The sequence below is a fragment of the Vibrio sp. 10N.261.55.A10 genome (assembly GCF_041470825.1).
Classification (GTDB): Bacteria; Pseudomonadota; Gammaproteobacteria; order Enterobacterales; family Vibrionaceae; genus Vibrio; species Vibrio crassostreae_C.
The window spans coordinates 1-41,400 of the sequence record NZ_JBFRNC010000048.1; the positions used below are offsets into that span (position 1 = coordinate 1).

The window sequence follows — 41,400 nt, forward strand, 5'->3', positions numbered from 1 at the left end:
TGTTAAAGAGCTTTGCTTGTTGAGCCTTCCTTTTAGTAAGGAGCCTCTCGAAGTGGACGGCCATTCTAGCGGATTAGATTCCAGTGTCAAACACTTTTTCCAGCTAATTTTTCAAAGCATCTTAAATGCTTATCACCGTCTTGTTACTCAGTTCAAACCGCTTGGTTATCCTTGGCAACGGAGGCGCATTATAGAGAGAATAATCCTTTGTACAAGGCTAAAAACGAAAAAAAGCCGCCACCGGCGACCGTTCGAACACTATTCACACAAAGCGTTTAAAATAGGTACGATTAAGCCTTAATTTCGGCCAATCGTACCTACCGTTCTTACTTCAACTATTGGTGAGCAATAATGCGGTCGTTGTTTACTAATAGCTGCACTTTCTTATCTGGATTAATTTTTCCTGCCAGTATCGCTTTCGCTAACGGGTTCTCGACACTTTGTTGAATCGCTCTTTTCAAAGGTCGTGCACCATATACTGGATCAAAACCAACTTGAGAAATTAACTTGAGTGCTTTATCCGAAACTTCAAGCTCATAACCATTGTCTTCCATTCTCTTCTTAAGGTGCTCAAGCTGAATAGCGGCTATCGACTGAATGTGCTCTTGACCCAATGGATGGAACACCACGCTTTCATCAACTCGGTTCAAAAACTCAGGACGGAAATGTTTACCTACCACTTCCATCACTTCATTCTTTATTCCTTGGTAGTCGAGCGTATTGAAGTTCTCTTGAATTCTCGAAGAGCCAAGGTTGGATGTCATGATCACTACCGTGTTTCTAAAATCGACTGTACGACCTTGTCCATCAGTTAAGCGTCCATCATCAAGCACCTGCAATAAGATATTGAAAACATCAGGATGCGCTTTCTCTACTTCATCTAGCAAAATCACTGAATAAGGCTTGCGACGCACTGCTTCTGTTAAGTAACCACCTTCTTCATATCCAACGTAACCCGGAGGAGCACCAACCAAACGAGCAACAGAGTGTTTCTCCATAAACTCAGACATGTCGATACGCACCATTGCATCGTCACTATCAAACATGAAGTTCGCGAGTGTTTTACACAACTCCGTTTTACCAACGCCAGTTGGACCAAGGAATAAGAAAGATCCAATCGGCTTGTTTGGATCAGATAAACCTGCACGGCTACGACGAATCGCATTCGATACCACTTCGACTGCTTCCGCTTGGCCAATAACTCGCTTATGTAGAACACCTTCCATGTTAAGAAGCTTCTCTTTCTCGGCTTCTAGCATTTTAGAAACAGGTATGCCTGTTTGCTTCGATAGCACGTCTGCAATTTCTGCATCAGTGACCTTATTACGCAGCAGCGTCATTTCTTGCATTTCAGCTTGAGTCGCAAGATCTAACTGCTTCTCTAATTCTGGGATTCGACCGTATTGCAATTCAGACATTCGGTTAAGATCACCAGCACGTCTCGCAAAATCCATATCCATACGAGCTTGTTCTAGCTCTGACTTGATGTGTTGCGTGCCAGAAAGCGCGGCTTTCTCTGCATTCCACACTTCTTCAAGCTCTGCGAAATCTCGTTCTTTGTCAGAAAGCTCTTCTTGTAATGTTCGAAGGCGTTTTTCACTGGCTTCATCATTTTCATTGGTAAGAGCTTGCTGCTCGATCTTCAATTGAATGATTTTACGCTCGAGCTTATCTAACGACTCAGGTTTTGAGTCGATCTGCATACGGATACTCGAAGCCGCTTCATCAATCAGATCAATCGCCTTATCTGGCAATTGGCGATCAGAAACGTATCGATGAGATAAGGTTGCCGCCGCGACAATCGCAGGGTCAGTAATTTCTACATGATGGTGAAGTTCATAGCGCTCTTTCAAACCGCGGAGAATTGCGACCGTGTCTTCCACGGTTGGCTCATCGACTATCACTTTTTGGAATCGACGCTCTAACGCAGGATCTTTCTCTATATACTGCCGATATTCATCGAGTGTGGTTGCACCTACACAGTGAAGTTCACCACGAGCCAATGCAGGTTTCAGCATATTACCCGCATCCATAGAGCCTTCACCTTTGCCCGCACCGACCATGGTGTGAATTTCATCGATGAAGAGAATGATATTGCCCTCTTCTTTCGATAATTCATTAAGAACTGATTTTAAACGTTCTTCAAATTCACCACGATATTTAGCACCGGCAATTAAAGAGCCCATATCTAACGAAAGTACACGTCGGCCTCTCAAACCTTCAGGTACTTCATTGTTAATAATACGCTGAGCCAAACCTTCGACTATCGCTGTTTTACCGACACCTGGTTCACCGATAATGACAGGGTTGTTCTTGGTGCGGCGTTGAAGTACTTGGATAGTGCGACGGATTTCGTCGTCTCGGCCAATAACAGGATCTAGCTTGCCTTGCTCTGCTCTTTCGGTCAGATCAATGGTGAACTTCTCGAGTGCTTGGCGTCTATCTTCCGCATTCGGGTCATCGACCTTCTGGCCACCGCGGACTTGTTCAATAGCTTGAGATAATTTTTGCTCGGTAAGACCTAGCTCTTTAAGTAGGTTTCCTAAAGGACCTTTGTCTTCAATAGCAGCCAGTAGGAATACTTCTGAAGATATATAACTGTCTTGACGCTTTTGCGCGACCTTATCACACAGGTTAAACAGCGTTCCCATCGCATTCGATAGCTGAACGTCACCACCGATGCCACTTACTTTAGGCACTCGGTCTAATATTTCGCTCAATTTAGAACGCAATTGAACCACATCAATATTCAGCATGGTGAGCAATGGACGAATTGCACTACCATCTTGATTAAGCAAAGACACCATTAGGTGCACAGGTTCTATATATTGGTGATCACGACCTAATGCGAGCGACTGAGCATCAGATATCGCAATTTGGAATTTACTAGTGAATCGATCGAGACGCATGCCAACCTTCCTACTCTTAGATATGTTTATCTTATGGTTAGAAGATGGATACGGTAACGCGGATTTTCAAGGGATAAGAATGAAGAATAGAGCTGATATAAAAATATAAATGAACTGGATGACTGGTTGCACTAACTAAAGGTTACTCTAACCAAATAAAAGTAGCTTGGCGTCCAGTAATACCATCACGACGATAAGAATAGAACGCATCCGCATCAGCGAAGGTACATAGATTGGAGTCTGTAACAGAAGTGACACCAACTTTGTTCAGTCTTTGCGTTGCAAGCTGAGACATATTCGCTAGCCATTTGCCCGGTTCAGCTTTGGCTTCAAATGCAAGCTTAGCTTGAGAGTCAAAACTAACGAAAGCTTCCAACACATCATCGCCTACTTCAAAAGCTTGTTTGCCTATTGCAGGACCAAGCCAAGCAATGATCTTATTCTCTGAACCTAAGTTTGAAAACTTTGCGACGGCATTTTCAAGAATTCCACCAGCAAGACCACGCCAACCAGCATGAACAGCTGCAACTTGAGTGCCTTTGGTATCAGTAAGGATTACAGGTAAGCAATCGGCTGTCATCGCAGAACAAACAACACCTTTAGCTGTGGTAAACGTACCGTCAGCATCAAGAATATCTGCCGTAGGGTGTAAAACCGTAACGACATCTGTTGAGTGAGTTTGATGTAGCCATACCGGAGCGGCAGGCATATTAGCGTATTGCTTGAGCCAGGCTCTGTTGTTTTCAACAAGAGAAGCATCATCCCCAACATGCGTACCTAGGTTTAATCCTTGATACGCACCAGTAGAAAAACCATCAAAACGTGTCGAAGCAAATGCTTTCACGTTTTTTGGTGCATTCCAGTTAGGGATGATCATCGACATGATTAAATGTCGTCTTCCAAGTTTTCGCGAGCATCAACACGTAACGCTTCAGCCATCACAACCATGTCATTTGGCACAGGAGCGTGGAACTCAACTTCTTCACCTGTAATTGGGTGAACAAATTTAAGCATAACGGCGTGCAGTGCTTGGCGATCAAAAGAACGAATCATTGTTGTTAGTTCTTCAGATGCACCTTTTGGAATACGAGCACGGCCACCGTATGCAACGTCACCTAGCAGCGGGTGCTGAAGGTATGACATGTGAACACGGATTTGGTGAGTACGACCCGTTTCTAGGCGTAGACGAATACGAGTATGCTCGCGGAAGTGCTCAGCAACACGGTAGTGAGTTACCGCTGGTTTCCCTAATTCATTTACGTCCATTAGAGTACGCTTAGTTGCGTGACGGCTAATGCCTTTTTCTACCACACCACCAGCGGTCATTTTGCCAATTGCAATTGCTTCATACTCACGAGTAATACGACGCTTAGCAAGCGCACGCACAAGACGAGTTTGAGCTGGAACCGTTTTAGCTACAACCATAAGGCCTGTTGTGTCTTTATCAAGACGGTGCACAATACCTGCACGAGGTACTTCTGCAATCTGTGGGTAATGGAAAAGCAATGCGTTTAGTATGGTTCCATCCGGTGTGCCTGCGCCTGGGTGTACAACCAGATCGCGAGGCTTATTGATAACCAATAAGTCATCATCTTCGTAGACAATGTTTAGAGGAATATCTTGTGCTTCCCAGCGCTCTTCATCTGCAAGTTCAGCTTGCAAGATGATCTCTTCACCGCCCAAAACCTTAACGCGCGGCTTTGTAATAACTTCGCCATCCACTTGGATTTTGCCGTCAAGAAGCCACTCTTTAATGCGAGAGCGAGAAAAATCGGTAAATAGTTCAGCGACAGCTTGGTCTAAACGTTGACCTAACTGGCTGCTTTTTACTGTGTCTGTTAATGTGATCTGCTGAGCCATATCGAACTTTTTTAAAAACCGTGAGACTAATACCCATTAGTATGGATAAAATAGAATAATTGCATCATTGTATCTGTTACTGGTTAGAAAGTAACGGAAGCTTACGAAATATTTAATTCAAGGAATCGACGCCTGACATGAAACACCTTACTTTATCGGGTCTATTAGCCGTATCACTCTTGGTTGGTTGTTCAAGTAGTGAAGAGATAGTGCCAGATGTACCACCATCGGTTCTCTACTCTGACGCTCAAGAATCACTGCAGAGCGGTAGCTGGCTTTCAGCAATAGAAAAGCTAGAAGCCCTAGACTCACGTTACCCATTCGGCGCCTATTCTGAGCAAGTACAGCTCGATCTGATTTACGCTTACTACAAAAATGATGACTTGGCACTTGGCCTCGCTACCATTTCACGTTTCCTACGTTTGAACCCAACGCATGAGAAACAAGACTGGGTTCTTTACATGCGCGGCTTAACGCACATGGCGCAAGACCGAAACTTCATGCACGATATTTTTAATATCGACCGTAGTGACCGAGATCCTGAACCAGTGAAACTTGCGTTTGCTGACTTCAAGCGACTACTCGAACGTTTCCCTAGTAGCCCTTATGCTGAAGATGCACAAAAACGCATGTTCGCACTTAAGAACCGCCTAGCAGAGTATGACTTAGCAACCGCTGATTTCTACCTACGCCGCGAAGCTTGGATTGCTGCGATCAACAGAACGCAAGAGCTGCAAAAAACTTACCCAGACACCATTGCTGCGCGTAAGTCTTTAGATATCCAGCTAAAAGCTTATCAACAACTCGGCCTAGATGACGCTGTGTTAAGAACAGAAAAGTTGATTGAGTTAAACCCACTACCTTAATCAAACCTCTTACATCTCAATCCTAAAAGCGCGCTAATTTACTAGCGCGCTTTTTTTCATCTACATATCGCAAACTTGATGGATCGCATAATACACGGTATCTTCAAAAGATAACTTTTAACAAAACATCAACATGGAGTGTGGATGTGAGTAGGTTGTTATTATTTATCTGGATATCGCTATTTAGCCACTTATCCTACGCATTAGAACTGTCTCCATTAAGCAATAAGCCTTACATGGGTGACTTGGATGTGCTCAAAACCAAAGGAACGGTTAGAGTGCTAGTGTCTGCCGATCTTGGTTTCTATTACATCGAGGATGGCAAGCCAAAAGGCATCGTGGCAGAAATGCTCTACCACTTTGAGAAAAGCCTTCGTAAGAAACATCCCTACCTCAATGTTCAAGTCATCCCCGTGCAACGAGATGATCTACTTCCCTCTTTAGAGTCTGGCTATGGTGATGTCGCTGTCGCTAACCTAACGATCACCGATAAACGATTACGAACCATCGATTTTTCGGATCCGATGATTAAAGATGGTAAAGAACTCATTATCACAGGGAAAAAGGCCGAACCTATCACCGAAATCAAGCAATTGAGTGGCAAAGAGGTGTGGATACGAGCAAGCTCGAGTTACTTCGAGAGTGTACAAAGAGTCAATAAGGAGCTTAACGAGCTAGGTTTACCACCACTGCATGTCCACTTTATCGAGGAGTCATTACAAGACTACGAGCTGATAGAACTGGTTAACCAAGGTTATATACAAGGCACAATTCTGGATAACCATAAAGCCAAGCTCTGGATCGATGTAATGGAAAACATTCAAGTCCATAACGACTTACCTTTACGAGAAAATGGTCGTATTGCTTGGGCTTTAAGAAAAGACAGCCCTCAACTGAAGAAAGAGATAAACAAATACGTCAAGACCGCACGAACAGGCACCCTGCTTGGGAATGTCATCTACCAGAAATACATCGACAATACTCGCTGGTTAGGCCGAGCACTCAACCCCAATAAAGTAGACCGAGTAGCTAAACTCTCAGATGTCTTTGAAAAGTATTCGAGCAAGTATGAATTTGATCCTTTGATGATGTCAGCTCAAGGTTTCCAAGAATCAGGACTGGATCAGAGCCGGATTTCTCATCGCGGGGCTATTGGTGTGATGCAGGTATTACCGAGTACCGCCAAAGATAAAAACGTCAACATCAAGAACATCCATAAGGTGGATAACAACATCCATGCGGGTGTGAAGTATATGCGCTTTATCAAAGACCGATATTTTGACGACCCGGCAATATCACCCGACAATCAAATCTACTTTACCTTGGCTTCTTACAACGCTGGTCCTGCTAAGATCAGAAAGATGAGGAGCATTGCCAAGCAGAAAGGTTACAACCCAAACATCTGGTTTAAAAACGTAGAAATCATCACTCGCAAATACGTGAGTAAAGAACCCGTAACCTATGTTGCCAACATCAATCGTTACTTCGTAATCTATAAACAATTACAAGCTATCAATGCTATCCGAGAGGACGGCACAGCGAGATTACTGAACACTAACGACTAGGATCGCCTCCATCCCAGAGCTGGGGAGCCAAAGGTATTAGGTAAAGCTAAAAAACACAAAAGCCGCATAAGAATACTTATGCGGCTTTTGTTTATCTAATTCTGAAGAAGCTTATGTAGCGACCTATATTACAAGACCTATATCACAAAACACTATTGAGTAAATTTCAATCAAGCACTTTCCATAGGCTGTAGGACGCCCCTAAAAACTGATTTAATTTTTAGCGAAGCCTTGCCTCCAAGTTATCGTTTTTCATAAGGATAACAAGCATTTTTCGCCAAAAAGATACTAAGACTTGCGTAAGATCACATTTGATTTTAATGCTTATCCCACCCAACCAAAACAAGATCTAGATCACATTCTTTATTCCTAAAAGTCGTAATCTGAAGTTAACCCATGAGGGATACAACAGAGGAAAACTTCTATGAAAATGAACATCACTGGTAAAAACATCGACATTACCTCTGCAATCCGTGATCACATAGAAAGCAAATTTAAAAAGCTAGATAAATGGCAAGTAGACATCATTGGCTGCCAAGCGAGCTTTAGCGAAGAACCAAACAAGAAGAAGAAATTTGAAGCGGTACTAACCGTACCAAAAGGCCAACTTGTTGCTTCATCAATCCATGACGACCTCTACGTAGCGATCAACGAAGTAGAACAAAAACTAGAGCGTCAACTCAACAAGCTACGCCATAAACCAGAAGCGCGCCGCGCTGAAAAGCCTGAAATCGAAGAGCTAGAAGCTGAAGTAGAATAAGGAAAGAGAACAGATTAAAAAATAGCGCCTCAGGGCGCTATTTTTTTGCTTGACGCTCGTAGCTCGCTTGCTTATTGTGTTTAAACATTCATAAAACAATCACTTTTTATGCACACTCAATCTTTGTTTATTTTTGACTTCTTTTTTCTTCCGTAAATCGGAGGCTAAGTCGTTTTAGAAAAACAAGTCAAAAACGAACAAGAAGCCTCCCACACTAGGGAGGCTTTTTTATAAGGACACATTTATGACTGACCGCTCAATTTCACTGGATGATATCCGCCTTCGTCTTAATGATTTAGACGACGAACTCCTGAAGTTACTTTCAGAGCGTCGCAAGCTAAGTATCGAAGTCGCTAAAAGCAAAGTAGAGACATCAAAACCAGTTCGTGATGCAGTACGAGAACAACAACTATTAGTTAAGCTGATCAACAACGGCAAAGATAAATACGAACTTGATGCGCAGTACATTACCAAGCTGTTTCACACCATCATCGAAGATTCCGTTTTACTACAACAGTCATACTTACAAAACCTAGCGAACCCGCAAAGCCGTAAACCATTGGCTCGCGTTGCATTCTTAGGTTCTAAGGGATCGTATTCTCACCTTGCGAGCCGCGAATACTTCAGCCGCAAGAATATGGAATTGATTGAGCTGAACTGTAATCACTTCAAAGAAGTCGCATCAACAGTAGAGTCTGGCCATGCCGACTACGGTGTCCTGCCGATTGAGAACACCAGTTCAGGGTCAATTAACGAGGTCTACGACCTGTTACAGCATACGACTCTATACATTGTTGGCGAACTTTCTCAACCGATTGAGCACTGCCTTGTTGCTAAAAGTGATATCCGTTTAGAAGACATCAAAACACTCTACTCGCACCCACAACCTCATCAACAATGCAGTGAGTTCTTGAGCCGCCTTAAGGGTGTCAACCTTGAGTCTTGCGCAAGCACCGCTGATGCAATGAAAAAAGTTAAAGAATTGGGTGGTAATGACGTAGCTGCTATTGGTAATGCATCGAGCGGTAAGCTTTATGGACTACAGCCAATCCAGAGCAATATTGCAAACCAAACAGAGAACCACACTCGTTTCATCGTTGTGGCGCGTAAGCCTGTTGAAGTATCGACTCAAATACCAGCGAAAACAACGCTCATCATGTCGACATCTCAAGAGGCGGGTTCTTTGGTAGAAACACTACTGATCCTGCAACGCTTAGGCATCAACATGACTAAGCTAGAATCTCGTCCTATCATGGGTAACCCTTGGGAAGAGATGTTCTATGTCGATTTAGAGGCGCATCTGGATTCAGATAATATGCAACAAGCGATAACGGAACTAACAGCCATTACTCGCCACCTTAAGGTGTTGGGTTGCTACCCAAGTGAGAACATCAAAGCGACTCAAGTTAAGTTGTCATAGCTGAAAGTGAGTATCAGCTTTTAGCTAACATAAGTATTTGGCCTACAGCAGGCCAAATACTTAAATCACCCTCTAGTCGAGTACTATTCTCGCTAAGAAAACTCACCCTAGCATGCCTGAAACACAATTCACTTGTTTCGCACATTCGGCACGCTTACTCTCTCCACTACTTGAGCCTTTCTAACAAAAACTCATTAGTGGCTTTTTTTATCAATAAAGACAAAACCTTACCCCCTTCACAGGAAATCATCGAACTACGTATAATTAATAGCGAGTAAGCATTAAGTAACATAAACTTATGCGCTTAATTTATAAATAGTGTTGTCATTAACTATGAAGCTAAGTACTAAAATCTTACTACTAATAGCCCCTGTGATACTGATCAGTACCGCGGCTTCTAGCTATATTATTTATTCGACGCAAAAAAGCAGTTTCATCAAACGCGAAGACAACGCACTTCAACTGAACATGGAAAAACTAGCCGGATACTTTCGCCAATCTCGTTCGTTCCTCAATAGCTACTCTTACACCTTGACCCAGAGTGATATGGTGAAGCGTTATTTTCTCACTGACCAAAATCTATCTCGCGATCTTGAACTGGTCAGTAACCTTCGAGAAGCCATTCATTTCCTGCAAGATGACGATGAAAGCTATACAGGTTTAGCACTTCTTAATGGTGTTCGAAAACTGCGTTATTACGCGGATAATAGCAATGACTCACGCACTCAGATCGACAGTAAGATATTGGAGTATGTTGACCAGCACTATCAAGACACCCTAGCAACATCGAGTACCAACTATATTCAAAACTCCCAAGGCGAAGGGATGTTGGTTCACTATGACAAGGTAGACAGAAAAGCGATTTTCCCAACCGCAAGCAATCAACCCGACGATGTGTTCTTTGTTGTTGTCTCTGTCTCTCTCGACAAATTTAATGCGCTGCGAAAACAAATAGAGTTCGACTACCAAACCAGTTTGTTCTTCACATCCATAGCGGTTTCTTTGGAAAATGATGTCACCCACTCAGTCAAGCTTGCACCAGAACTGTACGCCACGGTCGACCCGGCGCAATTCCTGTTGGAAAACAAGCTCGATTCGATTTGGAACAAGCTGAGTTTGTCGTTTGCACTGTCTGCGTTTGTGACTGTCGCTCTGCTACTCATGCTTCTGTCTCGCACTGTGATTACTCCAATAACACGGCTCGATCGACAGCTACAGCAAGTCGAAAAAAAACAACGTAAGAACATTGAACGCTTAGGCACTCGTGATGAACTTGGCCGCTTATCACAGCGTTTTTATGACATGTACCAAGAGCTAGACAACACCTACCAGCAAACCAAGCTCTTGGCCGAAAATGATCAGTTAACCCAAATAGCCAATAGGCATCAGTTTCAAACCTTCGTTCAGCAATCGTTGCCAAAACCGAGTTCGAATACCGAAACCTGGGTTCTCTATTTTGACTTGGACAACTTCAAGTTTGTGAACGACAAATACGGGCATCAAATCGGCGACTCGATTCTGGTTTCTTTTGCTCAGCGTATTTCAGATATTTGTCGTCATTATAAAGAGGAATTCGACGCTCATTGTATGCCAGCCCGACTTTCTGGAGACGAGTTCGTTGTCTACATTAACGCTCCTAGTCACCGAGGAAATGTCGCGCATCGATTCTCGAATGATTTACTGACTCCACTGCAAAAAGGTTTTGTCACCGAATCAGGCAGCTTTCCGATCACGGTCAGTATTGGTATTGCGACCTACCCTAATGATGGCAACTCAATCGAGAAGCTACTGTCCAACGCGGATACTGCGATGTACCAAGCCAAGCGTGCCGGTAAAAACCAATTTGCTGACTATTCACGGGATTTAGACAAAGCCATTCAGCGCCAAGCAGACATTGAACGTGCGCTTAGAGGTAAGAATTTTGATGATGAATTCAGGCTCGTTTACATGCCCTACATGGATTCTACCGGGACTGATGTTATTGGCGTTGAGGTGTTATTACGTTGGAATTCAAAGCAACTTGGTTTGGTTCCACCGGATGAGTTCATTCCAATAGCCGAACAAACCGGGCTGTTCGAACATGTTGACCGCTGGGTAATACAGAATGCGTTTGCTTCATTCCATCGACTTCAGACTCAATTTGATCACTCGATTCAATTGTCGATCAACTTATCTTCTGCTGGCATTGAAACCACTCACCTTGCGGGTTTCATTAAAGAACACGCGGAGTTAAATCGAATTCCACCAAGCCTAATCGATTTTGAAATCACTGAAACCTTTTACTCAAACTCAGAAGGCTTCCCATTGCTGAATGAGCTGTCATGCATGGGTTATCGACTGGCGATTGATGACTTTGGTTCCGGTTACACCTCTATCACTCAACTGGTGCAGTATCCAACTCAGAAAATTAAATTGGATAAAGCGTTTTTGGATACCTTAATTGAAACCGATAACCAGAACATCGTAAAACCAGTTATCGGGTTGTGTCATGCTCAGGGTAAGAAGGTCACCGCCGAAGGGATTGAAACTCAAGACATGCACCAGTGGTTACAGGATGCACAGTGCGATATGCTGCAAGGCTATTACTTTGGTAAACCCATGCCACTAGAAGAGTTGAGTGACTGGTACCGACAACATCAACTCAATCTAATCGACAACAAAAAGAATCCGACACATGAAATCTGTAATCATCGCATCGCTGAACCCAGCTAAAATCAACGCCGTTAAAAGTGCGTTCTTATCTGCTTTTCCTGATACTGAATTTGATTTCCAAGGCATCAGCGTCCCTAGTGGTGTCGCCGATCAACCGATGAGCAATGATGAAACCTATCAAGGTGCCGTGAATCGAGTTCACAACGCAACTCAAGCTCAGCCTGATGCAGACTTCTATGTTGGTCTAGAAGCGGGAATAGAAACAAACGTCACCTTTGCCTGGATGGTGATCGAAACGAATGGCCAACGTGGCGAGTCTCGTTCAGCAAGTCTGATGCTGCCACCAGCCGTGCTTGAGAAACTAGAGCATGCAAACGAGTTAGGGGATGTGATGGATGAAGTGTTTGGTACCGACAATATCAAACAGAAAGGTGGTGCCATTGGCCTACTGACACATAACCAATTGTCACGCAGTTCGGTCTATCATCAAGCTTTAATTTTGGCTCTGATCCCATTTGTGAATCCTGAACACTTTCCTATTTAGTATTTGAGGCTTCCTTAAACTTCAAAAGATTCCAAGAACAATCTTCAGAAACAAAAAACGCTAACATCCAGTTAGCGTTTTTTATCGAATTCGTATTCATACTATCGCGTGATAGCTTAATTCCATTATTACTTTAGCAATAGGTCGGCGATCACGACTTTCTCTTGCTCAGATTTGGCCTTTAGCTCATTTGAGCCTCTGGTTATCGTCGCTACGCCTACGCCCAGCATTTGACTCACCTGTCGTTGAGACATATCGCCTTTCATCAGCTCACAGAAGATATTAATTCGAGCAACCAGAGCATCTCGCTCGTCTGGTGTCATCATCATAGTCAACAACAGCTCGTGCTGATCTTTTTCGACAGCCGTCTTTACCAAGTCCATCAGTTGTTGCCAATTATCATATTCAGGTTGTGATGCCATATCTCTACACTTACTTTTAAATTCTGACTTTAAAGAGTCGCTTAACGATTGAAAGCGTTTAACACTTTATACCGAAACACTTGATGCGATCCAATGTAAAAAGGCAGTAAGTGGAAATGGTTCGCACTCACTGCCTTTATTCTTACTCAGTTTCGGGCCAAATGCCGAAGGCTTAGTATTTCGTTTTTGCCTCATGGGGCGCTAAAAACGTCCCTTTCTCACCCAAGATATCTCGATAGTAGGTCTCAAACATCAAGATATTCTGAACGTAGCCACGTGTCTCTTTGAATGGGATCATTTCGATAAATGCAAAGGCATCGAGCTTTTCATCGCTGCGTGAACGCCACTGTTTCACACGGCTAGGTCCAGCATTATAAGCCGCAAACGCAAAGATACGGTTGTCATCATATTGAGCGAGTAAACCATCTAAGTAGTGACTGCCAATCTCAATGTTTTTGCCGACATCATAAAGATCATCGCTGCCCTGATACTTAATCTTATGTTTGTTCGCTGTGTATTGCGCCGTCTTGGGCATAATTTGCATAATGCCACGCGCGCCAACTGGAGAGCGAGCTTCTGAATCCATCGCACTCTCTTGTCTTGCTAAAGACATCAAAGTGATTGGATCGAGATCGTGCTTTTCAGCGTAGAAGTTAAACCACCACTTATGAGCAACAGGGAAGCGCAGCGCAATGTTATCCCACATCTTCGCAGAGATACTCGCTGTTACGGTAAAGTGATTCCAACGCTGTGTCGCAGCGTAAGCGGCAAGCATCTCTTTTTGCTCTTTATCTGCATTGGTCAGTAACCAGCGCCATTCACTTTTCGCTGCCGCAATTTTGTCTCGGTCAATCAGTTCACCAATACGCACCAAAGAGGTGTCGAATGGCTTCACTGTTTCAGCATTGTATTTAAGTGTCGATGTTGGATATTGAACTGGCTTACCTAACTGCTTAGCCGCAGCCACACTGTAGAAATTACGCTGACCCAAGATATCTGACAGTCGCTTATTGCCTTTGTCAGTATCGCCCGTCGCGATTTCAGCTCTGCCCTGCCAATATTGCCAACGAAGCGAAGCCTGATGTTTATCATCCAAGCGCGCTATCCACTCTTTCAAACCCGTCCAATCGGCATGTTGAATTGCTAAGCGAGCACGTCGTTCCAGCAGAACTTGCTTTGATGAACTCGCGAGCATTTTGTCGCGCCACACCATTAACTCTTCAGAGTCGGTGTTGATCAGACGAAACGTTAGGTAATCAGCGAGCTCTTGAGATTTCTCTTTCGAAAACTTCTGAGCCTTGATGACATCATCAAACACCTTTTGAGCACTGCTTGATGATTTCCTTGCTAGCTTCTCGAAAGCAAACTCGGTTTGAGCTTGGTAGAATTCATTCGCTGGATGTTTTTTAGCAAACGCGAGTACATTTTCAGGCTTGTTGTACAACGCCTTCATCTGCTTCGCTTGAGCAATTGACTCATCATGATCCAATTGCTTAATCAGATAGCTCATTAACTTACCGTTACGGCCCTCGAACGCTAGCAGCATTCTATCCAGAATCAGCTCATCAGTTCTTAGCCCAGCTTGATCCCAGCTTTTAAATAAAGGGTCACAAGCGTCATCAACACCACTACCACTCAACCAAAGTTGTTTAGCTCCTTTAAAGGCAAGTTCTTGGTTACCTTGCTCGTAATGCGCTCGATAATAAATACATTGGTATTTTTCACCGACAGGCTCTTTGGTTTGAAACTCAAGGATCGTCTTCCACTGTTTTTGAGAAGCCAATGAGTCCAAATAAGGTGCGCGCATTCGATTGGAGAAAGGCAATGCCTTGTTCTCTTCAATGAAAGCATCGACCTCAGCAGGTGTGCGATCACCTAAGCCAATCAGAAAGGCCCGATAATCGGTGTAAGGTGTTAAAGGGTATGTTTGAATTTTGTTACGCAGCGCGGAGTAAGCTTTTAGATCACGGCTGTCTAAAACCTCTTGCGCTTTGTCATAAACGTCACGCTGCATTTCAAGCTCGGATGCATTGCTAGCCATAGCGACCGGAGCCAGTGAAACCGAAGACAAAATTGCCGATGCAGCCACAGCAATTTTCGTATTACCAATGCGGAAAAACATTCGCTCTTTCCTTAGTGCGTGTATGAATACGTGAAGTCTATTTACGCCCGACATCACATCAAATGTAAAGGATTTGAGTGTAAATATTATTAATATTTAACACTTCGCCTCAGAAGCCCATTAAATATAGTTTTAATGACCAATGTGACAATAATAGGTAAGGATTAGTTCAAGAGTGGCTTTTCTGCCCTAGGAGTAACATCTTTGAGGATATTGGTATAAAATAGCAGACAATTTTGAACAATAATTAGGATCGATCGGCAATGGCTGAATACGTATATACCATGTCTCGGGTGAGCAAAACTGTTCCACCTAAGCGTCAAATTCTTAAAGACATTTCTCTTAGCTTTTTTCCTGGCGCTAAAATCGGTGTTTTGGGTCTAAATGGTTCAGGTAAATCTACCCTACTACGTATCATGGCTGGTATTGATACTGATATTGATGGTGAAGCACGTGCACAACAAGGCCTTAAAGTAGGTTATCTACCACAAGAGCCTGTGCTAGACGAATCAAAAACTGTTCGTGAAATCGTAGAAGAAGCGGTTTCTGACGTTGCTGACGCACTTAAGCGTATTGATGCGGTTTACGCAGCTTACGCAGAACCAGATGCAGACTTCGATGCACTGGCAAAAGAGCAAGGCGAACTAGAAGCTCTGATTCAAGCAAAAGACGGTCACAACTTAGAGACTGCTCTAGAGCGTGCTGCTGATGCACTTCGTCTTCCTGAGTGGGATGCGAAAATTGAATTCCTATCAGGTGGTGAGCGTCGTCGTGTTGCTATCTGTCGTCTACTTCTTGAAAAGCCAGACATGCTGCTTCTTGATGAACCAACCAACCACTTGGATGCAGAATCAGTAGCATGGCTTGAGCACTTCCTTGTTGATTACAGTGGTACTGTTGTGGCGATTACCCACGACCGTTACTTCCTAGACAACGCAGCTGGCTGGATTTTAGAACTTGACCGTGGTGAAGGTATCCCATGGGAAGGTAACTACACGTCTTGGCTAGAGCAAAAAGACGAGCGTCTTAAGCAAGAAAAAGCGGGCGAAAGCGCACGTCAAAAGACAATCGAGAAAGAACTTGAATGGGTTCGTCAAAACCCTAAAGGCCGTCAAGCTAAGTCTAAAGCTCGTATGGCTCGTTTTGAAGAATTGACAACTGGCCAATACCAGAAGCGTAACGAAACTAACGAACTGTTTATCCCGCCAGGTGAGCGTCTAGGTGACAAAGTTCTTGAAGTGAACAACCTAACTAAATCGTTTGGTGATCGCGTTCTTATCGACGACTTATCGTTCAGCATGCCTAAGGGTGCAATCGTCGGTATCGTTGGTGCCAACGGTGCAGGTAAATCAACACTATTCAAGATGCTAAGCGGTGCAGAACAGCCAGATTCAGGTACAGTTGAACTAGGCGAAACCGTTAAGCTTGCTTCTGTTGATCAGTTCCGTGACAGCATGGACGACACTAAGACAGTATTCCAAGAGATCTCTGAAGGCGCTGATATCATTAAGATCAACAACTTCGAAATCCCTGCGCGTGCTTACTGTTCTCGTTTCAACTTTAAAGGCAACGACCAACAGAAGATCATCGGTGAGCTTTCTGGTGGTGAACGTAACCGTGTTCACTTAGCGAAACTGCTAAAAGCGGGCGGTAACGTACTGCTACTCGATGAGCCTACCAACGACCTTGACGTTGAAACGCTACGTGCTCTTGAAGAAGCACTGCTTGAATTCCCGGGCTGTGCAATGGTTATCTCGCATGACCGTTGGTTCCTTGACCGTATTGCGACCCATATCTTAGACTACCGTGATGAAGGTCAAGTTAACTTCTACGAAGGTAACTATACTGAGTACACTGAGTGGCTTAAGCAGACTCTAGGCGCACAAGCGGCAGAGCCGCACCGTATCAAGTACAAGCGTATAGCTAAGTAAATAAGCTTGTATTTTGAACAAAGGCCGCGATAATAGCGGCCTTTGATATATCTGGCTTACGTGTAATGCATCGATATAGAGAGATTACTTATGGTTGAAAGACGTCAATTTTCACGAGTTATTTATCAAGTCCCGACTGAGATCTCACAAGGACAAGTAAAGGTATCAGGCTCAGTGCAAGACTTATCACTCCATGGTTTACTCATTCAATGCAATGAATCAAAACAACTTAGCCATGATGTCCCTGTTCAAGTGAGCTTTAAACTCGAAAACAGTGATATCAATATTCAGTTAGAAGCAACGATAGTCTCTACCATCAATACCTCAATGCGTTTACGCATAGAGCATTTAGATATTGATAGTATCAGCCACCTTAAGCGCCTTGTTGAGCTTAATGTTGGTGACGATGACCTGCTTTATAGAGAGATTGAACACCTTACCGACTTAGGTAAGGAATAATATCTCCATTACCCTTTTTCTATTAGAAGCATTTAGTTAATACAGAACCATGTCTAAAAAAGTGTCCATTACTATTCCCTCTAGTCAGGGGGAACAGACGTTTTACTTCGGCCGTAAAGCCGTGCTCATTTGCACTACTGCCATTTTTTCAGTACCGCTATTGATTGGCGGAGCGGCGTACATGCACTTCGAGAGTAAACAAGAACTCGCACTGCAAGCGGGTGATGCCCAACAGTTGATTGAAACACTGATTGTTGAAAAAGAACAAACAGAATTTCTTTATGCTGAGCAAGTAGAAACCAACCATTCGCTATCGCAAACACTGACCGAGAAAGAAGGCACGATTCAGCTACTTGGTAAGCGTGTATTCGATGTGGAATCAGTACTGGGTCTTGCTGATGAAGATCTGCTTACCGATGATATTTCTTTAGAAGATCGCATTGATGCGGCTGCAGTCGATTCAGCAGTAAGAGCCACAATGTTCCGCTTGATTCCAAACGACAGTCCGATGGCTTATCAACGTATATCTTCTTCTTATGGTAGCCGCACTAACCCTATTTCAGGGAAACGCCATGTACATACTGGTATCGATCTAACGTGTAAGCGTGGTGAAGATATTGTCGCGCCCGCAGATGGAGTCATTGAAACGGTACGCCCAAGTAAAAAAGGCTTCGGCAACTTTATTACTATGCGTCACTCGTTTGGTTTCATGAGTTCTTATGCGCACCTACAGAAGTTCAAGGTACGTAGCGGTCAGTTTGTCAGTAAAGGTGATGTGATTGCGAGCTGTGGTAACTCAGGTAACTCAACTGGGCCACATCTGCATTATGAAGTACGCTTCCTTGGTCGCTCATTGAACCCTCAATACTTGATGGATTGGACACCAGAAAACTTCAATTACGTGTTCGAGAAAGAGAAAAAAGTTAAGTGGGGTCCACTGGTTCAACTGATTGATAATGTGGTTCGCTTGCAGATCAACCTGACCAATGTGCCTTACATTAGCTCGACTATCGACACCGTATCCAGCGATGATAACCGAGTATCGAACGAGAATAACAAAGAGCCTATCGTGACTAACTAGGTTTGTTCGTTTGGCCCATGATGATCCAAATGCATTTCGCCTACTATAGGCCAGATGCAATATCGGCATTCAACACAAACAAAAAGAGCGACCAAATGGTCGCTCTTTTTTATTTTTCAAACCACACTATTAACCGCGATGAATCGAGTCATGTGCTTGTTTTAACAGGCTTTGGCTCTCTTGTAAAAATTGTTGTGAGTAGTCACCAAACCAATAACTCACTTGGTTGAAGCTCTCAACAAACTTAGCCTTATCTTTGCCATCTAGAATTTCTAACGCTTCTCCGAAACAGCTATGGAAGCGTCGAATCATCTCAATATTCTCATCCGAAGAAAGAATGATATCGCCGTACAAGTTCGGGTCTTGAGCAAACAGACGACCAACCATCGCAATCTCAAGTCGGTAGATTGGCGAGCTTAGTTTCAGAAGTTGATCAATGTTCGGGTTCTCTTTACTCAGGTGCAAGCCGTAAGCAAAAGAGGTGAAGTGACGAAGTGCTTGAATCAAGGTCATGCCGTGATCGTGTTCAGCTGCATCCATCTGGCAAAGGCTCGCGCCCCAAATACCAAATTGATTCAGTAGCCATTGGTAGCTTTCAGAACCACGACCATCACTGTAAACAATCACCTGCTTAGCAAGGCTGGGAACATCAGGGCCAAACATTGGGTGCAATCCAACCACTGGGCCTTGGTGCATGTTCATCATTGCTTGCAGCGGTTTAGATTTAATTGACGTCAAATCACATAGAATACAATCGCTTGGTAGATTACCTAGCTTCGCAATCACACCTTCCGTTAGGTGAATTGGAACCGTAACAACCACAAGCCCAGCATTATCTAAGATTTCGTCGGCCTTATCCCAATCTTGGCTGCCAAGGATTTTCACTTCGTAGCCAGACAGTTTGAACATACGACCAAACAAGCCACCAAGTTGACCATTACCACCAACGATAACCACTGAACGTAACTCTGGGTTAAGGCACTTAAAGCCAGAATCTTTCTCACTGGCATAAGACTCACGCATAGTACGACGTAAAATGTCTTCGATTAACTGTGGTGGAACCCCTATTTTCTCGGCTTCTTGACGACGAGATGCCAGCATCGCAGCTTCACGCTCTGGTACATAAATAGGTAAACCATGTTCACTTTTTACTTCGCCTACTTTCTCTACTAGAGCAAGGCGTTGAGCCAGTAAATCCAACATTTGTTTATCGACAGCATCGATTTGGTCGCGTAATTCGTTCAGTTCAACGGCCATTTTATTCCTTACTAATCTATAAGCCCGTGCCAATCTATAAGCCCACAATCATGCAGGTTCGCTAGCAACAGATCTTAAAATGCCTCATTAGATGAGGCACTTAAATTTAAACTCTGACTAACCTTTCAAGCGGTTCTCTAAGAACGGGACTAATTCCGTATGTGCATGTTTTAATAGTGCCTCAGTTGAATCCCAATTGATACACGCGTCGGTAATAGAAACGCCGTATTTCATCTCATTGAGAGGTATATCCGAAGATTGGTTTCCTTCGTTAATATGGCTTTCAATCATCAGGCCGATAATCGACTTGTTGCCTTCACGAATTTGGTGAATCACATCTTCTGCAACTAAAGGTTGGCGACGGAAATCTTTACGAGAGTTCGCGTGGCTACAGTCGACCATTAGCGCTGCCTCTAAACCAGATTTACCCAGCTCTTGCTCACATTCGTGTACCGATACTGAATCGTAGTTCGTCTGCTTACCGCCACGTAAAATCACGTGACCATTTGGGTTACCTTGCGTTGTTAGTAGTGCAACCTGACCTTCGCGGCTGATACCCATGAAACGGTGGCTAGAAGAAGCCGCCTGCATTGCGTTGATTGCAGTGCCTAGGTTGCCATCGGTGCCGTTTTTAAAACCGATTGGCATTGAAAGACCACTTGCCATCTCACGGTGAGTTTGAGATTCAGTCGTACGAGCGCCAATAGCCGCCCAGCTGAAGGTATCTGCTAGGTATTGCGGGCTAATTGGGTCTAATGCTTCAGTCGCTAGTGGGATTTCCATCTCAGCGAGTTCAACAAGTAGTTCACGACCAACATGCAGACCATGCTCAATATCGAAAGTGCCGTCTAGATGTGGGTCATTGATCAAACCTTTCCAACCGACAGTGGTACGAGGTTTCTCAAAGTAAACACGCATAACAATATACAGTTGATCGCTAAGTTGCTCAGATAAGGCTTTTAGGCGTTTCGCGTACTCTTTCGCAGCTTCAATGTCATGGATAGAACATGGGCCACATACAACAAGCATGCGATGATCTTTCTTATGAATGATGTTTGCGATAGTTTGACGAGACTCTTGAATGAAACGACGAGCATTATCACTCAAAGGCAGTTTTGCTTTTAACTCCTCAGGAGTAATCAGTACCTGTTCGTCGATGATATTGACATTGCTTAATTCACTTTTCTGCATAACTCAACCTGTATATTTATTTTTACACCCAACATTTCCATTTGGGCTAACAATCTTTAAAAACACAATAACAGCTAAAAAAACGATTGCAAGTGTAAACAATAAAAAACATTAACTGTAAATTTTATATTACACGTTGAATTTAGCTCACTCTAAGAGATAAATAGGTTTAAACCATGGATCACACATACAAAAAAGGCGATATTTATCATATCGCCTTATCTAAAATTATTATGTGTTTATTTATCACTCACTGCCTAGCATTCGCTTAATCGTCTCTGAGGTCCCTTTCCACCTAGCATCCGAGTGAAGTGTCGACAAATCAAAGCTGTGTTTTTTAAGCAATGAGTTGGCTAAAGGCACCTCTTGAATCGCTAAGTTATCCAGAGCTTCAATTTGTGCATCTCGCTTATTACACATCAACACCATGTCACAACCTGCATTCAAGGCCGCTTTCGCTCTGTCGGCTGGTCCACCCATTATGGCAGCGCCTTCCATCGTTAAATCATCAGAGAACACCAAGCCTTTAAACCCAAGCTGCTGCTTCAATACTTTCTGCAGCCAATACTGTGAACCGCTCGCAGGTTGATCATCATAGTGAGAGAAAACCACGTGAGCTGGCATCATGGCATCCAATATTCCAGCTTCAATTTGCGCCTTGAAGATTGCCATGTCTGTTTCAAAGATGTCGTCTCTAGGGTCATATGGCGTCTCTAAGTGTGAGTCAGCAATCACGCCACCGTGTCCAGGGAAGTGCTTGCCTGTCGTCGCCATGCCAACCGACTTCATGCCTTTGATGAAAGCGCTGCTATGACGAACAATAGTATCAATATCTTCGCCAAACGCTCGGCTACCAATCGCTTTACAGTCATGGCCTTTGTCTAATACTGGCGCAAAGCTCAGATCGATATCGTGGGCAATCAATTCTGCCGCCATCAGCCAGCCAGCCTGTTCTGCTAAATGTTCACCGTTATTCTTAGTCGCGAATTCTTGAGCAGCTGGGATAATTGAAAAGCCATCGCGGAAGCGCTGAACTCGACCACCTTCTTGGTCAACACCAATCAAAATAGGACGTTTCGCTACCTTACGAATTTCTTTGTTTAACGCCGATAACTGTTTGCTATCGTGGTAGTTTCGAGCAAATAAGATGAGACCACCAACAGTTGGGTGCTCTAAAATTTCTCTGTCTTCAACTGTCAGCTCGTAGCCTGCAACATCAACCCACAACGGTCCCATATTTATCCCTTATTAAACCTAATTTCATAAACTTCCCGAGATTATTCTCTTTAAATTTGCTTTACAATGTTTTTAAACCAATCTGTGGAAGACTTTAAGAATGCAGTGCAAGAGCTTAGAAATGGATCATAAAGAACTGTATATCGGTGTGATGTCAGGGACGAGTATGGACGGTGTTGATACTGCCTTAGTGTCGATTGAAGATACGCGCATCACATTGCTTGCTCATGATGAGTTCCCAATGCCTGACGACCTCAAAGCGCGTCTGCTTGAAGTTTGTATTGGTCAGAAAACCGATTTGATTGCCATTGGCGAACTCGACCACCAGCTTGGCCATCTGTTTGCTGATGCGGTTCTGCAACTTCTCGAAAAGTCAGGCACACCAGCACCTTCTGTAACTGCGATAGGTAATCATGGTCAAACAGTGTTCCACCAGCCAACAGGCGATTCGCCATTTACCATGCAGTTGGGTGATGCCAACATCATTGCCGCTAAAACACAGATTCAAACGGTTGCCGATTTTCGACGTAAAGACATGGCATTAGGCGGACAAGGTGCGCCATTAGTCCCCGCCTTCCACCATACGATTTTCCACCCGCAAGACAGCTCGGTTGTGGTGTTGAATATTGGTGGTATCTCGAATATTTCAGTGCTGCGCCCTAATCAGCCAACGCTTGGTTATGATACAGGTCCGGGCAATATGTTGATGGACGCTTGGGTTGATAAACACACGGGTGAGAAGTTTGACCGTGATGCGCAATTTGCGCTTAAAGGTCAACTCAATCAAGCTTTACTCGAACAGTTGTTAAATGAGTCTTATCTATCTCAAATGCCACCGAAAAGTACTGGTAGAGAACTATTCAACCTACCTTGGCTAGAGCAACAATTAACAGAATTTAAAGATCTTGCAGTAGAAGATGTTCAGCGCACGCTTTGTGAATACACCGCATTGACGATAGCCAATGAAGTGGAGACTTATCGCTTGGGTAACCAGCCTGCACTGTATGTGTGTGGCGGTGGTACAAGAAACCCATTGTTGATGAAGAGGCTGTCTGAACTGCTTCCAAGTTGGGAGGTTGACTCAACCACCAGTAAAGGCGTGGATGCCGATCACATGGAAGCAATGGCCTTTGCGTGGCTTGCTCAGCGTCATGTTCATAAACTGCCAAGCAATTTACCAGAAGTGACTGGCGCAAGCAGAGCGGCCTCTCTAGGCGTTCTCTATCGAGCTGACTAAACAACTTTAGAACCATAATTTTAGAATCACCATTTAAGGATCATTATGAGTAACGACGCTCTCATATCAGCGCTCTCGCACCTCGTTTCGGAGGGGAGAAACCCTGACACTATGGATATTGATCTGCTCACCTCTCTCGAAGTGGTTGAAAAGATTAACCAACAAGACAAACAAGTCCCACTGACGATTGAAGCGGAACTGCCACAGATCGCGAAAGCGGTCGATAAAATTGCTCATGCCTTTCAAAACGGTGGTCGACTGATTTATATGGGCGCAGGCACCAGTGGTCGATTAGGCGTGTTAGACGCCTCAGAATGCCCACCGACTTTCGGTGTTTCGGACAAAATGGTTATCGGCTTAATTGCAGGCGGACCAGAGGCGATTTTAAAAGCCAAAGAAGGTGCAGAAGACTCGCTAACTCTCGGCATTGAAGATCTGAAAGCGATTCAGTTTTCAGAAAATGATATCGTGGTAGGTATTGCTGCGAGCGGTCGCACACCTTACGTGATTGGTGCACTCAACTATGCCAATCAGCTTGGCGCAGTAACGGTTGCATTATCTTGTAACCCTGACTCTCCAATTGCTGAAATCGCTCAAATCGCAATTAGCCCGGTGGTTGGCCCAGAAGCATTGACTGGTTCAACACGACTCAAATCAGGTACAGCACAAAAGCTGGTGCTTAATATGCTGACCACTGCCAGCATGATTCGCATTGGTAAGAGCTACCAAAACCTTATGGTCGACGTAAAAGCGACCAATGAAAAGTTGGTTGCCCGCGCCGCTCGTATCGTTATCCAAGCAACGGAGTGCGATAAAGCACTGGCGGTGTCGACACTTAAAGCGACTGATTACGATGTGAAGTTATCTATTTTGATGATTCTAACAGGGCTAGATTTAGAGTTAGCCAAGGCTCAGCTTGATAAGCAAAATGGCTTCTTGAGAAAAGCCGTCGAGAATAATCAGTAATCTTAATTTGGCTTGTAGCTTCTCATTTAGACAGCTACTTCAACGACATACAAAAAGACCAGCACACACGCGGTACTGGTCTTTTTTTAGTTTTAATTTTTTATGGCTAGCTTGGGCTTAATAGTCGTTTGAGAACTCGTCCCAGCCGCGTTGCCATTCCATACGGAAACGTTGAGCGTCTTCCGTACCAGAACACACGCCTTCATACACCTGACCAGATAAACCAATCTGATAAGCATGGTTCGGATTACAATATTCAGTCACACCTAGGTGATAACCTTCTGTGTAACTCGCTTGATCGACTGCGCCAAGCTCAGTCATCTCTGAATACGAACGCTGAGTGTGGCCTTTGATACCATCACGATAGCCAATCTCTTGCCAATTGCCTTCAGCTGCTAAATCTTGAACATTGGCGCTGCATCCTGCAAGGCTAAATGCCACGGCGAATAGTACGATTATTTTTTTCATTTCAATCCTTTATATTGTTACTTCACCACTTTCTGACGAAGCGCTGCCTTTGTGGTGATTCTCCACTGAACGCCTATCGATGTCCACTTATTGTCTAATGTTCGCCACTTTAGGTTCATTCCGACCACTCAGAATCAATAGTCGCCGTTAAGCCAACTCAAACAACCTCTCTATAGAGCTAATAGGCCTCTCGATAGAAATATCGGCCACTCAGCACAGTGAACAAACCACTAAATCAGTTATAACACCGCTAAATTGGCTATTCGACCACTCACTCTCGTAGCGGAAGTTTCTTCTCATCGACTCCTTTAATATACACCCTGACTTAATTAATACATTCAGGGATAACAAATTATGATGTGGTTTCTTACCTGTGTCGCAGCACTCATTGGTGGCTACTTTATTTACGGTACCTTTATCGAGAAGATTTTCGGTATCAATGAAAAACGCCAAACACCTGCTCACACTAAGCAAGATGGCGTGGACTACGTTCCAATGTCGACACCAAAGGTTTACCTAGTTCAGCTGCTTAACATCGCAGGTGTAGGTCCAATCTTCGGCCCTATCATGGGTGCCCTTTATGGTCCAGCAGCAATGCTTTGGATCGTTCTAGGTTGTATCTTCGCAGGTGCAGTACACGACTACTTCTCAGGTATGTTATCTATCCGTAATGGCGGAGCTTCGGTTCCAACCATCACTGGACGTTACCTAGGCAATGGCGCAAAACACTTTATGAACATCTTTGCCATTGTTCTACTGCTTCTTGTTGGTGTGGTATTCGTATCTGCTCCAGCAGGTATGATCACTAACCTAGTGAACGACCAAACTGATTTCGCGATGTCTGCAACTACGATGGTTGTTATCATCTTTGCTTACTACATCATCGCAACGATTGTCCCTGTCGATAAAATCATTGGTCGCTTCTACCCACTGTTCGGTGCACTGCTTATCTTTATGTCTGTTGGCCTAATCACTGCGATTGGTCTATCTGACGAACACCAAATCATGGGGGGCTTTGAGATCAGCGACATGTTCACCAACATGAACCCGAATGACCTACCACTTTGGCCTGCTCTCTTCATCACTATCGCATGTGGTGCTATCTCTGGCTTCCACGCCACTCAGTCTCCTCTGATGGCGCGTTGTATGGAAAACGAGAAGAACGGTCGCTTCGTATTCTACGGCGCAATGATTGGTGAAGGCATCATCGCTCTAATCTGGTGTGCACTTGCTCTGTCTTTCTTCGGTTCGGTTGAGTCTCTGTCTGACGCAATTGCAAACGGCGGCCCAGGTAACGTGGTATACAGCGCTTCATTTGGTCTACTGGGTGTATTTGGCGGTATCCTTGCTTTCCTTGGCGTGGTTATCCTACCAATCACTTCTGGTGACACAGCGTTCCGTTCAAGCCGTCTTATCCTTGCTGAATACTTCAACATGGAACAGAAAACACTGCGTAACCGTCTACTAATGGCGTTACCACTGTTCGTTATCGGTGGCATCCTGACTCAAGTTGATTTCGGTATCATCTGGCGCTACTTCGGTTTTGCTAACCAATCAACAGCCGTAATGATGCTGTGGACAGCTTCAGCTTACCTACTTCGCCACAACAAACTGCACTGGGTAACAACAGTTCCAGCTATCTTCATGACGTCTGTGTGTATCACATTCATCCTGAACAACAGCCAACTGGGCTTCGGTCTACCAATGCAAATCTCAACCATCATTGGTGTGGTGAGTGCGCTAGGTGTTGCGGCTTACGTTATTAAAATTTCAAAAGGCAAAGGCGATATCGACCTAGCTGATGAAGAAGAGAAAGAAGCAAAAGGCGTCACCAAAACAGCCTAGTTCTTTAAGGCTCTTGGGAACAAGAGACCAATCTTCATAGAAAGAGATAAAAGAACAGCCAAACACAACTTCGCTTGCTCCCGTAATCACTCAGTGATTCGTGGAACCTAAGACTAAAGCCCGTCCACTGTGATGGGCTTTATTGTTTGTAGGCGTTAGTGCTTTCGACTCTGGGAAGCGAATATAGGCTACTAAAACACAAGCAAAGCTACCGTTACCAAGCAATGAGCTTTACACTTAACAAGCGTCTCAATAGGTGAAAATATGGAACTCATTCTCTCTCTGCTGCAACAAACCTGCGTCTACTTAGTGATTGCTTACATGCTGAGTAAAACCCCACTGATTCTCCCTTTGTTGAGCATCTCTTCACGCTTAGGCCATAAGATCAGCTGCTACGTTCTGTTCTCCCTATTCTGTATTATGGGCACCTATTTCGGACTGCAAATCAATGATGCCATCGCCAACACGCGAGCGATGGGCGCGGTAATGGGCGGTTTGTTTGGTGGTCCTGTAGTTGGCTTTGCGGTCGGCTTTACTGGCGGGATTCATCGCTATTCATTGGGTGGATTTACGGACTTAGCTTGTGCTATCTCAACGACAGCAGAAGGCTTGATTGGTGGCCTGCTGCATGTGTACTTAGTCAGAAAGAACAAAGCCAGTCAGCTGTTTAATCCGCTGGTAGTGTTCTCTGTCACCCTATTTGCAGAAATTATTCAAATGTTGATTCTGCTCGCAGTCGCCAAACCATTTGAGCAGTCCTACGCGCTTGTTTCCGATATTGCCGCGCCAATGATCATTGCCAACTCTGTGGGTGCAGCACTGTTCATGAGCATCATCCAAGACAGAAAGACCATCTTCGAGAAATACTCCGCCACCTTCTCACGCCGCGCACTTACTATTGCCGAGCGTTCGGTAGGTATTCTGCATGGCGGCTTCACTTCCGATAACGCACAAAAGATCGTGCGTATCGTTTATGAAGAAACTAATGTTGGTGCCGTGGCGATTACCGACCGAGAAAAAATCCTCGCGTTCGTCGGCATTGGCGATGAGCACCATATTCCAAATACCCCTATTTCATCGCAAAGCACGCTCACTTCGATGGAACAGAACGACATCATCTACCTTGATGGCAAAGAGAACCCATACCAATGCTCCTTGTCGCAGGATTGTAAATTGGGTTCTGCGTTGATTATTCCATTGCGCGCGGGTAACGAAGTGGTCGGCACCATCAAGCTCTATGAGCCAAAGCTGAAACTATTCTCAACTATCAATATGTCGATGGGTGAAGGTATCGCTCAACTATTATCGAGCCAGATCCTATTTAGCAACTACCAGCAGCAGCAAACGCTACTGACACAAGCAGAAATCAAACTGCTGCACGCTCAAGTGAACCCGCACTTCTTGTTCAATGCGCTTAATACTATCAGCGCAGTAACACGTCGTGACCCAGATAAAGCTCGAGAGTTGATTCAACACCTGTCTCACTTCTTTAGAAGCAACCTAAAGCAGAACATCAACACCGTGAAGCTCAAAGACGAACTGGCACACGTCAACGCTTACCTGACCATAGAGAAAGCACGCTTTACCGATCGACTAGAAGTGGAATGGGATATCGACCCGCAGTTATATGAATCTCAATTGCCGAGCTTTACCCTGCAACCGCTGGTAGAAAACGCCATCAAACATGGGATATCTAATATGTTGGAAGGCGGTAAAGTAAAGATCTCTAGCGAGGCTTTCGAGGGTGGGTTCAAGTTAACCGTTGAAGACAATGCAGGTAATTATCAGAAGCCATCTCAAGATCATGTAGGATTAGGGATGGAAATTGTTGATAAACGACTCACTAATTTCTTTGGACAAGATTCAGCACTAAAAATAGAATCTCAACCACAGCAATTTACTCGAATGAGCTTTATCATACCTATACTCAAATAATGGTATTTTCGGAGACGGATCGCTCCGAGTTGAAACATTTAGAAGCAGACATTTAAAAGATAAGCGTGAACCAAGCAGGGATAGAACCAAGATGAAGATTGTAGGATGTTAAAGGCACTAGTTATCGATGATGAGCTTTTTGCTCGCGAAGAGCTGATTGAGCTGCTGACCGAAACCGGAGAAGTGGAAGTCATTGGCCAAGCGAGTAATGCAATTGAAGGGCTAAAGCAAATCAACCTTCTCAAGCCTGACGTGGTGTATTTGGACATTCAAATGCCTCAGGTTACTGGGATTGAATTGCTGAGCATGCTTGACCCGGAAACCATGCCTTATGTGGTGTTTGTGACCGCCTACGATCAATATGCGATTCAAGCCTTTGAAGACAATGCCTTTGACTACCTACTCAAACCCGTTGAACCTTGTCGATTAAATAAGAGTGTTTGCCGCCTGAATAAAGTCATCAAGCAAAACCAGAAAACACCGGAGCAAGACATCTCTGCGATTGCTCCTTGCCACTTAGAGCAGATTCCGTGCATTGGTCATAACCGCATTGTGATCATGGCAAGCCAAACGGTCGAGTGCGCTTATTCTGATATCAGCGGCGTGCACGTTCGTAGCTCATCACAAACGGCAACCTCGCAACTAACGCTTAAGATCTTGGAAGAAAAGACCGATTTGATCCGCTGTCATCGACAGTATTTGATCAACATAAAATCGATCCAAGAGATCAAACTGCTAGAAAATGGATTAGCAGAGATCATTACCCTGACTGGCTTTGAAGTCCCGGTGAGTCGTCGTTATTTAAAGACTTTAAAAGAGCAACTCGGTCTCCAGTAACGCGTTAGAATTAGACGCCTTGTTCCAAAGCACGATCAAAAAAGCCAACGTATCAACGTTGGCTTCCTGCTGTTTACAAATCAATAGTGTTTGCAAATCGATAGTGTTACGCATCGATCTTGTCACCAATCAATAGAGATTAGTCGACTTGCTTAATCTGTAGCTCTTTTGGTACTTCAAAGAACATGTTCTCTTCACGACCTTGAATCTCTTCAACGTCAGTCGCACCTAGCTCACGAATACGATCTAGAATTTGGTTTACCAGCTCTTCAGGAGCAGAAGCACCGGCTGTTACACCGATTTTCTTTTTCCCTTCAACCCACTCGGTTTGAATGTCTTCAGGACAGTCAGTTAGGTAGCCTGGTGTGCCTAGTTTCTCAGCTAGCTCTTTTAGACGAGTTGAATTCGATGAGTTCTTAGAACCAACCACTATCACCACATCAACGTCATTCGCCATCTCACGCACAGCGTCTTGACGGTTTTGAGTCGCGTAACAGATGTCGTCTTTACGTGGGCCTTGAATCTCAGGGAACACTCGACGTAGCTCTTCAATCACATCTGCAGTTTCATCTACTGATAGCGTAGTTTGGCTAACATAGTGCAGGTTACTTGGATCATTCACCACGAGGTTCTGTACGTCCTCTGGTCTTTCAACCAAGTACATACCACCAGCTTGGCTCGCGTACTGACCCATAGTGCCTTCCACTTCAGGGTGACCTGCGTGGCCAATCAGTACCACTTCCATATGTTTGCGGCTCGCACGAGCAACCTCCATATGAACTTTAGTCACCAAAGGACACGTCGCATCAAATACCGTTAACTCACGCTCTTTCGCTTCTTTACGAACCGCTTGAGAAACACCGTGAGCCGAAAAGATCACGATGTTGTCGTCTGGCACCTCACTCAGTTCTTCGACAAAAATAGCACCACGCTGCTTTAGCCCCTCAACAACAAAGCGGTTGTGTACCACTTCATGGCGAACATAGATCGGTGGCTGATACATTTCGAGTGCACGCTCTACGATGCTGATCGCACGATCGACACCGGCACAAAAGCCACGAGGGTTAGCTAACATTATTTTCATTTCATTGCTCATCATTTACCGCGGTACTAAGGTTGCTTCTATAGAGTTCGCCGTCAGCGAGGTTCGCATTCTACAGTGAAGCGTCTAGACAGTGAAGCTCTGGGTGAGATCACAGCTGTAAGGCTATCTTATTCTAGCGTGAAGACAGCTATTCTAACGTTAAGAGAGTTATTCTACCGTTAAGATATTGACGTCAAAGCTAACGTCTTGACCAGCGAGTGGGTGATTAAAATCAACCGTCACTGAATCACCTGCGATCTCAGTAATAATACCTGGAATTTCCATACCGTCAGGACCTGAAAATGCCATGATAGTGCCCACTTCAACTTCAGAGTCGCCAACAAACTTAGCACGATCCATATAGTGAATATGATCTGGGTTTGGCATACCAAACGCGTCTTCCGCCTTCAGTTCGATAGACTTTTCAGTGCCGGCTTCAAGTCCAAGTAAGCACGCTTCAAAGTTCTCACTTAGGCTGCCATCACCCATGACGAACTTCGCTGGTTTGCCCATGTTCTCCGTACTATCGGCAACTGAACCATCCTTCATTTTAATCGTAAAATGTAGAGTTACTGCTGAATCATTTTTAATTGCTGCCACGTTACTTTCCTTAGACTTCTTTATTATTTGAGGATGCGCTGTGCTTTGCTTCCTTGTTGACTGAAGCATAAAAAAAAGCGCCGTCGGAATCAACCGACAGCGCTTAGGGCTATTCTATTCTGTGAGTCATAGACTGACTTTGAAGCAAGCTATTTGCTTTCGTCTTTCTTACGGAAACCATCTAAGATGATCATCGCAGCACCGATACAGATTCCCATATCCGCTAAGTTAAATGCAGGCCAGTGGTAAGTGCCCCAGTAGAAGTCTAAGTAATCGACAACAAAGCCATGTACGACTCGGTCAAACACATTACCTACTGCACCACCAATGATGATCGCATAAGCAATGTTATTCCACTTCTCTGTTGCTGGTAGTTTGCTCATCCAGTACGTCAGCATACCTGTTACCGCAAATGCGATACCCGTAAATAACCAACGCTGCCAACCACTTTGATCACTCAAGAAGCTAAACGCTGCACCGTAGTTATGAACATACAAAAAGTTAAAGAATGGCAACACCTCAATACGGTTTGCCCAGCCATAACCCATGTTGTCCATGACAAAGAGTTTGATGCCGATATCAGCAAGGAACACCAGCAAAGCCAGCCATAACCAACGAACACCAGATTGTTTTAACGAAACTTCACTCATTTCTATTCCTAGTATCTACTCAGTCAAATCATCTCATTATCCACTCTCAAGAATGAACACGAGAAGTCAGCTTGGTTAAACACATTTCCTATAATTAAAAATAACCCCAGTTGATACTGGGGCTATGATTTTTACAAAAAGTTCAGTCTTTCTCTGAGTCGTTATGCGAACTTACGCACTTCGCCTTCACCGTCGATGTTCGACACACAACGACCACAAACTTTCTCGTGACCTTCGATAGTGCCTACATCTGGAGTGTGGTGCCAGCAACGGTCACACTTCTCAGCTTCAGTAGCCGCAACTTCAACGAATAGACCAGCAACGTCTGTCGCTTGCGCTGCATCAGACTTCTCGCTCAGTGGCTTAACAACAGCTGCAGAGGTGATAAGTACGAAACGTAGCTCATCTTCTAGCTTGTTGATTTTAGCCGCTAGTGCATCGTCAGCGTATAGAGTAACTTCAGCTTGCAGTGCACCACCGATCGTTTTCTCTTTACGAGCATCTTCAAGAAGCTTGTTCACTGCGCCACGAACAGACTGGATTTCAGTCCAGAATTCGTTGCTTAGCTCTTCGCCTTCTGCAAGACCAAATAGACCTTCGAACCACTCACCTGTGAATACGAACGTGTCGCGCTGCTCTCCAGTTGGTAAAGAGCTTGGCATTTCGTTCCAAATTTCATCTGCAGTGAACGACATGATAGGTGCCATCCAACGAACTAGAGCTTCTACGATGTAGTAAAGCGCCGTTTGACAGCTACGTTGAGCATGGCTGCCCTGCTTCGCTGTGTACTGACGGTCTTTGATTACGTCTAGGTAGAAAGAACCCATTTCGATAGAACAGAACTGCATTAGACGTTGAGTCACACCGTGAGTGTTGTACTCGCCGTATGCTTTAACAATCTCTTCTTGTGCAGCTTGAGCACGGCCAACAGCCCAGCGATCAAGTGCAACCATCTCTTCAGCAGGAACTAGGTCAGTTTCAGGGTTGAAACCGTTCAAGTTCGCTAGGAAGAAACGAGCCGTGTTACGAATACGACGGTAAGCATCCGCTGAACGCTTCAGGATTTCATCAGAAACCGCAACTTCACCCGTGTAGTCTGTAGAAGCAACCCATAGACGCAGGATATCTGCACCTAGCTTGTTGGTTACGTCTTTAGGAGCAACAACGTTACCGATAGATTTAGACATCTTACGGCCGTTACCATCCACTACGAAACCGTGCGTTAGTACTTGCTTGTACGGTGCTTCGTCTTTCATCGCGATAGATGAAATTAGAGAAGACTGGAACCAGCCACGGTGTTGGTCTGAACCTTCAAGGTAAAGATCAGCACTGTGAGTGCGCTCTTCGTTCGGGAAGTTGTACTCTTCACGAGAATCAACAACAGAGAAGTGCGTAACACCTGAGTCGAACCATACGTCTAGCGTATCCATTACTTTTTCGTACTTATCAGCGTCTTCTGCGCCCATAAGTTCAGCAGCGTCTACATCCCACCAAGCTTGAATGCCTTTCTCTTCAACTAGCTTCGCAACTTTTTCAATAAGCGCTGGGCTTTCTGGGTGAAGTTCTGCTGTTTCTTTATGAACAAACAAAGCAATTGGCACACCCCAAGTACGTTGACGAGAGATACACCACTCAGGACGACCTTCAACCATGCCTTCGATACGGCTTTGACCCCATTCAGGCAACCACTCAACACTCTTGATTGACTCTAGTGCTTTAGCACGTAGGCCAGCTTGATCCATAGAGATGAACCATTGTGGTGTTGCGCGGAAGATGATTGGAGTTTTGTGTCTCCAACAGTGTGGGTAGCTGTGCTCGTAAGCGTGGTGATGCAGAAGTGCACCTTTCTCTTTTAGAACTTCTAAAACAGAGTCGTTCGCTTTGAATACGTGCTGACCAGCAAATAGCTCTGTATCTGGCAGGTAAACGCCGTTAGAACCAACTGGGTTAGCGATTTCTAGGTTGTACTTTTTACCAACCACGAAATCTTCTTGACCGTGACCAGGCGCAGTGTGAACCACACCAGTACCTGAATCTGTTGTTACGTGATCGCCAAGAACTGCAGGAACAGTAAAGTCGTAGAACGGGTGGTTGAACTGAGAAAGCTCAAGATCAGCACCTGTAGCAAAACCAAGGTTGTGGAAGTGCTCGATACCTGCACGATCCATTACGTCTTTTGCTAGTTCAGAAGCAACAACGATACGTTGAGCAGGCTGGTCGCCATTCGCTTCAACTTGGATAAGCACGTATTCAAGATCATCACGTAGACATACTGCGCGGTTAGCAGGCAGAGTCCATGGTGTTGTTGTCCAGATAACGATAGAAATTTCGCCTTGACCCGCATGACCTTCAGCTAGAGTAAATTTCTCTAGAAGCGCCGCTTCGTCAGCTGCTGTAAATTTCACATCGATAGATGGAGAAACTTTATCTTTGTATTCAACTTCAGCTTCAGCCAGAGCAGAACCACAATCAGTACACCAGTGAACGGGTTTGAAACCTTTAAGAAGGTGACCTTTGTCTGCGATTTTGCCAAGAGAACGAATGATGTTCGCTTCTGTGCCAAAATCCATAGTGCGATAAGGTTTGTCCCACTCGCCCATGATGCCAAGACGTTTGAAGCTCTCTTTCTGACCTTCAACTTGACCCGCAGCGTACTTTCGACACTCTTCGCGGAATTCAGCCGCCGAAATCTTCTGACCAGGCTTACCTTTCTTCTTCTCAACCATTAGCTCGATTGGAAGACCGTGACAGTCCCAACCAGGGATGTACGGTGCATCAAAACCAGAAAGGGTCTTAGATTTGATAATAATGTCTTTAAGAATCTTATTCAGCGCGTGGCCAATGTGAATATCGCCGTTCGCGTATGGAGGGCCATCATGCAGTACGAAAGATTTTTTACCTTTCTTTGCCTTACGGATTTCGCCGTAAAGATCTTCTTTGTACCAACGCTTCAGCATTTCTGGCTCACGATTTGCCAGATTGCCGCGCATTGGGAACCCTGTTTCTGGTAAGTTCAGGGTATCTTTATAATCACTCATCGATTCTTAATTCCGTTATATTGGGCGAAGTTAGACATTATGTTAATCGGTGGAATCATCCGATTAATTCTTTAGCTGAAGCAGCCACACCCTTGCGGCTTCAGCATCCAATTCTATTTGATTCTTTAGTGCGTCGAACGATTCAAATTTTATCTCGTCGCGCAGTTTGTGCAAAAGTCGTACTTCTAACTGTTTACCATATAAATTGGCTTTAAAGTCAAAAAAATGCACTTCCAATTGCTGCCTTACCCCATTAACTGTTGGTCGTTGTCCAATATTAGCAACGCCACCGACAGGAACACCGTCGATATCCAAAGCTTCAACAACATACACTCCCGATACAGGAGAAACACAACGCTTTAATGGAATATTAGCGGTAGGGAAACCGATAGTTCTCCCTAGTTTTCGACCATGGGACACTCGACCACTAATACTGTAATCACGTCCTAACATGGTAGCACTTGCAGCCAAGTCATCGACCGCTAATGCATTTCGTATCTCAGTACTGCTTACTCGTAATTGGTTTAAGCAATAGCTTTGGGTGCTGACCACCTCAAAACCGTACTTCTCGCCCGCCTCTTTGAGCATAGCGAAATTACCGGTACGACCTTTACCAAAGCAAAAATCGTCACCAACCACCAAGAACTTCACACCAAGCTTATCAACCAAAAGATCCTTAATGAATGCTTCCGCGGATAAACTTGCAAAATACTGATTAAAATTAACACACAATAAGCGACTGATATCTAGCTTACTCAGTTGCACGTATTTGTCTCGTAAACGAGTTAAACGTGCTGGCGCTCTATCTCGGGCAAACAGCTCCATAGGCTGCGGTTCAAACGTCATAACAACAGAAGGTAGCCCTAATGCTGCAGCTTGTTTAGAAACCTGACTCAAAACCTCTTGATGTCCTAAATGAACACCATCGAAGTTACCTATGGTTAATACACAGCCATGATGCTGCGCTTTAATATTGTGTATACCTCGGATCAGTTCCATTATGATCAGCTAAAACCTGTTATTTGCATCATTTATTGTGTGAAACCGACGGATTATATACTAATCAGTATTAATCTGTCGCTGCTTTTAAATGTTTTACTCGGATACCTAAAATCAGTACCGAAACAATATAAACAAAGCCACCAAGTCCAATCAAGCCAGTTAATGTCAGCGCTCTCTGGCTAAAGCTCCATTCAAGCCAATGTTGCATATTATCCAGCTGCCATAAAATAGCCGCTACCATCACCACACCTGAGATAATTAATTTGGCACTGAACAACAAGGTTGTCTTAGTTAATTGATACACACCCGCAAGGTGCAATCCTCGATATAACAAGGCCATATTCACAAAGGCAGACAGTGCCGTCGCAATCGCCAAACCCACATAGCCATAAAAATAAGCAAAGATCGCGTTAAACACCATATTGGTCACCATAGCGATAATGCCGTACTTAACCGGTGTTTTGGTATCTTGGCGAGAGTAATAGCCCGGAGCTAAAACTTTAATCAGCATGAAATTAAGCAAGCCTGATGCGTAAGCTACCAATGACATCGATGCTTGCTGTACATCGTGTGGAGAGAACTCACCACGCATAAATAGCACCATCAACATGGGTTTAGCTAAAACGATAAGACCTAACATCGCAGGAATACCAAGCAGCAACACCATGCGCACGCCCCAATCCATGGTATGCGCGAACCCTTCCCCTTGAGCATCTACGTGTTTACGAGACAAAGCAGGAAGAATCACAGTCGCAATCGCGATACCGAATAAACCGAGAGGAAATTCAAGCAGTCGGTCTGAGTAGTACAACCAACTGATAGAGCCTGTTGCGAGGAAGCTGGCAATAAAGGTATCAAACAATAAGTTGATTTGGCTGACCGATACACCGAACAGAGCAGGGATCATTAATGTGCGGATCTTAACCACACCCGGGTCTCTCCATCCCCACTTCGGCTTAACCAACACACCCGCTTTGATCAAGAAAGGCATTTGGAAAAGGAATTGGACTAAGCCACCAAGAAACACACCAATAGCCAAACCAATTTCTGGTTGTTCTAAATTAGGTGAGATAAACCATGCAGCGCCTATGATCATCACGTTCAAGAACACAGGAGTAAAAGAAGAGACCGCAAATTTACCTAATGTATTAAGAATGGCACCAGATAAAGCGACGAAGGTGATAAACCATAAATAAGGAAAGGTAATCTTGAGCATAAAGCTCGCTAGCTCAAATTTGGGTGCTGATGGGCCATCATTTAGCCAGTCGATAAACCAACCCGCACCAAACATCGCGGTGATCACGCCAGAGCCCAATACCCCGATGACGGTGACAATAGAAACTAAAACCCCGAGCGTCCCCGACACCTTAGCAATTAAATCTCGTGTCTTATCTTTATCACCTGCGGCGTGATATTCCGTTAATACAGGAACAAACGCTTGAGAAAACGCACCTTCTGCAAAAAGTCGACGTAAGAAATTAGGAATTTTATTAGCGAAGAAAAATACGTCGGCACTCGCTCCTGCCCCCATCAAATTTGCTACTACTACATCACGTACTAGCCCCAATATACGGGAAACAAAAGTCATTGCGCTGACAATCAGGCCTGACTTTAATAGTCGTTTACTCACAGAAACCTCTGACACTGGTTGATTACTTTCAAGCGAGGATAAATACTATCCTGTCCTAAGAAGCATATTTATTAGCATTGGTCTAAAAATGCTGTTAGAATCCCCGCCATCTTAACCGCGATGACCTTTCCATACCAAAGTTTGTTTGGCTACGATTGGTTTTTGCACAAATCATTTGACAATTAAGCGCTAATGAGGGATAGTCCTCGCCCTTAAATTGTCACCGAACTAAGTTTTTGGGAGTTAGACCCTTGGCAAACAGTAAATCTGCTAAGAAGCGCGCTATCCAAGCTGAGAAACGTCGCCAGCACAATGCTAGCCGTCGTTCTATGATGCGCACTTACATGAAAAAGACTATCGCAGCTATCGCAGCTGGTGATAAAGAAGCTGCAACTGCTGCTCTTGTAGAAGTTACACCACTTCTTGACCGTATGGCGACTAAAGGCCTTATTCATAAGAATAAAGCTGCACGTCATAAGTCTCGTTTCGCTGCTGCAATCAAAGCTCTTTAATAGAAATTTGATTACAACGCAAAACGAAAAAAACCGGCCTAGGCCGGTTTTTTTATATCTAAATTTTGAGTAACGCTTTTATTTTACGTGCTAACAGCCGTTTTTCTGACCGATAAACAATTTAAGCAGATAGATAAAACAAACAATCAGAAAAATAAATAGAGAAGCAAATTGGTACGTAGATAGATAGGTAAACACTAACGTTCAATGTGAAATGCTAACACTTCCTTGTGTCATTCTATCGCTGATAAGGAAATCCCCCTCCCACCAGCAATAAGCTACTTGCAGTAAATACCATGCAGTAGGTTAATCATCGCTTTTACTTCTTCACTACTCAATGTGTAATACACAGTTTGAGCTTCTTTGCGAGTTTCGACCAAACCATCTCTTCTCAACCAAGCAAGATGTTGAGATAAAGCAGACTGACTCAGTTCCAACTTGCCACACAACTCCCCAACCGACAGTTCAGTGCCATGTAATAGGCACAAAATCTGTAAGCGACGCTCGTTAGCCATGGCTTTGAGTAGAATCACAGCTTGTGCTGAGTTCTTCTCCATCTCTTTTAAGTTCATAGTTTGGCTCCCTACAACCTTTACGCCAACTACGGGCTATCAGTATTTCCGGCATATTGCGGAGTTATGATAATCGATATCAATTCATTAACAAACTATCTCACTCGAACAATTTGCTAAAATCTGCGTCACATACGTTTTTTACTGCTGGATGTTGGATCATCCTCTCAGCAAATATGACGTAGTACTCCTCTTTTAACTCTTCAATACCGCCTAATAGTTGCAGTGATGTGTCGTCTTCCACTTCAGACATATAAATCGTCGGTGCTAAAAATATTACGTCATGATGGTAACGAGCAAAAGCCTTCATCAATGCGGCATCATCAAACTCACCTAAAATATCTGGCTTAAGCCCTTGTCTATCAAACCATTGCAGCACTTTACGACCCATTGAGGTTCGGCTGCCAGGGATCAAAAGCTTTCTTTGCTCCAATACAGCAGGGAAATTAACCCCTTCAACCTGACCTGAACTAAAAAAGCTCATTCCACTCTCACCCAGCTTTTTACTGAACAGGCCCGGGCTTTGACTAGAGTCCACCGGACAGTCAGACAAAATCATATCGAGCTTATGTTGAGAGAGTTGCTCAAGTAGCATTTCATGGGTCGATTCAAAACAGCGCAAGTGAATGCTGTTATCTGGAGGGATGGTCGACATCAGTATCTTACTGACGAGTCTTTTAGAGAGCGCATCCGCGACGCCAACATCAAACAGAATATTGGAGTGCTGGCTGTAATTCACGATGTCCAGCATCTCGTAACTCAGGCCAAACATACGATCGGCATATTTAAAGACCAGTTGCCCAAGCTCTGTAGGCTCAACACTTCGGCCATTACGCTTGGTCAACTTGCCATCCATGCGTTCTTCTAAGGCTTTTATCTGCCCCGTTACCGTTTGTGGTGTTAGGAATAGGGCTTCTGCAGCTTTAGTAACAGAGCCTTGCTTGCAAACCATCCAGAAGTAATACAGATGGTTGTAGTTGAGATGCGACATAGATGTGCCGTAATAAAAGAGTAGATACCCTTTTATATCAAATATGACACCGCCACTCAACAAACTCGGAAAAACCTAACCAAACATAGATTTACCACTTATTTTTTCGAAGTGTCTGATTTCATAATGTAATATTTCATCGATTATTTTCAATTTTTTTCTAACTTTTAAGATCTATATCACCTATAGAACTTCCATTAAAAAACAATTTAAAACAACAACTTAAAACAACCACATTAGCAATTGGAATATTTAAAGAGTAAATCATCACAAAAAAGTCGCACCTAAACCAAAATGTAATATTACTGAAATATTTCCCCTCTAACATCACGCTCAGATTAAACAAACAGACCAAACACAGACTTAAACGGTCCAATGGAGAAAACATTATGAACCAAGCTACTACTGCAGCAGCGCCTATCTCGAGCACTACTCGTTGGCTACGCTGGGCTAACTTGGCATTCATGCTTTACCTACTATTACTTTCAGTTTCAATGGTTGGTACAGGCTTCAAATGGGCAACAGGCGAGCAAGCAAAGGTTCTTTTCGAATTTGCTTCACACCCAGTTGCAGGCTTAATGATTGGTTTAGTAGCAACAGCGCTTATTCAATCATCAAGTACAGTTACTTCAATTATCGTTGGCCTTGTGGCAGGTGGTTTACCTGTTGAGCTAGCAATTCCTATGATCATGGGTGCTAACATTGGTACTACGGTAACCAATACGCTAGTTAGCCTTGGTCACGTTCGTTGTAAAGAAGAGTTCAAACGTGCATTCGCAAGTGCGACAATCCACGACTTCTTTAACCTATTAGCCGTTGCTATCTTCCTACCACTAGAGATGGCGTTTGGAATTCTAGAGAAAATTTCTCACTGGTTAGTATCACCGATGCTAGCAACAGGTGATATGAGCATGGGTGGTCTTAACTTCATCAAGCCAATCACTAAGCCTGTTGTAAGTGCGATTAAAGAACCACTATCAACGTTTGGCGACACTGTTGGCGGCATCATGCTTATCGCTCTAGGTATCGCAACTATCTTCGTAGCTATTACTGTAATGGGTAAGCTGATGAAGAGCCTAATGGTTGGTCGTGCTCGTGAGATTCTAAAGAACGCAATCGGTCGTGGTCCAATCCACGGTATCGCTTCTGGCTCTATCGTGACTATCCTTGTTCAGTCTTCTTCTACGACAACAAGCTTGATGGTTCCACTAGTAGGTTCAGGTGTTCTTAAAGTACGTGACGTTTACCCATTCACTCTGGGTGCAAACATCGGTACATGTATTACGGCTCTACTTGCAGCTACAGCAGTGTCTGGTGAGTTCGCAGTATTCGCACTACAAATTGCTCTAGTACACTTGGTGTTCAACATCATGTCAACGGTATTCATCTTCGGTATCCCGTTCCTACGTGAACTTCCAGTTAAAGCGGCAGACATGATTTCAGACATGGCTGTGAAGAACAAAGCTGTAGTGGCTGGTTACCTTGTTGCGGTATTCCTTGTACTGCCTGGTAGCGTGTTAGCTCTTACCGCTTAATAGCAAAATAAACATCGCTTATAGCAAAGCCCGCTACCTCCTAGGTTGCGGGCTTTTTCTTTTTAAGAGCAGATGAGGGAAGCAAAAATCAGATACGGGATGCGAGTGAGCACCTCAGTAAAAGCGACAGACACAGTATGGGCAGTCGGTACTGAAATTCTTAAAAACGCCAACTGCAACGTAAAGCAGTTCGGCAAGCCAAATCTACTAGGGCGTGTTGATC

The 41,400-nt window shown here is 44.2% G+C and carries 34 protein-coding genes and 1 other annotated feature; of the genes, 17 read left to right on the forward strand and 17 right to left on the reverse strand.

What is annotated here, in order from left to right:
* Positions 1 to 301, forward strand: a 301-nt coding sequence (locus AB4274_RS15175) for a hypothetical protein (RefSeq protein ID WP_372112535.1), incomplete at its 5' end; no start/stop codon positions are given.
* Positions 302 to 335: 34 nt separating this feature from the next.
* Here the strand turns inward: AB4274_RS15175 and clpB are convergent.
* From clpB to rluD, 3 genes are all read right to left on the reverse strand, one after another.
* On the reverse strand, positions 336 to 2,909 hold the full coding sequence (gene clpB, locus AB4274_RS15180) for an ATP-dependent chaperone ClpB (RefSeq protein WP_372112536.1): 2,574 nt from the start codon (positions 2,907 to 2,909) through the stop codon (positions 336 to 338).
* 142 nt (positions 2,910 to 3,051) lie between these two features.
* Positions 3,052 to 3,792 (reverse strand): peptidoglycan editing factor PgeF, encoded by a 741-nt coding sequence (pgeF, locus tag AB4274_RS15185; protein ID WP_372056314.1) that lies wholly within the window; start codon positions 3,790 to 3,792, stop codon positions 3,052 to 3,054.
* A gap of 2 nt (positions 3,793 to 3,794) precedes the next feature.
* Positions 3,795 to 4,769 (reverse strand): 23S rRNA pseudouridine(1911/1915/1917) synthase RluD, encoded by a 975-nt coding sequence (gene rluD, locus AB4274_RS15190; protein WP_017059364.1) that lies wholly within the window; start codon positions 4,767 to 4,769, stop codon positions 3,795 to 3,797.
* A 137-nt stretch (positions 4,770 to 4,906) separates the two neighbouring features.
* Between rluD and AB4274_RS15195 the strand changes: the two genes are divergently transcribed.
* From AB4274_RS15195 to yjjX, 6 genes are all read left to right on the forward strand, one after another.
* Entirely contained in the window at positions 4,907 to 5,635 is a 729-nt protein-coding gene (locus tag AB4274_RS15195) for an outer membrane protein assembly factor BamD (protein ID WP_017059363.1), read from the forward strand.
* A 140-nt stretch (positions 5,636 to 5,775) separates the two neighbouring features.
* Positions 5,776 to 7,200, forward strand: a complete 1,425-nt coding sequence (locus AB4274_RS15200; RefSeq protein ID WP_346762950.1) for a lytic transglycosylase F — start codon at positions 5,776 to 5,778, stop codon at positions 7,198 to 7,200.
* A 424-nt stretch (positions 7,201 to 7,624) separates the two neighbouring features.
* On the forward strand, positions 7,625 to 7,960 hold the full coding sequence (hpf, locus tag AB4274_RS15205) for a ribosome hibernation-promoting factor, HPF/YfiA family (RefSeq protein ID WP_004735034.1): 336 nt from the start codon (positions 7,625 to 7,627) through the stop codon (positions 7,958 to 7,960).
* Positions 7,961 to 8,070: 110 nt separating this feature from the next.
* Positions 8,071 to 8,192, forward strand: a sequence feature (Phe leader region).
* Positions 8,193 to 8,204: 12 nt separating this feature from the next.
* Positions 8,205 to 9,380, forward strand: a complete 1,176-nt coding sequence (gene pheA, locus AB4274_RS15210; protein ID WP_017059361.1) for a prephenate dehydratase — start codon at positions 8,205 to 8,207, stop codon at positions 9,378 to 9,380.
* A 333-nt stretch (positions 9,381 to 9,713) separates the two neighbouring features.
* Positions 9,714 to 12,092, forward strand: coding sequence for a putative bifunctional diguanylate cyclase/phosphodiesterase (locus AB4274_RS15215; protein ID WP_372112537.1), 2,379 nt, complete (start codon positions 9,714 to 9,716; stop codon positions 12,090 to 12,092).
* Positions 12,055 to 12,576, forward strand: a complete 522-nt coding sequence (gene yjjX / locus AB4274_RS15220; protein ID WP_017062855.1) for an inosine/xanthosine triphosphatase — start codon at positions 12,055 to 12,057, stop codon at positions 12,574 to 12,576. The genes AB4274_RS15215 and yjjX overlap by 38 nt, the downstream gene beginning before the upstream one ends.
* Positions 12,577 to 12,704: 128 nt before the next feature.
* Here the strand turns inward: yjjX and trpR are convergent, their stop codons facing one another.
* Both trpR and sltY read right to left on the reverse strand, forming a co-directional pair.
* On the reverse strand, positions 12,705 to 12,998 hold the full coding sequence (trpR, locus tag AB4274_RS15225; RefSeq protein ID WP_017059358.1) for a trp operon repressor: 294 nt from the start codon (positions 12,996 to 12,998) through the stop codon (positions 12,705 to 12,707).
* Between the two features lie 172 nt (positions 12,999 to 13,170).
* Positions 13,171 to 15,120 (reverse strand): murein transglycosylase, encoded by a 1,950-nt coding sequence (sltY, locus tag AB4274_RS15230; RefSeq protein WP_102321444.1) that lies wholly within the window; start codon positions 15,118 to 15,120, stop codon positions 13,171 to 13,173.
* 263 nt (positions 15,121 to 15,383) lie between these two features.
* On the opposite strand from sltY, the gene ettA reads away from it, so the two are divergent.
* From ettA to AB4274_RS15245, 3 genes are all read left to right on the forward strand, one after another.
* Positions 15,384 to 17,051 carry an energy-dependent translational throttle protein EttA gene (ettA, locus tag AB4274_RS15235; protein WP_017056147.1) on the forward strand — a complete coding sequence of 556 codons (1,668 nt, stop codon included), beginning with the start codon at positions 15,384 to 15,386 and terminating at the stop codon, positions 17,049 to 17,051.
* Positions 17,052 to 17,141: 90 nt separating this feature from the next.
* The gene (locus AB4274_RS15240) at positions 17,142 to 17,510 is read left to right on the forward strand and encodes a PilZ domain-containing protein (RefSeq protein ID WP_017059356.1); all 369 of its coding nucleotides are present in this window, start codon (positions 17,142 to 17,144) and stop codon (positions 17,508 to 17,510) included.
* Positions 17,511 to 17,559: 49 nt separating this feature from the next.
* Positions 17,560 to 18,591, forward strand: a complete 1,032-nt coding sequence (locus AB4274_RS15245; RefSeq protein WP_372102423.1) for a M23 family metallopeptidase — start codon at positions 17,560 to 17,562, stop codon at positions 18,589 to 18,591.
* A gap of 129 nt (positions 18,592 to 18,720) precedes the next feature.
* On the opposite strand, the gene tyrA is transcribed toward AB4274_RS15245, so the two are convergent.
* The 3 genes from tyrA to nagZ all read right to left on the reverse strand — a co-directional run bounded on the left by tyrA (position 18,721) and on the right by nagZ (position 22,275).
* On the reverse strand, positions 18,721 to 19,848 hold the full coding sequence (tyrA, locus tag AB4274_RS15250; RefSeq protein WP_017066927.1) for a bifunctional chorismate mutase/prephenate dehydrogenase: 1,128 nt from the start codon (positions 19,846 to 19,848) through the stop codon (positions 18,721 to 18,723).
* A 117-nt stretch (positions 19,849 to 19,965) separates the two neighbouring features.
* Positions 19,966 to 21,039, reverse strand: a complete 1,074-nt coding sequence (locus AB4274_RS15255; protein WP_017059354.1) for a 3-deoxy-7-phosphoheptulonate synthase — start codon at positions 21,037 to 21,039, stop codon at positions 19,966 to 19,968.
* Between the two features lie 246 nt (positions 21,040 to 21,285).
* Positions 21,286 to 22,275, reverse strand: a complete 990-nt coding sequence (nagZ, locus tag AB4274_RS15260) for a beta-N-acetylhexosaminidase (RefSeq protein WP_372112539.1) — start codon at positions 22,273 to 22,275, stop codon at positions 21,286 to 21,288.
* A 121-nt stretch (positions 22,276 to 22,396) separates the two neighbouring features.
* Here nagZ and AB4274_RS15265 point away from each other — a divergent pair, with 121 nt between their 5' ends.
* Both AB4274_RS15265 and murQ read left to right on the forward strand, forming a co-directional pair.
* Positions 22,397 to 23,512, forward strand: coding sequence for an anhydro-N-acetylmuramic acid kinase (locus AB4274_RS15265; protein WP_372112541.1), 1,116 nt, complete (start codon positions 22,397 to 22,399; stop codon positions 23,510 to 23,512).
* Between the two features lie 45 nt (positions 23,513 to 23,557).
* Complete coding sequence (murQ, locus tag AB4274_RS15270) at positions 23,558 to 24,478, forward strand: N-acetylmuramic acid 6-phosphate etherase (RefSeq protein WP_372112543.1); 921 nt, start codon at positions 23,558 to 23,560, stop codon at positions 24,476 to 24,478.
* Between the two features lie 117 nt (positions 24,479 to 24,595).
* Here murQ and AB4274_RS15275 read toward each other — a convergent pair whose 3' ends face one another.
* Positions 24,596 to 24,946, reverse strand: coding sequence for a DUF2799 domain-containing protein (locus AB4274_RS15275; protein ID WP_017059350.1), 351 nt, complete (start codon positions 24,944 to 24,946; stop codon positions 24,596 to 24,598).
* Positions 24,947 to 25,300: 354 nt separating this feature from the next.
* Here AB4274_RS15275 and AB4274_RS15280 point away from each other — a divergent pair, with 354 nt between their 5' ends.
* The 3 genes from AB4274_RS15280 (at position 25,301) to btsR (ending at position 29,563) form a co-directional block, all read left to right on the forward strand.
* Positions 25,301 to 26,791, forward strand: a complete 1,491-nt coding sequence (locus AB4274_RS15280; RefSeq protein ID WP_017062863.1) for a carbon starvation protein A — start codon at positions 25,301 to 25,303, stop codon at positions 26,789 to 26,791.
* Between the two features lie 264 nt (positions 26,792 to 27,055).
* A complete protein-coding gene (locus tag AB4274_RS15285; protein WP_372112545.1) occupies positions 27,056 to 28,726 on the forward strand; it encodes a LytS/YhcK type 5TM receptor domain-containing protein in 1,671 nt (556 codons plus the stop codon).
* A 105-nt stretch (positions 28,727 to 28,831) separates the two neighbouring features.
* Positions 28,832 to 29,563 (forward strand): two-component system response regulator BtsR, encoded by a 732-nt coding sequence (gene btsR / locus AB4274_RS15290; RefSeq protein WP_372112546.1) that lies wholly within the window; start codon positions 28,832 to 28,834, stop codon positions 29,561 to 29,563.
* A 139-nt stretch (positions 29,564 to 29,702) separates the two neighbouring features.
* On the opposite strand, the gene ispH is transcribed toward btsR, so the two are convergent.
* The 6 genes from ispH to murJ all read right to left on the reverse strand — a co-directional run bounded on the left by ispH (position 29,703) and on the right by murJ (position 37,567).
* A complete protein-coding gene (gene ispH / locus AB4274_RS15295; RefSeq protein WP_065584735.1) occupies positions 29,703 to 30,659 on the reverse strand; it encodes a 4-hydroxy-3-methylbut-2-enyl diphosphate reductase in 957 nt (318 codons plus the stop codon).
* 156 nt (positions 30,660 to 30,815) lie between these two features.
* Positions 30,816 to 31,247: an FKBP-type peptidyl-prolyl cis-trans isomerase gene (fkpB, locus tag AB4274_RS15300; protein WP_017059345.1), complete on the reverse strand. Its 432-nt coding sequence runs from the start codon at positions 31,245 to 31,247 to the stop codon at positions 30,816 to 30,818.
* A gap of 149 nt (positions 31,248 to 31,396) precedes the next feature.
* Positions 31,397 to 31,897 (reverse strand): signal peptidase II, encoded by a 501-nt coding sequence (lspA, locus tag AB4274_RS15305; RefSeq protein WP_004739521.1) that lies wholly within the window; start codon positions 31,895 to 31,897, stop codon positions 31,397 to 31,399.
* A gap of 161 nt (positions 31,898 to 32,058) precedes the next feature.
* Positions 32,059 to 34,935, reverse strand: coding sequence for an isoleucine--tRNA ligase (ileS, locus tag AB4274_RS15310; protein ID WP_017059344.1), 2,877 nt, complete (start codon positions 34,933 to 34,935; stop codon positions 32,059 to 32,061).
* Between the two features lie 63 nt (positions 34,936 to 34,998).
* Complete coding sequence (ribF, locus tag AB4274_RS15315; RefSeq protein WP_017062867.1) at positions 34,999 to 35,934, reverse strand: bifunctional riboflavin kinase/FAD synthetase; 936 nt, start codon at positions 35,932 to 35,934, stop codon at positions 34,999 to 35,001.
* A gap of 70 nt (positions 35,935 to 36,004) precedes the next feature.
* Positions 36,005 to 37,567: a murein biosynthesis integral membrane protein MurJ gene (gene murJ / locus AB4274_RS15320; RefSeq protein WP_372112548.1), complete on the reverse strand. Its 1,563-nt coding sequence runs from the start codon at positions 37,565 to 37,567 to the stop codon at positions 36,005 to 36,007.
* 251 nt (positions 37,568 to 37,818) lie between these two features.
* Between murJ and rpsT the strand changes: the two genes are divergently transcribed.
* Complete coding sequence (gene rpsT, locus AB4274_RS15325; RefSeq protein WP_004739529.1) at positions 37,819 to 38,079, forward strand: 30S ribosomal protein S20; 261 nt, start codon at positions 37,819 to 37,821, stop codon at positions 38,077 to 38,079.
* A 278-nt stretch (positions 38,080 to 38,357) separates the two neighbouring features.
* Here the strand turns inward: rpsT and AB4274_RS15330 are convergent, their stop codons facing one another.
* On the reverse strand, positions 38,358 to 38,651 hold the full coding sequence (locus tag AB4274_RS15330; RefSeq protein ID WP_004735028.1) for a metalloregulator ArsR/SmtB family transcription factor: 294 nt from the start codon (positions 38,649 to 38,651) through the stop codon (positions 38,358 to 38,360).
* Between the two features lie 100 nt (positions 38,652 to 38,751).
* Positions 38,752 to 39,642, reverse strand: a complete 891-nt coding sequence (nhaR, locus tag AB4274_RS15335) for a transcriptional activator NhaR (RefSeq protein ID WP_017059341.1) — start codon at positions 39,640 to 39,642, stop codon at positions 38,752 to 38,754.
* A 389-nt stretch (positions 39,643 to 40,031) separates the two neighbouring features.
* On the opposite strand from nhaR, the gene AB4274_RS15340 reads away from it, so the two are divergent.
* Positions 40,032 to 41,177, forward strand: coding sequence for a Na/Pi symporter (locus AB4274_RS15340; RefSeq protein WP_017059340.1), 1,146 nt, complete (start codon positions 40,032 to 40,034; stop codon positions 41,175 to 41,177).
* Positions 41,178 to 41,400 lie beyond the last annotated feature (223 nt).

Coding starts and splice junctions, on each gene's coding strand:
- clpB (WP_372112536.1), bottom strand. CDS start 2,909: ATGCGTCTCGATCGATTCACTAGTAAATTCCAAATTGCGATATCTGAT.
- pgeF (WP_372056314.1), bottom strand. CDS start 3,792: ATGTCGATGATCATCCCTAACTGGAATGCACCAAAAAACGTGAAAGCA.
- rluD (WP_017059364.1), bottom strand. CDS start 4,769: ATGGCTCAGCAGATCACATTAACAGACACAGTAAAAAGCAGCCAGTTA.
- AB4274_RS15195 (WP_017059363.1), top strand. CDS start 4,907: ATGAAACACCTTACTTTATCGGGTCTATTAGCCGTATCACTCTTGGTT.
- hpf (WP_004735034.1), top strand. CDS start 7,625: ATGAAAATGAACATCACTGGTAAAAACATCGACATTACCTCTGCAATC.
- pheA (WP_017059361.1), top strand. CDS start 8,205: ATGACTGACCGCTCAATTTCACTGGATGATATCCGCCTTCGTCTTAAT.
- AB4274_RS15215 (WP_372112537.1), top strand. CDS start 9,714: ATGAAGCTAAGTACTAAAATCTTACTACTAATAGCCCCTGTGATACTG.
- yjjX (WP_017062855.1), top strand. CDS start 12,055: ATGAAATCTGTAATCATCGCATCGCTGAACCCAGCTAAAATCAACGCC.
- trpR (WP_017059358.1), bottom strand. CDS start 12,998: ATGGCATCACAACCTGAATATGATAATTGGCAACAACTGATGGACTTG.
- sltY (WP_102321444.1), bottom strand. CDS start 15,120: ATGTTTTTCCGCATTGGTAATACGAAAATTGCTGTGGCTGCATCGGCA.
- ettA (WP_017056147.1), top strand. CDS start 15,384: ATGGCTGAATACGTATATACCATGTCTCGGGTGAGCAAAACTGTTCCA.
- AB4274_RS15240 (WP_017059356.1), top strand. CDS start 17,142: ATGGTTGAAAGACGTCAATTTTCACGAGTTATTTATCAAGTCCCGACT.
- AB4274_RS15245 (WP_372102423.1), top strand. CDS start 17,560: ATGTCTAAAAAAGTGTCCATTACTATTCCCTCTAGTCAGGGGGAACAG.
- tyrA (WP_017066927.1), bottom strand. CDS start 19,848: ATGGCCGTTGAACTGAACGAATTACGCGACCAAATCGATGCTGTCGAT.
- AB4274_RS15255 (WP_017059354.1), bottom strand. CDS start 21,039: ATGCAGAAAAGTGAATTAAGCAATGTCAATATCATCGACGAACAGGTA.
- nagZ (WP_372112539.1), bottom strand. CDS start 22,275: ATGGGACCGTTGTGGGTTGATGTTGCAGGCTACGAGCTGACAGTTGAA.
- AB4274_RS15265 (WP_372112541.1), top strand. CDS start 22,397: ATGGATCATAAAGAACTGTATATCGGTGTGATGTCAGGGACGAGTATG.
- murQ (WP_372112543.1), top strand. CDS start 23,558: ATGAGTAACGACGCTCTCATATCAGCGCTCTCGCACCTCGTTTCGGAG.
- AB4274_RS15275 (WP_017059350.1), bottom strand. CDS start 24,946: ATGAAAAAAATAATCGTACTATTCGCCGTGGCATTTAGCCTTGCAGGA.
- AB4274_RS15280 (WP_017062863.1), top strand. CDS start 25,301: ATGATGTGGTTTCTTACCTGTGTCGCAGCACTCATTGGTGGCTACTTT.
- AB4274_RS15285 (WP_372112545.1), top strand. CDS start 27,056: ATGGAACTCATTCTCTCTCTGCTGCAACAAACCTGCGTCTACTTAGTG.
- btsR (WP_372112546.1), top strand. CDS start 28,832: ATGTTAAAGGCACTAGTTATCGATGATGAGCTTTTTGCTCGCGAAGAG.
- ispH (WP_065584735.1), bottom strand. CDS start 30,659: ATGAGCAATGAAATGAAAATAATGTTAGCTAACCCTCGTGGCTTTTGT.
- lspA (WP_004739521.1), bottom strand. CDS start 31,897: ATGAGTGAAGTTTCGTTAAAACAATCTGGTGTTCGTTGGTTATGGCTG.
- ileS (WP_017059344.1), bottom strand. CDS start 34,935: ATGAGTGATTATAAAGATACCCTGAACTTACCAGAAACAGGGTTCCCA.
- ribF (WP_017062867.1), bottom strand. CDS start 35,934: ATGGAACTGATCCGAGGTATACACAATATTAAAGCGCAGCATCATGGC.
- AB4274_RS15330 (WP_004735028.1), bottom strand. CDS start 38,651: ATGAACTTAAAAGAGATGGAGAAGAACTCAGCACAAGCTGTGATTCTA.
- nhaR (WP_017059341.1), bottom strand. CDS start 39,642: ATGTCGCATCTCAACTACAACCATCTGTATTACTTCTGGATGGTTTGC.
- AB4274_RS15340 (WP_017059340.1), top strand. CDS start 40,032: ATGAACCAAGCTACTACTGCAGCAGCGCCTATCTCGAGCACTACTCGT.